Origin of the sequence: Paenarthrobacter sp. PPS72 (genome assembly GCF_048537125.1) — a bacterium.
Taxonomy (GTDB): Bacteria; Actinomycetota; Actinomycetes; order Actinomycetales; family Micrococcaceae; genus Arthrobacter; species Arthrobacter nitroguajacolicus_E.
The window spans coordinates 1-55728 of sequence record NZ_JBLYIE010000024.1 but is presented as its reverse complement, the minus strand read 5'-3'; the positions used below and the strand labels follow the sequence as shown (position 1 = coordinate 55728).

Sequence of the window (55728 nt, the reverse complement as noted above, 5' to 3'; positions counted from 1 at the left end):
TGGAGCAGACCGCCCTGGAGCTGCTGCCCAAGATCAAGGGTGGCTTCTGCTTCGTCTTCATGGATGAAGGAACCCTTTACGCAGCCCGCGATACTTACGGCATCCGTCCGCTGTGCCTCGGCCGTTTGGAGCGCGGCTGGGTTGTCGCCTCCGAGCAAGCCGGCCTGGCCACCGTTGGCGCGAGCTTTATCCGCGAGATCGAGCCCGGCGAGTTCATCGCCATCGACGAGGACGGCGTTCGTTCGCAGCGCTTCGCCGAGGCAACCCCCGCCGGCTGCGTCTTCGAATACGTCTACCTGGCCCGCCCGGACGCCGCTATCGCCGGACGCTCCGTATACGAGGCCCGTGTTGAGATGGGTCGCCAGTTGGCCCGCGAAAACACGCATGAGGCAGACCTCGTGATCCCGGTTCCCGAGTCCGGCACACCCGCCGCTGTTGGCTACGCTGAGCAGTCGGGCATCCCGTTTGCCCACGGCTTCGTCAAGAACGCGTACGTGGGCCGTACGTTCATCCAGCCGTCGCAGACCCTGCGCCAGCTCGGTATCCGGCTCAAGCTCAACGCTTTGGAATCCGTGATCCGCGGCAAGCGCATCGTTGTGGTGGATGATTCGATCGTCCGCGGCAACACCCAGCGGGCCATCGTTCGGATGCTCCGCGAAGCCGGTGCCGCCGCAGTGCACGTCAAGATTTCCTCTCCCCCGGTTCAGTGGCCCTGCTTCTACGGCATCGACTTCGCGTCCCGCGCGGAACTCATCGCCAACGGCGCCACCATCGAGGAGATCTCCCAGGCGATCGGTGCCGACTCGCTGGCCTACATCTCCGAAGACGGCATGATCGGCGCTACCCAGCAGCCGCGCGAACGCCTCTGCACAGCTTGCTTCACCGGCAAGTACCCCATCGAGCTGCCGCACGCGGACAAGTTGGGCAAGAACCTGCTGGAGCGCACGGACCTTGGCGGCCTGCCTGCTGCCTCCGAGGCCGACTCCGTGGATGATTCGGAGGACCCTGCCGAGAAGCCGGGTGCCACGGGTTGCGATCCCGGACCTGACGCCGAATTCGAAAACCTGCTTACCGACGCTGATCGTTTGACCGACGCCGACAAGAAAGAGTCTGTATGAGCTCCGCAACACCCGCCGCTGAGAATAACTCCGGTATCACCTACGCCTCCGCGGGTGTCGACGTCGAAGCGGGAGACCGCGCAGTCGAACTCATGAAGGGCGCCATCAAGGCGACGCACAACTCCTCGGTGATCGGCGGCGTCGGCGGTTTTGCTGGCCTGTACGACGTCTCCCGGCTGCTGACCTACAAGAAGCCCCTGCTGGCAACGTCCACTGACGGTGTGGGCACCAAGGTGGCTATCGCCCAGGCCATGGACATCCACGACACCATCGGTTTCGACCTGGTGGGCATGGTGGTGGACGACATCGTTGTGGTGGGCGCTGAGCCCCTCTACATGACTGACTACATCGCGTGCGGCAAGGTTGTCCCGGAGCGCATTGCTGACATCGTTCGCGGTATCGCAGCTGCTTGCTCCGTTGCCGGCACTGCCCTGGTGGGTGGCGAAACCGCTGAGCACCCGGGTCTCCTGGGTGAGCACGAGTACGACGTCGCGGGTGCCGCAACAGGCATCGTAGAGGCCGACGCCCTGCTCGGCCCTGACCGCGTCCGCGCTGGCGACGTCGTGATCGGCATGGCATCCTCCGGCCTGCACTCCAACGGCTACTCCCTGGTTCGCCGCGTCATCAACCACGCCGGCTGGGCACTGGACCGCCAGGTATCCGAACTCGGCCGCACGCTGGGTGAGGAACTCCTGGAGCCCACCCGCGTCTACGCAGCTGACTGCCTCGACCTCGCCCGCACCTTCCCCGTCACGGGCGGCGCAGCAGTTCACGGCTTCAGCCACGTCACCGGCGGCGGCCTGGCTGCCAACCTGGCCCGTGTCCTCCCGCAGGGCCTCGTGGCCACGGTGGACCGCAACACCTGGGAACTGCCCGCCATCTTCAAGCTGGTTTCCGAGCTGGGCAACGTCCCGCTGGCCGACCTGGAGCGCACACTGAACCTCGGCGTGGGCATGGTTGCCATTGTTTCCGCCGAAGCAGCAGACGCTGCAGTGGCCCGCCTCAACGACCGCGGCCTGCCGTCCTGGGTGATGGGTACCGTTTCGGCTGATAGCGACTCGATCGACAAGACCGGCCCGGACTACGTCCAGGGTGCCAAGGGCGTCGACGGCGGCGCTGTCCGTTTGGTGAACGCCTACGCCTAAGCGGGTTACCGCCTAAGCGGGTTCTCGCCTTATAGAGACAGCGGCCGGGCAGTTTTGAACTGCCCGGCCGCTCTCTTTTGTTTTTGCTTTGGTTCCTACACCTGGATGAGGCTCAGGACGCCGCCTTGTGGATCCTGGATGGTGGCGAGGGAACCTGCTTCGGGTCTGTCCTCCGGCTCCACCAAGAGCTCTCCTCCCGCTGCGGCTGCTGCCTCTACTGCTTTGCGCAGATCCGCTACCCCGAAGTAGATCTGCCAACCAGCTTCGTCGCCCTCATCGGCAGGAACGATGCCGGCCACTTCGTCGCCCTTGACCATCAGCGTGCTGTAACTGCCGCCGTCGTCCTGGGGATATTCGGTGACTTCATGCCCGAAAAGCTGCTGGAAAAACGCGACGGCGGCCTGCGGCTCGGGCGTCAGCAGTTCCGCCCAGGCCAACGCCCCGGGCTCGTTGAACAAGTGACTGCCCACATGGGTTCCGGCCTGCCAGATGCCAGTGGTTCCACCGCCAGGAGGCTCAATGAACGCCAGGACCCCCGTGTCTGCCACGGCCTCCGGGCCAAACTGGAGTTTCCCTCCGGCATGGACCGCATCCTCCGCGATTTCCTCGGTGTCAGTGGCCGAAATGTAGACGTTCCACTGGCCACGCATTCCTGCGGCTTCCTGCATGGGATTCTGCGGGGCGATCACAGCCACCAGCTGATCCTTGACGAATGCCTGCGCGTAGCTGCGGCCGTCCGGCGTGGGCAGGTCCTTGTAGGTCCAGCCGAAGATCTGCTCGTAGAAAGACTTGGCTGCCGCGACGTCCCGGGTCTGTAGATCCGCCCAGCACGGCTCACCGCTGGCGTAGTGCTTGCGTGATGTCATGCTGCCAAGCCTGTCATGATGCTGAACGCTGCGCCTGCCGGGTCCATGAGAACTGCCATTCTTCCGACTCCCGGCACATCGAAAGCCGGGGCTATGACATGGCTGCCCAACTCGACGGCCTGCTGCACCGTGGCATCTATGTCCACCACATTGAAGTACGTCATCCAGAACGGCGACAGGCCCGCTATCGGCAACTTGAGGGCACCCGCGATTCGTTTTCCATCCACCAGCAGGCTCGTGTACTCCTGCAGGTCACCGGCCGGTGTGGTCTCGCTGGTGCAACCTGTCACTGCCTCGTAAAACGCCACGGCCTTGTGGACGTCGTCCGTCTGCAGTTCATTCCAGATCATGGTTCCCGGCTCGTTGACCAAGCCCGAGCCGGGATGGCTTCCCGCCTCCCAGAAGCCGATCTGGGCACCGGTGGGGTCTGTGGCGAAGAACATACGTCCGCTGCCGTTAGGAACCGAATCAGGAGGGAAAAGGAGGGTTCCGCCGGCTGCTTGCACGCGCTGGGCCGCCTCGTCAGCGGAGTCAACAGCAAGGTAGTTTGCCCAATATGACGGCATTCCCTCCAGGGCATCAGGCAGTTGCTGCATCATCCCGGCGACGTAGCAGCCTTTGAGTTTGGCCATGTAATAGGTCATGCCATTTCCTGCATCCATGGCGTCCAGCTCCCATCCGAAGAGTTCGCTGTAAAACTTCCTGGAAACGTCAATGTCGGTGGAGGACAGGTCCACCCAACACGGTGTTCCCTGCTGATAACCCTGGACCTCCGGCATGGAATTCCTTTCGATGCGCTCGAACTCCAGCCTACGCAAAAAAGGGCCCTCAGGGTACGCCAATGAATGGCGTGGCCTGAAGGCCCTTTTCAAAAGATATACGGCATCCGAAAATGCGCGATGACCTTGATGTACGACGGCGGTCCGCAACTCAGTGCCATAAGCACCTGTTGGTTGCGACAGCTATCCGATCCGACGGGTGTCTACCTCGTCGTCGTCATCTTCCGCGTACTTGTCCTCGTAGGCCGAATAGTCCGGCTCCGGGGGATCGTCGGGGAAGTGGCTCTTGACACGACTGGACGGACCCGTGAGCTCCCGCTCAAGTGCCGAATAGTCAGTGTTCGGGGAATAGTACTTAATATCCCGAGCCTGCTTGGTAGCTTTTGCCTTTTGACGGCCGCGCCCCATGGCGTGACCCCCTTTTGTACTTGGACCGGAGGTGGTCACCTTGGCTATCGGTGAGGCCCCGGAATGTTTGGTCAATTTGTCGTATGTCTAGATTACATGCTTTCGGGGGTGCCTGCGTGCCACCACGGCCCCGCGTCCGGGCAGACAACGGTCGAAACCACACCATTGCACCTCCAAGTGAAGCGAAAATTGGGTAGAGTCTGCCTCAATGCGGCTCCACAGCAGGAAGGCACACCCCGGAATATGAGCCAGGAAAACACTTCACCCCGTGATGGTTCACCACGCGAGCAAGGCAAGGATGGAGTGCCCCCTGCGCCCCCGACGCCGCCATCGCCGGGCCAGCAACCGCCGGCATCCCCTTCGGCACCGCCATCAGGCCTGCAACCGGATCCCGCGCCGGACCTCGACCCTGACTTTGTTCCCGAACCGGGTGACCAGCCCGATCCCGCATTGCCACCGACTGACGCTGCGCCTGCCGGAGGTGCGACGCCAGCCGGAGGTGCCGGGCCAGCGAGAGACGCAGATCCCGCGGGAAATCCCCAGGACCCGGTCGGCGCAAGCCAGCAAGCCACTGCTGGGCAGCCTCCAGCCGGGCAGCAACCGCAGACGGCTCCCTGGCAGCCTCCATCCGGGCGGCCGCAAGCCGGACAGCAGCCCTACCTTGGCCAGCAGGCTTACACGGGTCAGGAAAGCTACACAGGTCAGGAATGGCGACCCCAGCCGCAAGACGACCCGGCTATCCAAGGGCAGCCGGAGCCTCACGGGGATCCGGTCAAGCGGCAGCGATGGGTTATCGGCGGAATCGTCGTTGGCGTGCTCATACTCATTGGCGTTGTGATCTGGGTTTTGCTCAACCTGCTGGGCACGCGCCCCGAAGCAGCCGTATCCACGCCCAGCGCAGCTCCGACAGCCGGTCCGCTCCCCCGTGATGCAGACGCTACAGATTTCCAAGTAGGCGACTGTTTTGCCGACTTTGATGCCAATGCTTCGAAGGCCCGGGCCGTTGCGTGCGACACCGAACATTCGGCTCAGCTTGGTGCCGTTTTCAGCTACCCGGCCGACGATTCCTTCCCGGGAACCAATGCTCTGAGGGAGAAAGGGCGCGAGGTTTGCAAGACCGTGAAGCTCAACGCGGCCGCCGACAATTATGTGCTGCTTCAGCAGAACGTTTACCCGAGCACCAGCAGTTGGGACGGGGGCGACCGCCGCGTTGATTGCTTCATCGTGGTGGATTCAGGCAACACCATCACGGAAGATCTCCTGGCGAAGTAGGCTGATGTTACTTCCGACGAACTGTGAGTCCTGATCCCGCGGGTACGTCGCCTCCGGGACCTGACATTGCTTCCAGCCCTTCAATGGTGAGCTCTTCAACATCAGCTGAAGTGTCCACCAGTACGGTGTCGCCGTCCACGATCTCACCGGCCAGGATCTCCTTGGCCAGACGGTCGCCGATCTCACGTTGGACGAGCCGGCGAAGTGGCCGTGCGCCGTAGGCCGGATCAAAACCGGACATGGCCAACCACGCGCGTGCCCCGTCGGTGACCTCGAGGCTCAGGCGGCGGTCTCGGAGCCGATTGCTCAGCTCGGCGACGTGCAGTTCCACGATTCGGGCAAGTTCCTCCACAGTCAGCGGATCGAAGAGGACGATCTCATCCAAACGGTTCAGGAACTCGGGCTTGAACGACGCCTGGACCACAGCCATGACGGCGTCCCGCTTTGCCCTGGCATCCAGCGACTGGTCCACCAGGAACTGGCTTCCGGAATTGGAGGTCAGCACCAGGATGGTGTTGCGGAAGTCCACAGTGCGGCCCTGGCCGTCGGTGAGACGACCGTCGTCGAGAACCTGCAGGAGGATGTCAAAGACCTCAGGGTGGGCCTTCTCCACCTCGTCCAGCAGTACTACGGAGTAGGGCCTGCGGCGTACAGCTTCTGTTAGCTGGCCTCCTTCTTCGTAACCGACATATCCCGGAGGGGCGCCCACCAAGCGGGCCACCGAGTGTTTCTCGCTGTACTCGGACATATCGATCCGGATCATGGCGCGTTCGTCGTCAAAGAGGAAGTCTGCCAAGGCTTTGGCCAGCTCAGTCTTACCAACGCCCGTTGGGCCCAGGAACAGGAACGAGCCCGTGGGACGGTTGGGGTCGCTGATGCCGGCACGGGCACGGCGCACGGCGTCGGACACGGCCTGGACGGCTTTGGTCTGCCCGATGAGGCGCTTGCCGAGCTCCTCTTCCATATGCAGCAGTTTCTGCGACTCGCCTTGGAGCATGCGGCCCGCGGGGATCCCGGTCCACGCCGAAATGACTTCCGCGATGTCATCCGCAGTTACGTCCTCGGCCACCATCAGTTCCGGTTTTGAATCACTCCGGGCGGACTCCTCCTCGGCAGCGGCGCTCAGCTCGCGCTCAAGTGCGGGCAGCTCACCGTAGAGAATCCGCGACGCCGACTCGAGGTCACCCTCGCGTTGGGACTTGTCCGCGGCAGAGCGCAGTTCGTCGATCTTGGCTTTGAGATCGCCAACGCGGTTGAGTCCGGCTTTTTCGGCCTCCCAGCGCGCGTTCAAGGCACTGAGTTCTTCGTTCTTATCGGCTTTGTCGGCACGGAGGGCAGCAAGGCGTTCCACCGATGCAGGATCGGTCTCACCTTGGAGTGCCAATTCCTCCATGGTCAGACGGTCCACGGCGCGGCGGAGCTGGTCGATTTCTTCCGGCGCCGAATCGATTTCCATGCGGAGACGGGATGCGGCCTCGTCCACGAGGTCGATTGCCTTGTCCGGAAGCTGGCGGCCCGAGATATACCGGTTGGACAGCGTTGCGGCCGCGACCAAGGCGGAGTCGGCAATGGCTACCTTGTGGTGTGCCTCGTAACGTTCCTTCAGTCCACGCAGGATACCGATGGTGTCCTCGACGCTGGGCTCCCCGACGTACACCTGCTGGAATCGGCGTTCCAGGGCAGGGTCCTTTTCAATGTTCTCGCGGTACTCGTCCAAGGTGGTGGCACCAATCAGGCGCAGCTCACCGCGGGCGAGCATGGGCTTGAGCATGTTTCCTGCATCCATGGCGCTCTCACCCGTGGCACCGGCACCCACCACCGTGTGAATTTCATCGATGAACGTCACGATCTGCCCGTTGGAGTTTTTGATCTCCTCCAGGACGGCCTTCAAGCGTTCCTCGAACTCGCCGCGGTACTTGGCTCCGGCCACCATCGAGGCAAGGTCCAAGGCGATGAGCGTTTTGCCGCGCAGGCTCTCAGGGACGTCGCCGGCCACCATGCGCTGGGCGAGGCCTTCGACGACGGCGGTTTTGCCGACGCCCGGCTCACCAATGAGCACGGGGTTGTTCTTGGTGCGGCGGCTCAGGACCTGGACGACGCGTCGGATCTCGCTGTCGCGTCCGATAACTGGATCCAGCTTGCCCGAGCGGGCCACGGCAGTGAGATCGGTGCCGAACTTTTCCAAAGCCTGGAAGGTGTTTTCAGGATCCGGAGAGTTGACGTTCCTATCGCCCCGGACACCGGGCAGGGCGGCGAGAAGTGCCTCGTGGGAGGCGCCGGCGTCGCGCATTAATTTCCCCACGGCGTCACTTCCAGCCGAGAGCCCCAGCAGCAAATGCTCCGTGGAAACAAAGGAATCCCCCAGCTTGTCGGCTTCGTTTTGAGCAGCTTGAATGGCCTGCATGGACTGGCGCGACAACTGCGCCTGTTGAACAGAACTGCCTGAGGACGACGGCAGGGACTTGATGGCCGAGCTGGCTTGCACGCTCACGGCGTCAGGATCCGCGCCTGTGGCACGCAAAAGTGCAACAGCAACGCCCTCGCGCTGGTCCATGAGGGCCTTCAAAAGGTGGGCTGGCTCAAGCTGTGGATTGCCTGCAGTTGACGCATTCATGGCGGCCGCAGAAAGGGCCTCCTGGCTTTTGGTGTTGAATTTGACGTCCAAAGAGTGCTCCCTTTCTACGGTGATACCAATGATTACAAAGTTGAGTCTACTACGCTCAACTTTGCTGTGGGGTCCATTGATTTCCATGTTTGCCCACGGCGAAACTACTGTCCATACAAAACCGTGGCTATGTGAATAAAGGAGGTCTACGATCGGGCTGTGACCGGGCGGGACCTCTTTCCGGCATGCTCGCGAGAACTCTGAAAAGGACCCAGACATGACTAAATACGTTGTGCTCTACACTGCTCCGCAGTCCGCGGAATCTGCGATGCAGGACTCCTCTCCGGAGTCGGAAGCAGAAGGGATGAAAGTTTGGATGGACTGGGCCGCAAAAGCGGGCGACGGCATTGTTGACCTTGGCACCCCGCTTGGCGCGGGCAAGGAGATTGGCACGTCAGGCGTTTCCGACACCGCCACTGGCGTCGCCGGTTACACGATCCTGCAGGCACACACGATGGACGGCGCACTCGCACTCCTCGAAGGGCATCCGCACCTGATGATGCCGGGTGCATCCATTCAGGTTTACGAGGCATTGGATATGCCGGGCATGTAACTTCGCGCCCGTTTCCGCCGTTCGCACCCGTGAGAACTGGCGCGGATGGCGGGAATGGGTGCAAGCGGCCCGCCGACCAAAAAGCACCCGTAGGCTGGGGCCATGGACACCATTTCAAGTGCGGATGAACTCGAACAACTAATCGGCTTGCCCTTGGACCGCGTGCGTCTAAAGGTGCGCACATCCCTTAGCGATTTCGACCGCCAATGGCTGGCAGCCAGCCCTTTCTGCGTGCTCTCGACCACAGACTCACAAGGTCGCGTGGACACGTCACCCAAGGGTGATCCCGCCGGCTTTATCCAGGTCCTGGATGACCACACCATCGCCATCCCGGAGCGCCCGGGCAACAAGCTTGCCTTCGGCTTCCACAACATCCTGGAAAATCCGAACGTCGGTATCCTGTCCGTCGTCCCGGGCCGCACGGACACCTTGCGGATCAACGGAACAGCAACGATTGTCCGGGACGCCGACTTCTTCGATCTCATGGTGGTCAAGGGGCACCGGCCCCGTGCCGCTGTTGTGATCGCTGTGGAGGAAGTGTTCACCCACTGCGGTAAGGCCTTCATGCGGAGCGGGCTGTGGCAACCGGAAACCTGGGGACCTGAGGGCTTGCCGAGCATAGCCGTGCTGGCCCAGGCCTATACGCAACCCGAGACGCCGCTGGAGGATCTGGAATCCTATTACGGGCCTTCGTATGCGGATCGGATGTACCGGGAGTAGTCCCTTGGGCACTTCAGGCCGGGTCTTCAGGCCAGGTGATCAGGCCGGGTAGACCGACACCAGCGCGGACTTGACCACAAACCTGACTTCCATGCCCGGCACCAAGCCCAGATCGGCGGACGCCGCCGGAGTGATGTCTGCTGACAAAGCCTGTGCCGCTTGCCCGCCGCTGGCGCGGACTCGGATCTGGTCACCGAATGGTTCCAGGTCCGTGATGGTCACCGGGAAAGAATTGCGGGGGCTTCCGTGCACATCGCCCAGGAACACGGAAACGCTCGACGGCGGGAACACGGCCACGCCCGCTTGGCCGGGCACAGGTGACCAGTCCGGATCGTGCTGGCCCGCAAAGAACCGACCATCCGGCGTCGTAATTCCTTGAGGCGAAATGATCCCGGCGACGAGGTTGAGACCCGCCAGGCCGGCGGCAAACTCGCTTCGTGGTCTTTCGAGGACCCGACGGGTGGGTCCGTCTTCCGCAATTCTTCCTTTTTCCATCACGATGACCCGATCGGCGAGCATGTAGGCGTCCAGGATGTCGTGCGTGACGATGATGGCTTTGCGGCCCTTCAGGACCCGTTTGAGGACACGGCGGAGCAATGGCGCTGCGTGAATGTCAAGGGCGGCCATGGGCTCATCAAGGAGCAACAATTCTGGCTCAGCGGCCAAGGCGCGTGCCACCGCGACGCGTTGAGCCTGCCCTCCAGACAACTGGGAGGGCTTCCGGTCAGCCAAGGGCAGGGCATCAACTTCGGCCAGCCAGTGCTGTGCGGTTTCCCGCGCGGCCGCCTTCGAAGCACCGGCACTGCGCGGCCCGAAAGCCACGTTGTCCAAGGCATTCAGATGCGGAAACAGGAGCGCTTCCTGAGCGAGAAGCGCAGTCCCCCGCAGGTGGGGCGGGCTCCAAAAGTGGGTGCCGTCGTCGAGCTTGAACAGTTGTTTGCCGCCGATTCGGGCCGAGCCGGAATCCGGCCGCAGCAGGCCCGCGGCCACGCCCAGCAAAGTGGACTTTCCGGCGCCATTGGGACCGAGAATGGCCACAGTCTCGCCGTCAGCGAGGCCAACGGACACGTCGAAGTTCCTGGCCCGGACGCTGGCGTTCAGCTCGAAGTTCATGGCTGGACCTCCACAGGGCTGCTGCGTCGGCGGCCGTAACTGAGTCCGACCACCGCAACGGCCACCGCCACCAGCACCAAGGACAGCGCGACGGCAGCATCGGCGTCAGTCTCACGCTGCAAGTAGATTTCCAGCGGAAGGGTGCGGGTGATGCCCTCCAAACTGCCCGCGAACGTCAAGGTGGCGCCGAACTCGCCCAGGCTGCGCGCCAAAGACAGCACCGCCCCGGACGCGAGCCCGGGCAGAACCAGCGGCAGCGTGACTCGACGAAGAACGGTGGTGGGCCTCGCTCCGAGGGTCGCCGCGACGGCCTCATACCTGCTTCCGGCTGATCGCAGGGCACCTTCGAGGCTGACCACGAGGAACGGCAAGGCCACAAAAGTCTGGGCCAAAATCACTGCGGTGGTGGAGAAGGCGATCTGGATTCCCGCCAACTCAAGGGACTTTCCGAGGAGGCCCTGCCGGCCAAAGGTGTAGAGGAGCGCAAGTCCGCCGACAACCGGCGGAAGCACCAGCGGCAACAAGACAAAGGAGCGAAGGAGTCTTTGTCCGGCGAACTCGGCGCGCGCAAGCACCAGCGCCAAAGGAACGCCCAGGACGACGCAGAGAACAGTGCTGGCTGCAGAGGTCCTCAGGCTCAGGCCCAGTGCGGCGAGGGACGAGTGCGAGGTGATCAGCGGAATGAACTGGGCCCAGTTCACCCGCAGCAACATTGCCGCCAAGGGAAGCACCATCAGAAGTCCGCCCACAGCCGCCACGACATAGATCCATCGCGGAATGCCGTGGTAGCCGCTGCGCTTGATCATGTTTCAGGACCTGCGCTACGGCGTTCCGAAGCCGGCGTCGCGGAGGACCTTCTTGCCTGCTTCGCTGGTGACGTTTGCGATGAACGCGGCTGCCAGCGCCGTGTTCTTGCTGGTACCAACCGTGGCAATCGGATAGGTGTTGACGGCCTGGTCGGATTCCGGGAAAGGTATGCCCTTAACCCTGCTGCCGGCCCCCTTGACGTCCGTTACGTACACCAGGCCTGCGTCGGCTTCGCCCGATGTGACCTTGCCCAGGACATCGGTCACGGATGATTCCTCACTGACCGGGCTCAACGTGGTCCCCGCGGCCTTTTCAACCGCCTCCGTTGCAGCGCCGCAGGGAACCTGGCTGGCGCAGGTCACCACTTTGACTCCGGGCCTGGCGAGGTCCGCGAAGGAGGAGATCGACGCCGGATTGCCGGGTGGGACAGCAATTTCCAGGACGTTGGTGGCGAAGTTTGTTGGGGTGCCGTCGAGGAGTCCCTCGTCCGCGAGTCTGCCCATGTTCTTGGCATCGGCTGAAGCAAAAACGTCGGCGGGGGCACCTTGGGTAATCTGCGTGACCAGGTCCGAAGATCCCGCGAAACTGAGAGTTACTGTGGTGCCCGGGTGCTGGACTTCGAAGTCTTTGGCCAGCTGCGTGAAGGTGGTTTTTAGGGATGCCGCGGCGAAAACGGTAAGTTCCCCGGACATGGAGGAGTCCGGGTTGGTTGATCCTGTGGAGGGGCGCGTGGTCCCGGAGGCGCAGGCGCTCAGGCTTGCCGCCATCACGCCTGCAAGCATTGCAGCGGCGAAAGGCCTGCGTGGAATCCTCATATGACACTCTTTCCTTGCGGTGTTTCGATGATGACGGTGGTGGCCTTGACCACTGCCGTGGCTACTGATCCGAGTTCAAGACCCAAATCCCGGACGGCTTCACTGCTCATGAGCGACACCACCCGGAACGGACCGCACTGAAGCTCTACTTGGGCCATCACCTTGTCAGCCGTAATCCCAGTCACCAGGCCAACAAAGCGGTTGCGGGCTGAGCTTGCTGCCCGGGAGCGGTCGTCCGGGAAGTGGGATTGGTCGCGGGCCAGTGTGGCGAGTTCCAATCCGTCCACCGCGAGGCGCCCGGCTGGATCTTTTCGGGCAGTAAGCGTTCCGTTTTCCGTCCATCGCCTCACGGTGTCGTCACTGACGCCCAGGAAGCGGGCTGCTTCGGAGATTCGTATCTGCGGCATGGATACATCATAGTTCCGCATTTACGGATACTTGCTAGCTAGTCTGCCGCATGTGGAATATGACTGCCACGTATCGTTGGCCCGTTCTGCGCGCTCCCCTTGCCGCCGTGCGCACCCCTTCGGCGTTTCCGGCGCACCCCGCGCCGCACGACGCGCCCGTAACCTCTGGTGCGCTTGGCGCGAAGGGGTGCGCCGCCGTCGTCGGACTTCTTTGCATTACCCATGGTCCGCCGGGAGGTGCGGACGTACCCTGTTCTAGGGGAGAGTTTCCGATGCGAAGGAACGTCCCATGGAATGGATTCGTCCGGACAGCCCGAACTACGACGAAGCGCGAAAACTCTTCAACGCGATGATTGACCGCAGGCCGGCTGTCATCGCCAAATGTTCTGATCCCGGCGAGGTCGCTGAGGCTTTGAACTATGCCCACAACCATAATTTGGACGTTGCGGTCCGTTCGGGCGGGCACTCGGTGGCGGGCATGTCCACTAACGACGACGGCCTGGTGGTTGACGTCCGGCCCATGAAGTCGATCAGCGTGGACCGCGAGATGAAAACCGCCACGGCGGGCGCCGGACTGACCTGGGGCGAGTTCGACCGCGCCACCCAACAGTACGGGTTGGCCGTCACGGGCGGACGCGCATCCACTACGGGGGTCTCGGGCTTCACCTTGGGTGGGGGCTCGGGATGGCTCGAGCGTTCGTACGGATTCGCATGCGACAACCTGCTCTCCGTTGACCTGGTCACAGCCTCCGGCGAGCGGGTGACCGCCAGCCCGGGCGAGAACCCCGAGCTGTTCTGGGCACTCCATGGAGGGGGCGGGAACTTCGGCGTGGCCACGTCCTTGACATTCAAACTGCACGACCTCGGACCTACCGTAATGGCCGGCCTCATGCTGTTTCCCGGGGACGACGCCAAGGATCTGTCGCGCGCCTTCCGGGGGATTGCGCTGGAGGCGCCCGACGCCGTCGGGACAGCCCTGGTGTACCTCACCGCCCCACCGGAAGAGTTCGTCCCGGAAGAGATGGTGGGCAAACTCGCCGTCGGGATGGCCTATATCTACGCCGGCGATGTGGAGGCCGGCGAGGAGCACGCCAAGCCGTTCAAGGATCTCGGCCCCTCCGTGGATCTGGTCACGCCGATGGGATACGCGGACTTCCAGTGCATGATCGACGACCCGCCGGACCACTACAACTACTGGAGCGCCGACTACCATAACGAGCTCAGTGACGACGCCGTGGATCTCCTGGTGGACTCGGCACAACGCCTTCCGGGACCGCACTCCCAGCAGTTGGTGGCACGTTGGGGAGGAGCAGTTTCCGGGCCCGCCGCAGCAAACACACCGTTGCAGCACCGCGGAGCCTCGTGGGTCAGCCACCCGTTCGGCTTGTCCGAAACCGCCGAAGGCGGGCAGGAGGCAAAAGCCTGGGTCAAGCAGTTCCGGCAGGACATCGCCCCGCACACCACGGGCGGAGTGTGGCTGAACTTCATTGGTGACGAGGGGCAGGACCGGATCATGGCGGCCTACGGCGAACAGAACTACCGGCGACTGTCCTTGGTGAAGCGCGAATTCGATCCCGACAACGTATTCCGGGGCAACCAGAACATCCTGCCGGCCCAGCACTGAGTTTCCTGCACTCCTTCCCAGTTGCCGTGATCAGCGCGGGCAGCGAAGCCTGTACTTCCGGGACGGCAGCACGGCGGTAGACGTCCCGACGGCCGGCAACTGGGAAGGATCACATGGGTACACTTTGGCAATGGCCATCTACCTCGATCCGCCCCTGTGGCCAGCGCATGGAACCGTCTTCTCGCACCTCGTTTCAGACACGTCGCTGGATGAGCTGCACGCATTCGCGGCCGCCGCCGGAGTCCCTGAACGGGCCTTCGACGGGGACCACTACGATGTCCCCGAACGCCGCTACGACGACCTCGTTTCTGCGGGCGCCATCCCTGTGGAGGCCCGCATCCTGGTCCGCAAGCTCATCGCCAGCGGACTGCGCATTCCGGCTCGTGAACGGAGCAAGGCCTTGACAGTACCTTTGATGGAACGTTGGAACAGCAGCTACCCGGGTCATGAGGAGCTGGGCCTTGAGCTGTTGGAACGCTGGGGAGAGGCCGGCAGGAAGTACCACAGCCGGACACACCTCCTGGCGGTCCTTGAAGCCTTGGACGTGCTCACGGAACCGGAACAGCCGGCGCGGACCGTCTTGCTTGCTGCGTGGTTTCACGATGCCGTCTATGAGGGGGTTGCCGGGCAGGACGAAGAAGAGTCGGCGCGGCTGGCAGAGGACCGACTCACCGCCACTGCTTTGCCTCCCCACGAGGTGGCGGAGGTGGCTCGGCTGGTTCGGCTCACCTCTTCGCACAGTCCGAAGACGGGTGACTACGCCGGAGCCCTGCTCTGCGACGCCGACCTCTCGGTGCTTGGCGGCGACCAGCAGTCCTATGCACGCTATCTGTCGGCCGTCCGCGAAGACTACGCCCACGTCAGTGACGACGACTTCGCGAAGGGGCGCGCCGCCGTCGTCCGTCATCTCCTCAGCCTCAACCCGCTGTTTCACGGCGAACGCGCCAAGGCCCTCTGGCTCGATGCTGCGCGCAGGAACCTCGCCGGCGAACTCGCGTGAGCGGTTCCCCCGCCTGTTCTTCTCGCCGATTAGATGATTCGCTGCAGCTTAGACGGTAGGAGTCGTCTAAGCTGCAGCGAGTCGTCTAAAGGGACCGTGCCGGCTTAGCGGTAGGTGCTGACGAACGGCTGGTTGGTGGGCACAATCTGCTTACCGAGGGGCATCAGCGATACCGGGATCAGTTTCAGGTTGGCGATGGCCAACGGGATTCCGATGATGGTGATGGCCATGGCAACTGCCGTGACGACGTGTCCGATCGCAATCCAGATACCCGCGACCAAAAGCCAGATCACATTGCCGAGAAGGGCGAACACCCCGGCACCGCCCGGCTTCTCAACCACCATCTGGCCGAAAGGCCACAGGCAGTAAGCACCGATCCGGAACGAAGCGATGCCCCACGGGATGGTGACGATGAGAACGCAGCAAATGATCCCTGCCGCGAAGTAACCCAAGGCCAGCCAGAACCCACCAAAGACAAGCCAGATGATGTTAAGGAGAGTTTTCATAGTCCTCATTCTCCCCTGCGGCGCTGACAAAAAGCCTAGGGGTCTGCCCTGAATCTTCCCTGACCTATAGCGGTACTTGCTTTGGGCCCTATGCCACCTGCCGGATCAGTAAGCTCGCTGGATCAGTAGCTCACCCGGCAAGGAGCCCGTCCAACTTGTCGAACGAGGTGCCCCAACCATCACGGGTCATCTCCACCCATTCTTCGGAAGCAAACGGCCCCTGGGTGAGATTCATCCGGGTACGGCCGTTGAGGTCCTCGAATTCGAGATGCATTTCCTCGTACTCATGGTCAGCGTCGGGAGCAGCCTTAGCTTGTGCCACCAAGAGAGCCGGACTGTTGAGCTCGGTGATGGTGGCCTCGATGGGGGCCGACTGCTCCCCGTTCTCATCCGACCACACCATGACTACCTGCCAAATGCCGCCAACACGGGGCTCGACAATGATCTGGTCACGGGGAGCTTCCACTTCAACGGGCCCGAACCACCGGGTGAGCTTGTCCGGCTCCATCCAGGCTTCAAAAACCTTCTCGCGGGGAGCATCGAATTCGCGGCTCATGGTCAAGGTGTGCTGTTCGGTGCTCATTGCTTAACTCCTGGTTTCGGGTTTGTCGATATCCAAGTAGTGGTGCGTCGGAGTAAATCGTGTCGTCGTGAGCGAGTCTATGGCGACCCACCGACAGGGTGAGCGAACCTAGGCTTTGGCAGCCTCCACGAAAGCACGAATCCTGGCAAGGTCCTTCACCCCGCGGGATACCTCCACCCCGGAGGAAACGTCCACGCCCCAAGCGCCGGCAGCAGCTGCTGCGAAGGCCACGTTGCCTGGTTCGAGTCCCCCGGCGAGGAGCCATTCCCTGGCATCCAGCCCTTTAGCGCGCACTGAAGCGTAGTCCCAGGATTCCCCCGAGCCCGGCACTGCGGCATCGATCAGGAAGATTTCTTCGCCCAGGTCCGCGAACTCGTCTTGGGAGGCACCCATGGTGACCGCCCGGATGAGCCGCATCCCGGCGTCGTGCACTGTCTTTACGTCCTCAGCCGTCCGGTGACCGTGCAATTGCACCCACTCAAGTCCGGCGGCCCGTGCAATGGCTACGGCGTCCGCGGCAGTCTCGTGCCGGAAAACAGCAACAGCGCGAACACCCTCCGGCACCAGTGGCAGCAAAATGCGCACCTGATCCGGGCTGACTTCGCGGGGGCTGGCGGTGAGTACGAAACCGACGGCGTCCGCACCGGCGTCGACGGCTTCACGCACGGATTCGGGCGTGCTCAAGCCGCACACTTTGACGAACATTCCGGTGCCTCCAGCCGTAGTAACAACGTTTTCCACATATGACGTTAGCAAGCCGCAATGCCAACGCAGAAGCCGCGTCCACCACTAGGCTGGTCGGATGGAGATTATCCGCTTTGCCGACATCCGTCCTGAACCGTGGCGCAACGGGGGTGGGGTGACGCGCGAACTTGCCAGCCATCCGAAGGCCGCCTCCGCACAAGACGGTGCTTGGGATTGGCGCGTCAGTATCGCTGACGTTTCCAAAGCCGGCGAATTTTCCGTGTTCCCGGGCATGGAGCGGGTTATCACCATCATCGACGGCGAACTTCTCCTCCTCACCGTTGACGGCTCCGAGCACCCGCTGGAGAAGTACCGGCCATTCCGTTTCTCGGGCGAGGCTGCGTCTTCGGCCACTCTTCCCACAGGGGACATTCGGGATCTGAACGTCATTGCACGCGAGGGCGCCTTCAAGGGCTACACGTCCATCATCGAGATCTCCAGGAAGCGCGCCCACCCGGTTTTCGAGGGCCAACTCGCGGTCCTGCTTGAGGGCAAGGCGACAGTTGCGCCCGGAGCTGCGGCCGAGGACGAGCCCGCTGTGGAGGAAGGATCCGACGGCGCCGCCCCGGCACCCAGCGCCGTAGAGCCGGTCGAGTTGTCCCGATACGATGCCGTGGTCGGCTCGGATACCCGCAGCCCGGAGATCTCCGGCCGCGGCTTCATCGCGGTGATCTCCATCGACCATGTGGAGCCTGCACACGCTTGAGCTGGTGACCTTCACCACCGGAGGTGGCCACCCCGCACGGGAGTTGCTAGCCTGAAATGAAGGTTCCCCTCTGGAATCTCCGGACGACGGTTCAGTACCCGGCATGCGACAAGACTGGCCAAAGGAAATGTCATGTCGTGGTTAATTCTTATTCTCTCCGGAGCACTCGAAGCCGTATGGGCGGCAGCGCTCCACCGTTCCAAGGGGTTCCGCAAACCCGTCCCCACTGTCGTGTTCCTGGTTTCCGTCATAGCCAGCATGGCGGGCCTCGCCATCGCGATGCAGTCCATTCCCACCGGCACGGCTTACGCGGTGTGGGTTGGCGTCGGCGTGGTATTGACAGCCACATACGCGATGGTCACCAAAGTTGAACGCGCGACGACGGCCAGGCTGCTTTTGCTTGCGGGCATCGGCGCCTGTGTAGTCGGCCTGAAGGTGGTGGCGTAGCCATGACTGAGAACACTGTAAACGCCGGAAACTCGGCAAACACCAAGAACTCCAAGAACTCCGGCAACGGACTCTTCTGGGCCATCCTCTTGGCTTCAGCACTCCTCGAAGCCGTCTGGGCCACAGCTTTGGGCTTGTCCAATGGCTTCACGCAACTCACGCCCACTGTGGTTTTTGCTGTCACGGCCGTCCTGAGCATGCTTGGACTGGGCATTGCGGTGAAACGGATCCCCCTTGGCACGGCCTACGCGGTGTGGGTGGGCATCGGTGCTGCACTGACAGTTGGCTGGGCCATGATTACGGGCGTGGAATCCGCGAGCCCGCTGAAGCTGCTGTTCATCGCGGGAATCGTGGGCTGTGCCGCCGGTTTGAAGGCCCTGCCTGCTGACAAGGCTGCAGCCAAGGCCGAGTAGCGAGAACCAACGCACCGTTTCGATGGCTCACTGCGCATTAGACGTTGCCTACCCTCGAATGCGCAGCGAACCATCGAATCGGACGGGCCACGAGCGGGCCACGGACGGGCCGCGAGCGGGCTGCCCCAGGAATACCCACGCATCCCACTGAGTTCACGCCTTCAAGAGCACTCAAACGCGCATTGGAGAAGTTGATGACTGCAGTTCAGCTCGGCGATGGCCTCAAGGTCAGCCCCCTCGGCTTCGGCGGAATGGCCCTCACCCCGGTTTACGGCGGAATCGCAGCCGGGGAAGGCCTGCAAACTCTCAGGCATGCAGTAGACACGGGCATCACGTTCATCGATACAGCGGATGTGTATGGAGCGGGCAGCAACGAGGAACTCGTGGGCAAGCTCTTGAAGGAGCGCCGCGACGAGATCCAGGTGGCCACGAAGTTCGGGATTGAGGGCAACCCCGCGGACGGGTACACGGGAGTCCGCGGGGATGCGCCCTACATCAGGCAAGCAGCGGACGCGAGCCTCCGCCGACTGGGCACTGATGTGATTGACCTCTACTACATGCACCGCCGTGACCTCCGCGTTCCGATAGTGGAAACCGTGGAGGCCATGGCGGAGCTGGTCCGAGAGGGCAAGGTCCGGCACCTCGGATTGTCTGAAGTGACAGCCGAGGAGCTCAGGCAGGCCAACGCTGTCCATCCCATTGCCGCGGTCCAGAGTGAATGGTCCATCTGGAGCAGGGATGTTGAGCTCAATGTCGTACCTGCAGCCAAGGAGCTTGGCATTGGGTTCGTGCCGTATTCACCGCTGGGCCGCGGATTCCTTACCGGAACCGTCAGCGCGAGCGACCTTGGGGAAAATGACTTCCGCCATAAGATCCCCCGCTTTGGTGAAGAGGCACTTGATGCGAACCAGGCCGTGGTGGCCGCGGTCCGCGAGGTAGCCAGCGGGCTGGATGCAACTCCGGCCCAGGTAGCCCTGGCTTGGCTGTTTGCCCAAGGCCAACGCCTTGGGATTTCCGTGGTTCCCATCCCCGGCACGCGCAAGACGCACCGGATCGACGAGAACCTTGGGGCGCTGTCCCTGCAACTGGGAACAGCGCAGCTTGAGAAGCTCGACCAAGCTGCGGCCGCCGTCGTGGGTTCACGCTCTGCGGACCCCAACTGCGTTTCACAAGGCCGCGAAGCCAACCACGTAGGCTGATGCGCATGGATTCGTTCATTCACTCTTCGCGTGACGTCACCATCCGCAGCATCTCCGTCAGCGAGATGAACAACAACGTGTACCTGTTGACCTCAAAGTCCACAGGTGCGCAGTTGTTGATCGACGCCGCAGACGACCTTCCGGCCATTCAGCAACTACTGGAAGACAGTGCCGCAGATGCTGCCGCATCGCCCAAGCTGGCCAGGATTGCCACCACCCACCAGCACTGGGATCATGTCCGGGCTTTGGCGGAACTGGTGGAAGTCACCGGCGCAACCACCTCAGCGGGAGCGGACGACGCCGATGCGTTGCCGGTTCCAGTGGATGTTCGGCTTGGTCATGGCGACGTGGAGCAGTTCGGCGACTTCGAGATCACGGCGGTCCACCTGCGAGGAAACACCCCGGGCTCGATCGCTTTCGTGTACCAGGATCCGGACGGGCCCGCCCACATTTTCAGTGGAGACTCGCTGTTTCCGGGAGGCGTCGGCAACACGCAGAACGATCCGTCACGTTTCACTTCTCTGTTGAACGACGTGTCGGAGCGACTGTTCGACGCTTATCCGGACGAAACCCTGGTGCACCCGGGCCATGGATTGCCCACGACCCTCGGCGCCGAGCGGCCACACCTTGAGGAGTGGCGCGCCCGAGGCTGGTGATTGCGGGGCCTGCTCTGCGTTCCAAACCTAAGGAATGGCGTGTAGAGCGGGCCCCACAACGCAAGACTCAAACTTGCGGGGCCTGCTCTGCGCTCTAAACCGAAGGAATAGCGTGTAGAGCGGGCCCCACAACGGGAGGTTAGCGGCCGCGACGCTCGTTCGACGCGGGTGCCGACGCACGACGGGGACCGCTGCGTGCCGGACGGCCTGCAGCGGATCCACCGCGACCCGAGTTGCCCGAGGCACCCGAGCCGTAGGATCCGCCGGACGTAGCGCCCGTTGTGGAAGACCAAACGGCCTTGTTTCCGCCGGTACGGGTACTCGTGGTGGATGCCGTGCGCGGAGCCGAAGCTGAGCGCTGGCCGGCAGCCGGACGGCCGCTGCGGCCGTTCTGCCCCTGCGAGCCGGGAACGTCATTGCGGTGAGTGGCACCTGTCTTGCCGCGACCTCGGGGGCTGCGGGCGACGTCGTCGTTCATTGCTGCGCGACGATCAGCACGGTTGGTGTCCGTGCGAACCGGCTCAGCCCCAACTTTACCGCGACCGTTGCGACCACCACGGCCGCCCGCGGTGGGAGCAGCCTGCGTGGAACGGCGTGCGCGCTTGCGCTGGGCGTTGGCGCCGGTGGACGTGCCGCCACCCTGCTGGGTTTTCGCAGCAAGGAGGGCCGCGCGGGTGCGGGGATCAACCTTGTCAGCGATGTCGCCCACGAGCTTTGAAACCAGCGGGGAGTTCGCCGTGACGCGTTCAAACGAAACGTCAACACCGGCAGCCTTCATGAGCTTCTTGACGTCGCTCTGCTGCTCGGGGAGCGTCAGGGTGACAACGGTGCCATCGGAACCGGCACGGGCTGTACGTCCGGAGCGGTGCAGGTAAGCCTTGTGCTCTGTGGGCGGGTCCACGTGGATGACGAGTTCGACGTCGTCAACGTGCACGCCGCGGGCTGCGACGTCGGTGGCCACCAGGACGCGAACGTCACCGTTGGAGAACTCGGCAAGGTTGCGGTCGCGGGCGTTCTGCGACAGGTTGCCGTGAAGGTCGACGGCGGGGATGCCGGCGTCCGTGAGGGTCTTGGCAAGCTTGCGGGCGTGGTGCTTGGTCCGCATGAAGAGGACGCGGCGGCCGGCGCCGGAGGCCAGTTCAACGATGAGCTGCTTCTTGACGGTCTGGTCGTTGACCACCAAAACGTGGTGTTCCATGGTGGTGACGGCGGCCTGGGGATCGTCCACGGAGTGCGTCAGCGGGTTGGACAGGTAACGGTTGACCAGCTTGTCAACACCGTTGTCCAGCGTCGCGGAGAAGAGCAGGCGCTGACCCTGGGTGGGGGTCATGTCCATGAGCTTCTTGACTACCGGGAGGAAGCCGAGGTCAGCCATGTGATCGGCCTCGTCCAGCACAGTGACCTCAACGGCTTCGAGGGTCAGTATGCGCTGGCGGATCAGGTCTTCGAGGCGGCCCGGGCAGGCGATGACGATGTCGACGCCGGCGCGCAGCGCCTTTTCCTGGCGTGCCTGGGAGATGCCGCCGTAGATGACCGTGGTGTTCAGGCCCATGGCCTTGGCCAGCGGCTCGATGGTGGCATTGATCTGGGTTGCCAGTTCGCGGGTCGGTGCAAGGACGAGGCCCATGGGGCGGCCCGGCTTGCGGAAGTGCTTTGCTTCGCGCTCGGCCAAGCGGGCCACGAGCGGGATGGCGAAAGCGATGGTCTTACCGGAACCGGTGCGGCCACGGCCCAGGACGTCGCGGCCTGCGAGGGTGTCCGGGAGGGTCTTGACCTGGATGGGGAATGCCTCTTCGATGCCATCTGCGGCGAGGGATTCAGCAATGGGCTTGGGCGTGCCAAGGGCAGCAAAAGTAGTCATAAACTTCATGTCTTTCGGGCGGTGTCCAGTTGCGGACATCGGCCCCCGACGCCGGTTGGGCCAGGGGTTCGCCGAGGAAAAGTCAGGTGGTCTACCAGTTCGCTGCAACAGCGGTGGCCGGGACCAAATAGAACGCGTTCATCGACGCAGGATGTGCCTCTCACATGAAAAATGCCCCGCCGCGCAGCTGTTCAGGCCACCTGCTTCAGGGCGTCACCGCACATCAAGTGTTCCTAGCTTAGCAGTCTTTCTCCGGCGGGCCCGCATCGGGGCTGGCCGGCCATCCGTTGCGGGGCCCGCTTTGCGCGTCTCCGGGCTCGCATGGCACGCAGAGCAGGCCCCACAACTCACCCCACTCGCGTTGCGGGGCCCGCTTTGCGCGTCTCCGGGCTCGCATGGCACGCAGAGCAGGCCCCACAACGGGTCAGGCGTGGCGAGTGAGTTCGGGTTGTGCATCCGGAGCACCCGTCCCGGCGTCCGGGGACGCTGTGCGGGCGGCGACCCTGGGTGCTATGACAACCCCGACGACGGCGATAATCGCCGTTAGCGCGAACACCCCCGCAAACGGGTTGGTCGTAAACGCGGCGAAGACGAGCCCTGTGGCGGCGAGGGAAAGCGCACCGCCGAGGGAATCGGAGATGGACATGGCCGCACTGTTGAAGCCTTGGTTTTCCTCGGTGGACAGTGCCAACGTCATCACGGACAGACGCGGGTACATGAGCCCCATGCCGCCACCGGCAAGGATCCACCCGGCGATAGCAACGGCCGCGGGCAGACTAAACGCTGCGGTGACCAGGGTTGAGATCACGGCTATCAGCACCAAGGCAGCCCCGATCTTCACGGCGAGATCGTCGGCCAGCCGGACCCCGAGCCGCCCTTGGATCGCGGACGCCCCCGCCCACGCCAGCGCGGCACCGGTCAAGGTCAGCCCGGCGAACGTTGGCGTGAACGCGTAGCGCTCCGTCAGCAAGTACGGCAGGTACACCTCAGCCCCGAAAAACGCCGCAGACGCCAGCCCGCGGACCAGGATCACGCTCGGCAGGCCGCGCCGGGCGGTAAGGGTCCCCCGCGGAACCAACGGGCGGACAGCCACGAGCGCAATGACAAGCGCGACGACGGCAATCACCCCGCCGAAGCCCGGCACCTCAGCGGACAGGTTCAGCCCGAGGACAGCGACGGCGGCCAGTGCCGCCCAGCCCATCCGGCCGAAGGCCCACGGCACAGGCTCGGCAGGTGGTTCGGAATTCATCCCCCGCACGGCCGGCACCACCATCAGCAATGCCGGAACAACCAGGCCCACAACGCCGAGGAACACCCAGTGCCAACTGCTCAGCTGGGCCACCACGCCCGCCGCGAACGGTCCCACCAGGGACGGAACCACCCAGGACGCGGCGAAGGCAGCGAAGATCTTGGGGTGCAGCATCGGCGGGTATACCCGGGCCACCAGCACGTAGAGGGCCACGGTCATGGCACCGCCGCCAAGGCCCTGCACCAGCCGTCCCAGCACCAGCATTTCCATGGTTCCGGCCGTGCCCGCGATGAGCAGGCCAGCCACGAACAGCGCCACGGAGGAGTACAGCGGCGCAGCCGGACCACGACGATCTGACCAGTTGCCTGCCGCCACCATACCCATCACGCCGGTGGCCAGCGGCCCGGCGAAGGCCAGCGCATAGAGGCTGGCTCCGTCCAGGTCGCGGCTGACGAGCGGCATGATGGTGGTCACCGCGAGGGACTCGAACGCGCTCAGGAACACGAGCGCGCAAGCCCCCACGGTGGCAAGCAAGTATGGACGGCGCAGTATCCCGGCCGTTGAGGTGTCAGAGGTCATGGACGTCAGCCTAGAACCTCAACTAATGTTGAGGTCAATCGACCACCCAAGCAACCGAAAGCAACCCATGCCGCCCCTCGAAACGCACCGGCCCCTCACCATTGGTGAGCTGTCGGAACGAAGCGGGGTGTCGGCGTCGGCCCTTCATTTCTACGAACGCAACGGGCTTATCGAAGCCGAGCGCACACCCGGGAACCAACGGCGATACCGGCGCGACACGCTACGGCGGGTCGCGTTCATCAAGACCTCGCAGCGGGTGGGTTTGCCGCTCAAGGACATCCGCGAGGCATTGGACTCTTTACCGGACGGCCGGACCCCCACCAGACGCGACTGGGCGAAGTTGTCGTTGCGGTGGCGCAAGGAGCTGGATGAGCGGATCGCGGCATTGCAGCACCTGCGTAATGACCTGGACGGGTGCATCGGCTGCGGTTGCCTGAGCCTGAAATCCTGCACGTTGCAGAACCCGTCCGACCAGCTCGGGGCTTCCGGCGCGGGCGCCCAGCGCTGGACTTTGCCGGAATAGCAACAGGTATTGCCTTGGGATACAGCGTCGCGGCACGCTTGGCGTATGACTGAACAAGCACACGACGCCGCCACTCACCAACACGGTCAACACACCCACGAAGGTGCCCGGCAGAGCGGCCTGAACCTCCACGAGGACGCGGACAATGCCGTGGACATGTGGGACGGCATGTATCGCGAGCGTCCCAAGGTGTGGAGCGGAAACCCGAATCCGCAGCTGGTGGCCGAAGTTGCAGGTCTGAAACCCGCCAAGGCCCTCGATCTCGGCTGCGGGGAAGGCGCTGATGCCATCTGGCTCGCCGCCCAAGGCTGGACGGTCACCGCGATGGACGTGTCCGCCGTCGCGCTTGAGCGGGCAGCCGCGCACGCAGCCGGGAGTGGCGTATCCGAGCGGATTACATGGCAGCAGCAGGACCTCACTGAGTGGGAGCCCGAGCCGGTCTTCGATTTGGTCTCGGCCCAGTTCCTGCACTCTCCGCTTCTGCCGTGGCGGGACTCCGTGGCGTCAGCGGCGGCGGCCGTGGCTCCGGGCGGAACGTTGTTGGTGGTGGGGCATCACCCGCACGGACTCCCCTCTTGGAGCCACCACCACGAGTCCGGCATGTTCTTCACGCCGGAGCAACTGGCAGGTGCCCTGCGGCTGGATCGCGAGCCGTGGTTCGTCAACGTCCTGACGGACCGGGCTCGTAGTGTCACAGGACCCAACGGCGAGTCCGGCACTACCCTGGACACGGTCCTGAGGGCCACGAAACACGCCTAGGTGCCGGCGTGCCTGGCACACCTACACCCCAGCAGGCAGCAGCTCTCCGTAGGGCGGCACCACCACTCCCGTGGCGGTCGAGTCCGGGTTCAGCATCCATCCCACGCGTTTGGCCGTATTCAGCATGACCACGCTCTCCACGAGTTGGATGCCCGGGATCCGCTGTTGAATGGTGAGCTCCATTTCCATGACATCGGCCAGTGAACGCAGCCACATGATCATGGTGAAGTTGGTGCTGCCCGTGGTGGACGCGGAGAAACGGATATTCCTGATGGCCCGGAGCTCCGTGGCTGCGGCTTCGTGCTCGCCTGCGGGAACGTTCGCGAACCATTGAACAGTGATGGGAAAGCCGGAGAATTGCTGGGCGATTTCGCAGCGGAAGGACAACATCCGGCTGCTCAACACCCTGCCCAGTTGCCGCTGGACCGTGGCGGGGTTGCGGCCCAACGCGCGGGCGATTTCCGCGGCCGTGGCCCGGCCGTCGCGGGCCAGGAACGGGATGATGGCCAAGTGGCTTTCGGGCAGGGGGATCACCATGGCGTCGTGGGCCGACGGGTTTGCTGATTCCGGCCCGGCGAGCGCCCGGAGTGCCTGCTGCTCCGCCTTGGTGAGGACGTTGAGCCGCCAGGCATAGCCGCTGGTGTGAATCCGGGTGCAAAGGGCTGTGTGGTACTTGGTGAGTCCCCTGATTTCCTTGAGCTTGGGCAATACCTGAGTGCTGAATTTTTCCAGGTCCTGTGTGATCACGGTGAGTGTGAGGTCGCGGTTGCTGGCCGCTTCTTCCACCGTGATGACCTCGGGAAGTTGAGCCACCGCGTAGGTGACGTCCGGCCTGAGATGCATCTCGCAGTCGATATCCACCATGGCCAGGCACATATCCTTCGGGTCGCCCATGAGGTGAGCCGTAGTCCACGCTGCACCTGCCGCCCTTAGCCGATCCCATCGGGATGCCAGCGTGGTGGCGTGGACGCCAAGGACTTCTCCGGCGTCGGACCAGCTGATCCGGGGTGAGATCTGCAGGGCGTTTACCAGGCGCAGGTCTTCTTCACTGAGCTCCATGAGGCCATTCTTCCAGAGGGGTGCATGATTCCTGCTACAAACCCCATCCGGATGCAGATTTCCAGATGTTTGAGATGATGTGAATCACGTCACCCCAGAATGGCATGAGTAGCAAGTCACCGGGAAAGACCAGGAGAACAGATGACCATCGCCGCCGATGCCAAGGAACTGCAGGAGGACATTGTCCGCCTCCGCCACGACCTCCACCGTGAACCGGAGATCGGCCTGCAACTCCCCCGTACCCAGGAGAAAGTGCTTAAGGCGCTGGACGGCCTCCCGTACGAGATCACGCTGGGTGAGGAAACGACGTCGGTCACCGCGGTTCTGCGAGGCTCGGCAACTCACGCTTCGGCTGAGAAGCCCGTGGTGTTGCTGCGTGCCGACATGGATGGACTTCCCGTGCAGGAAACCACCGGTGTGGACTACACCTCCCGTGTAGACGGTGCGATGCATGCCTGCGGTCACGATCTCCACACCTCCATGCTCGCTGGCGCTGCAACGTTGCTGGCAGAGCGTAAAGACCAGTTGGCCGGCGATGTCATCCTCATGTTCCAACCCGGCGAAGAGGGCTTTGACGGTGCCAGCTACATGATCAAGGAAGGCGTCCTGGATGCCGCTGGTCGTCGGGCGGACACTGCCTACGGAATGCATGTGTTCTCCTCACTTGAACCGCATGGCCAGTTCGTCACCAAGCCCGGTGTCATGCTCAGTTCCTCCGACGGCCTTGTTGTCACGGTGTTGGGCGCGGGCGGCCACGGCTCCGCTCCCTACTCCGCCAAGGATCCCGTCACCGCAGCTGCCGAGATGGTCACCGCACTCCAGGTGATGGTCACCCGCCAGTTCAACATGTTCGATCCCGTGGTCCTCACCGTCGGCGTGCTGCACGCCGGAACCAAGCGGAATGTCATCCCCGAGACCGCCCGCATCGAAGCCACCATCAGGACCTTCTCCGAGGAGTCCCGGCGGAAGATGATGGAAGCAGTACCCAGGCTGCTTCATGGCATCGCTGCGGCCCACGGCTTGGAGGCGGACGTGCACTACCAGGAGGAATACCCCCTCACCATCAATGACGAGGATGAAACCACCACTGCCGAAAAGGTCATCGCCGGAATGTTCGGTGAGTCCAGGCACACCCGGATGGCCACTCCCCTGAGCGGATCCGAGGACTTCTCCCGGGTCCTCGCCGAAGTCCCCGGCACCTTCGTGGGGCTCAGTGCAGTTGCCCCAGGCGCCGACCATACGACGTCGCCGTTCAACCACTCGCCCTACGCAATGTTCGACGACGGCGTCCTCACCGACGGTGCCGCGCTGTATGCCGAACTCGCCGTGTCCCGTATCGCTGCCCTCGCAGGCAACTAACTCCCGGCCCGCCTCATCTTGGAGAAGCACATGACCACCACCGCAGGAACCTCACCGGACGTCAAGGTCCACAAGTCGCACATGCGCACGCTGGTTGGCACCGGCATCGGCAACGCCGTTGAATGGTACGACTGGGCGATCTACGCAACGTTCGCACCGTTCATCGCGAGCGCGTTGTTCAGCCAAGCCGACCCCACCTCGGCCATGTTGTCCACATTGGCGATCTTCGCCGTCGGGTTTGTTGCCCGTCCGTTCGGCGGTTTCGTGTTCGGTTGGATCGGCGATCGGATCGGCCGCAAGACGTCCATGACGGTGGCGGTGGCATTGGGCGCGGTGGGCAGTCTCCTCATCGGCATCGCCCCGACGTTCGAGTCCGTTGGCGTCTTTGCTTCGGTGATGCTTCTGGTGGCCCGGCTCATCCAGGGCCTTGCCCACGGCGGTGAGTTGCCGTCGTCGCAAACTTACCTGTCTGAAATGGCACCCAAGGAACACCGGGGTTTCTGGGCCACCCTCATCTACACCTCCGGCACCGCCGGAATCCTGGCAGGTACGCTGCTGGGCGCCATCCTCACCGCAACCCTCAGCAAGGAAGACATGAGCGCCTGGGGTTGGCGTATCCCGTTCCTCATCGGCGGTGCGCTGGGTATCTACGCGCTGTTCATGCGGGCCAAGATGAAGGAAACCGAAGCTTTCGAGGCCGAGGCGCCCAATGAGAAGCGCCTGCCAATCCTGCCCCAGATCATCAAGTACCGTAAGCAGGCGCTGCAGGTTATCGGACTCACGGTTGGCCTGACGGTTGTGTACTACATCTGGGGCGTTGTGGCCCCGAGCTACGCGGCATCGTCTCTCAAAATGGACCGCGGTGAGGCACTCTGGGCAGGTGTGGTTGCCAACGTGGTGTTCATTGCCGCCCTGCCGTTCTGGGGAAAGCTGTCCGACCGCATAGGCCGCAAGCCGGTGATCATCGTTTCAGCCGCGGGCGCCGCGCTGCTGCACTTCCCCATGACGTGGCTGCTCAAGGACTCACCGTGGCAGCTGGCAGTGTCCATGTCCGTGATGCTGTTCTTCATCGCCGGTAGCGCCGCGATCGTCCCCGCCGTCTATGCCGAGCTGTTCCCGACCCACATCCGCACCATCGGCGTCGGTGTCCCGTACTCCATCTGCGTCGCTGCCTTCGGTGGCACGGCTCCGTACCTTCAGACCTGGCTTGGCAGCATAGGGCAGGCTCAGCTGTTCAACGTTTACGCAGTGATCCTGCTGCTGGTGGGCATTGCCTTCGCCTTCTCCATCCCGGAGACGAAGGGCAAGGACCTCACCGTCTGAGTTTGCTCGCTTCGTTGTGAGGCCCGCTCTGCGCTTGTCCCTGGGTTTTTGGGGCGCAGAGCGGGCCTCACAACGTTAAACGAAGCGGTCCCGGCCTGCCCGGTACCCGAAGAACGCCGCCATGGAACCGACCACCAGGAGCAGGATTCCGGCCGCCGCAAACCCGCCCGTTGCCTGATGAAGTTGGCCCACCATCAACGTGCCAAGTGAACCCACGCCGTAGCCGACGCCCTGCATCATTCCGGAGAGATGCGCGGCCGTATGGGCGTCGCGGGTGCGGACCATGATCATGGTGAGGGCCACGGCAGTCAGCGAACCCTGGCCCAGCCCATTCAGTCCGGTCCAAGCCCAGATCAACTCGGTGGGGCCAAAGATGGTGAGCGCGAACCCGCCCCCGGTCATCAACGCCACCACCATGTTGATGATCCGCTGATCTTTGAAGCGGGTGGCCAGCGCAGGTGCAAACAGGGAGCCGAGCATCTGCAACACGATGGAGACCGACACGATCAGCCCGGCCGTTCCGCCATCGATCCCCCGGTCACGCAAAATGGGCGCCATCCACGCGAAAACGCTGAACGACATCATGGCCTGCAACACCATGAACAACGTCACCTGCCAGGCCACGGCTGAGCTCCACACGTTGACGCCGCCGTGGACTGCTTGGTGTTTGACCGAGGGCTGGCGGATTGCCAGCGGAAGGAACAGCAAAAGTACGACGCCGGCAGGCACCGCCCAGAACCACAGCGCCGAAGTCCAGTGGCCGGTTGCCGCAAACACCGGATACGTGAAGCCCGCGCCAAGGGCCGCCGAAGCGCAGATCGCAGTTGTGTAGAGCCCGCCCATCAGGCCAAGACGGTGTGGGAAGTCCCGCTTGACGACGCCCGGAAGGAGGACGTTGCAAAGCGCAATTGCGGCACCACAGGCAGCGGTTCCGGCCAGAAGCGTGGGCAGGTGGCCCATTACAGGGATCTCCAAGGGGCGCAGGAGCAAGCCCGCAGTGAGGACTGCCATGGCTGCCAGGAGTACACGTTCTGCACCGAACCTCCGGGCGAGGACCGGGGCAAGGGGCGCGAAGACTCCCAGCAAGGTGACCGGCACAGTGGTGAGGACAACCAGCGACCAGCCCGGCAGGCCGGCGTCGGACGTTATTTCCGGAAGCACGGCGGAAAAACTGGAGAAGACCGTGCGGAGGTTCAGTCCGATCAGCACCAGGCAGATGCCCAAATAGACAAGACCCTTTTTGCCGCGGAGTTGCGTAGGGTCCGCAACTGGTTCATCATCGATCTCTGCGTCCGCCGCGATGTCGGGGAGGACGGATTTCTCTGGGTAGCCAGGCGTTTTGGAGGAGGTCACACCTCCTATTCTGTCAGCCGCACTGAGTCCGGGCTTGTTGGGCAGGATGTGACCAATCGGTGGGCTCCCGTGGAGTTATCCACATAGCGCTTGTCACCCCTGCCCATGTTGCCGGGCGATCCATAGCGTTGAGGGCATGGATAAAGAGCCCGAACGTGCACCTCGCTTCTCAAAGCCCAACAAAGTGGAATTGCCCGGATCATGGTGTCCAACTGCACGGCTTCCAGGTCTGCGTTCCGGTATCTGGAGCCTGGCACTGGCCATGGGCGTGCCCATCGTCTTCATGATCGTCTTCCCTGTGGGGATGTTCTTCATGTTCGGCGCCGAGTCCCCCTCGTACGCAGTTGCTGCGCAAACCATTCTCTTGGTCCCCACAGGAGGTTGCTGGCTCGCGGCGGTGGTCTGTGGTCTGATTTGTCTCAGGCTGGCCAAACACCGCGATGCCGATGGGCAGCGGACCATCGCGTGGATGTTTGGAATCTTCGGGCTTGGCATTGCAGGACTCGAGGGGCTGGTGTTGCTCTTGATGTTGCTTCGCGGTTAATGCCCACCCTTAAACGTTCCCGGCCCAAGTCCCCAACCGGGCCGAACCACCCCACCGAACCACAGTATTCTGGAAAGGATGAGTGAAACCCCAGACTCCCCGCGACCAGTCACGCCCGGCAGCCAGGCCTCCTTCGGCACATACGGTGGCCGCCCGGTCAGTTTCGTGCGCCGTGGCACCCGACTGCAGGGACGCAGGCAGACCGCATGGGAAGAGCACGCCGAGCGCTGGGCCATCCAGGTGCCCCGGCATGTTGCCAACACTTCCGTGCACCCGGACTACACGTTCGATGCCGAGGCCGTGTTTGGGCGCAAGGCACCGCTGATCGTCGAGATCGGCTCCGGGTTGGGCGACGCCGTGGTTCATGCCGCGGAGCAAAACCCGGACAAGGACTTCCTCGCGGTGGAGGTCTACACGCCAGGTTTGGCCAACACCATCATCAAGATCAACAGCCGCGGCCTGACCAACGTTCGGGTGGTGGAAGCCAACGCCCCCGAGGTCCTCGAGTCGATGCTCCCCGAGGGGTCGGTCAGCGAGCTTTGGGTGTTCTTCCCGGATCCCTGGCACAAGGCCCGGCACCACAAGCGTCGCCTCATCCAGCCGGCCTTCGCTTCGGTAGCTGCCAAGGCACTGGAAAAGGGTGGCTACTGGCGAATCGCCACTGACTGGTCCAACTATGCGGTGCACGTCCGCGAAGTCCTGTCGGAGTCCACAGAGTTCGAGAACATGCACGAAGGCGAGCGCAGCGGCGAGGAGAGCCCGCTGACGCAAGTGTGGCAGTCCGGCGTCGAGTCCGTTGTGGGCGGCGCGCCCGTCAGGGAAGGCCGGGCGCCGGTCAGCACTGAGCACACCGGCCCCAACGAAGGTGTGGACCAAGAAGGCGGCTGGGCTCCCCGGTTCGATGGCCGAATCCGGACAAGCTTTGAGAACAAGGCCCACGAAGCCGGGCGCATGATCTTTGACCTCACGTACCGCAAGCTTTAGCCAAGGAACTTTGGGGGAACCATGAGCTATCAGCCACCGATCGACTACTACCAGCAACCACAACGCTCCGGCAATCGGGGCCTGGGCGCCGGCATCACAAGCATCGTGACCGCAGTCCTTTCCCCAATCGCGGCCGTAGTCAGCATTCCCCTGGGCATTGCCGCCGTCGCCTCGTCGATAAGCCGCTACAACCAGGGCAACGACGCTTGGTGGGTGGGCGCGCTGATCCTGGCTGGGGTCGCGGTCCTGCTGGCAATTGTGGCTGTGGTCAGTGGATTGCTCGCCGTATTCCGGGCAGGTCGCATGAATGCGGGCCGCATCACGGGAATTATCGGGTTGGCGATCATGGCGGTCAACGTTTTTGGTGTTGCCTTTATGGTGTTCCTGGTACTCGGCGCAGGACAGGGGTCCTAATGCCGCAGGTACGCGCCGAGCGGCTGATCCGGCTGGATCCCGAGACCGCGTTCGCTCTCTCCCAGACCACGGGTGAGTTCAGGCTCAAATGGGATCCGTTCATCTCTGCGCAAGCCTTCCTGGATGGGGCAAAGGCGGCCGGCAAGGGCGTCAGAACGCGGACTGTCTCCCGCATGGGTTTGAAGATGGTCAGCGAGTACGTGTCCTACACGCCTCCAAGAAACGTGGGTATGACCATGGTGTCCGGGCCGTGGTTCTTTGAGAACTTCGGTGGCGGGTGGCGGTTCACGCCGGACGACGGCGGCACCCGGGCAGTCTGGAAGTACACCTTTTCCTGCCGGCCGGCTCTGCTGAAGCCGTTGGCAGAGAGGATCGGAAGCTGGCTCCTGGGCCGGGAGATCGAGCGTCGCATCGAGGCGTTCGCCAGGGCTTGCGAGGACCAGGCCTTGGTCGCGGAATTGCGAGCCCAGGGCACCGAGGCCAGGGACCTCTAAGGTTTACGGCACCGAAATTGAGGCTACCGTTTTCTCGGCTTCGTCGCGGAGCTCAACGCCGGCGATGCCAGCCAACTGCACCGGAGTGGCACCGGTGATCTTGATCCGGCCGCTCTGGGTGGCCGTCCACCCGCACGTGCGTTCTTCGGCACCGTCCCGGCCTTTCACCCACAGATAGAGGGTGCCTTCCAGGGGCATGGACCGGCCCTCCACGGCGAGCTCCGTGCCCCAGTTCTTTTTCACCATGCCCACTGTCAGCTGCAATCCGGTCTCTGACTGAACCGAATAGCTTGCGTCCGGTTTCGGGGGTTGGTTCAGCAGCGGCCCGGCAAGGAAACCAACGGCAAGGCAAGCAGCGGCAACCGCGCCCACTAACGCCGCCCACCGTCGTCGTGATTTCCTCCTGCGGACCGACAAGTCCACCAAGACCTTCTCCGGAAGCGCAACAGGATCCAAAGGCGAGAGTGCATTCATGCCACCAGCGACCGTGAGGGCGACGGCGTCAGCCCGGGGAACGGCGTCGAGCAAAGCGGGCAGGCTGTCCAGCTCCTCCAACTCGTGGCGGCATTGGGCACAGGCGCCGAGGTGGTCTTCAAACGTGCGTGCTTCCTCGGGTTCGAGCCCACCCAGCAGATAAGCGCCCAGCAACTGGTGGACGGAGTTGCCGTTCATCGTTCCACCCCCAACTCATCAAGGATCGTTCGGAGGGCCTTCACGGCGTAGAAAGCCCGGGATTTCACGGTTCCCGCCGGGATATTCAGTTGCAGTGCTGCCTCGCTGACGGTGAACCTTTGGTAATGAAGGGCAACTAAGACTTGCCGATGTTCGTGACTCAGCCGGAGCAATGCCTCCTCCATGAGGACCCGGTTCAGGAGCTCGTCCACGCGTTCGGTGGCCGCGTGGTCCGGGAGGTCTTGCTCCCCGGCTTCGGCAGGGCGGCGTTGGGCTTTCCTGTAGTTGTCGATAATGACGTTGCGGGCCGTCCGGAAGAGGTAGCTGCGCAGGCTTCCCGTGATCTGCGGGGCGTGCTGCCACACTTTGAGGATGGTTTCCTGAACGACGTCGTCAGCTTGGTGGGCGTCCGACGTGCAGCTGAGGACAAAACGCTTCAGGGCCGTGCCATGGTCGCGGTAGATCGCTGCCACCACGTCTTCGTCCAATGGCATGGCCACCTCCCCCGCTCCGTTGTCCCTTCGCCTAGTTGTCCCTTCGCCTAGTTGTCCCTTCGCCTATACGACGACGCGTGTACGGAAAAGGTTCAGCCCCGTGAACCATTCTTCCCCCACCGGCGTCGTAGGGGTTAGCGCCGGTCCATCCGGCCGGCTCGTCAAAGGAGCTAGACATGAAGAAACGCCTCAGTTTTGGATTCGGTGCGTTGATCCTGACCGCCGCTCTTGCCGGGTGTGGCGGAAGTCCGGGAAGCACCACCACGTCCGCACCTCCGCCTGCGGTTGCTTCCTCTTCAGCAGCGATCCCCAGTGCCCCGGCTAGCAACACGACAGATGGTGCCGAGTTGAAGGTTTCGTCCTCCAGCGCCGGACAGATCGTTGTGGACAGCAAGGGCATGAGTCTCTACGTCTTCACCAAGGACGTCAAGGACTCGGGAAGCAGCGCTTGCGTGGACGCCTGTCTGGACTCTTGGCCTGTTTTCACCACGACGTCGGACGCTCCCAGCGTTGAAGGCGTTACTGGAACCGTAGGAACCATTGCTACAGCGGATGGCAAGAAGCAGGTCACCCTCACAGGAATGCCCCTGTATTACTACGCCAAGGACAAAGCTCCCGGCGACGTCACGGGCCAGGGCGTTGGCGGCGTGTGGTACCTGGTGAGCCCCAACGGGGAGATGATCAAGGGCGCTGCAGGCTCGGGCTACTGAGGCCTGCCGCTGAGATCGCTGGAAGCCTGCCGGATCGCCTAAAGGTTCCGTGCGAGCATGCAGGGTTCCGGCGAACTCTGGCGCAACCAGTCACCTGAACGCCCGCAGGATGCGCTCCTTGAAAGCGCGTTCTCGAAAAAGGTCCTTCCATTCGATCCGGATGAACCGTTAGCCCTCCTCGACGAGTGGCGTTGGCTCCATCGTCTCAGCATGCCGACCCACCACCCAGCACATGAAGGGGTGCGCCGCGCTATGTGGAAACCCGAGCGCCGAGCCCCCGGAAACGCTGCGAATACGCCGGAAAGTTCCCCACGACGGCGCACGCTTCCAGCGAAGTCAGGAGCAACGGCCGGGCTACGATCGGGATATGGGCGACACTTCCGACTTCAAAACTGCAGCCAAGACCTGGCAAACCATGGTGGAAAGCAACCAAGCGTTGCTTCTGCGCAAGTCCGGCCACGACGTGCATTGGTGGGCTGCGGAGGGGCGGGCCAAAGGCTTGAAGAACGACGCCGGGCTCCGCGACTGGATGCGCGACGAACACGGCATCACGGGCTACGCACAATACGCGGTCTCGTGGGAGATGTTCGGCTACCCCGAGTTCATGCTCCGGGACGCCGACGAGCTCATCGGCGGCCAATACGACAACCATCCCCAACTGCGCCCCATAGCGGACGCCTTGTTGGCTTGGTCCGCCGAGACCGATGGCGTTGAGATCCAGATGCGCAAAGGCTATGTATCCCTCCACAGCCTCCGGCGGAAGTTCGCCCAAGTCACCCGGACCAACAACACCACTGTTGATGTCGCCCTGCGCTTGGACGCCCCGGCCGAGGGCAGGCTCGAAGCCGTGAAAGTACGCGAAGGTGATTACTTCGACCGCCGCGTACGCCTGAAGTCAATGGACGACGTCGACGACGAGTTGCTGGGGTACCTCGCCAAGGCCTTGGATCAGAACCGCTAGCGCGCTCGAGTTCGCTGGAAACCTGCCGCATCGCCGAAAGGTTCCGGGCGAACTCGCAGGTTTCCAGCGAACTCGCGCTCGGAGCAGCCAGCTACCGCCGTGCACGCCCATACAGCTGCCGGACCAGGTGCTCGATGTCCGGCTCGTGCAGGGACAGGTCGGCAACCTTGGCCGTGCCGGAAATAGCGGCAAGCACGGCCTACTAAAACGCGTTGGCACAAACGCTGGATCCGGGCATCGCTGCTGCTGAGCGCCATAACGAGCCTACTCACGGCCGGCACCCAAATCGCCGGAAACGCGTCGAAACCACCGGAACGCTACGGCGATTCCGCAGCGTTCCGGCGATCTCAACGAACGGGCTTAGATGTCGGCGAATTCCTCGGACTCTTCGAACTCCACGGCCGCGATGATTTCCTTGGTCTCCGGGTGGATCATGAAGGCCTCGTCGTCGTCCTCGATCATGAGGTAGTCGCCGTGGTCGGTGGAGAAGTGCCAGGCGAGGGTCTTCACGCCGTCGTGCTCGTAGTTGGGATCGCCCATGGTGATTTTCTCCAAGGCGTACCCGGCCACATCGCAGAGTTCGCGGATGATGACCTCGAACTCGGGTGCGTTGGCGAGGGCTTCTTCGTCGGCTTCGGCCTGGCGCTCGGCGAGATCCGGAATCCGGGCGACGCGCTCGGCGATGTGCGCTTCGATTTCTTCATCCGAAAGAACCAGCAGTTCTGACTGATCGCGGAGGTAGGCGCCGTTGAGTTCGGTGATGTCCTCTTCTTCGAGCAGTGCCTCAAACTCGCCGTCGAGCTCGTCCAAGGTACCAACAGCGGCAGGAGGGGTTTCGGACTCGTCCAGCTCGCCGTCGAGGTAGGCCTCGGCTTCGTCCTCAGTCAAGGCATCAAACGCGGCGGCGGTCCGGTTGAAGAGGTCAAGATGCCGCGTAGCCCCCATAGCTTCAAGGCCTGCTTGTACATAGGCGTCCACTTCTTCACGCTCAGGTGCGGTGAAAACGTACTGGGCAAAGCCGCCGGCCAACGCCTGGGTCAGGTAGAAGTCCACAAAGTAGCTGTTGAGGGCAGCGGGCGCGATTTCGTCACTGTTGAGGAGCTCCGCGTACATCTCGTTCACGACGTTGACGTTGGAATCCACTACATCCACACTGCCGGCTTCGAAGCTGGTCTTGTTCAGGACGACGGGGTACTCGTTGGTAGTCATGGGAAATCCTCACTGCTGAAAGCTGATGGTGCTCCGGACACTTTCAACGTACGCGCGGGAGCGGCGCGGCAATCGAGGATGAGGTTAACGGAGGGCGAAGTTTGGGAGCCGTTTTCTGCTGACTAAGATTGAACAGATATCCTCCTGCCGAAAGTAGCCCGACGCATGCCGTCCCACACAGACGAAAACTGGGAACTGGCCATTCAGACTCCTGCCATCACGGACCGCTCGCTCGCGGCCGGACTGGCTTATGCCATGGGCAGCCGCGTGAACGGTATTTCTTTCGACGCGGCCACGGGCCTCCTGATGGGCAAGGTCCGGGGCACCGGTCCGCAGCCGTATTCAACGTCGGCAAAACTGGTCCGTAAGCCCAGCGGCTGGAGCTGCACGGTGGGTATCTGCAGCTGCCCGGTCCGCAAGGACTGCAAACACGTGGCCGCGCTGCTCTTCACTGCCGAAGACCACCCCACCATTCGCGCGCAACTCCTGTCACAGGCTCCCGGAATTCAGACCTCACGGGTGGGCTCAGGCCAACAGGGCGGGTTGGCACGCCCTGCGTGGGAACAAGCCCTCAACAGGTTGATCACCAAGCCCGGCACGGCTCCCAGCGCTGCGGGCATCCAGCTGGCGCTTCAGTTTGAGGTGGAAGAGCCGGCGGCCCACTTCTCCTACACAGGCCGCCGCGACCCCATGCGCAGCGTCCGCCAGCTCAAGGCCCGCCCGGTCATGATGGGCGCCAAGGGAAAGTGGATCCGCGGCGACGTTTCCTGGAACAACCTGAGCTATGTCAGCTTCCGGCGTGAATTCAACGAGATTCACGTCGAGTGGCTTCAGACTTTCCTCGCCGCGCACGGTTCCAGCAACGGACGCCAGCAACCGTCCGGTGCCATGTGGTTGAGCCTGAACGACTTCGCGGCCAGGAACCTCTGGACACTCCTGGCCGACGCCACCAAAGCCGGCATCCCACTCGTTCACTCCGCTGGTAGCGAGCCTGTCCGCGTTGAATCGCAACCCGCCGTCGTCGGACTCAGCTTGGCGCGTCTGGACGCTGGTTCGGACACCACACCGGAAGGGCCCGACGGCGGACTGCAGCTGGCGCCGTCGGTCACCGTGGCCGGGGAGCCTGTGGATCCGGGATCCGTGGGCTTCCTGGGCAAGCCGGCCAATGGAGTTTTCTTCACACATTCCGGGGAAACCCTCCCGGGCGTGCCCCCGCAAAAGAACCTCATCACGCTTGCGCCGATTGAGGGCGGCATCAGCGATGAGTTGCTGGAGTTCGTCATGGACGGCCAAACGCTTCAGATTCCGGCCGAGGACGAGAGCCGGTTCCTGACCTCGTTCTACCCGAAGCTGCGGCAGTCGACGCCGGTGCAGGCCGCAGACGAGTCCGTTGAGCTGCCCACCCTGGCTGTCCCCACGTTGTCCCTGCTGGCCAACTACGGCAACGACCACAAGGTCCGGCTGCACTGGGAGTGGCATTACAAGTCCGGAACACTGGTCACCGCGCAGCCGTTGTGGCGGCACCCGGATGATCGCGGCTACCGCGACGACCTTGAAGAAGCACGGATCCTTGAATCAATCGGGCGGCCGTGGGACGTGGTTCCGGCGTTGGCTGAATCGGCCACGGGCGGCTGGGGTGCGCCCCGCATCGCCGCCTCCGCCGAGCTCAGTGGATTGGACACCCTGGCCTTCACCGAAGAGGTACTGCCGGCCCTGAAGGACCTGCCCGACGTCGTGGTGGAAACCTCGGGCGACATCGCTGATTACCGGGAAGCTGCCGAAGCTCCCGTGGTTTCCATTTCCACCAAGGAAACGGCCAGTGGCGACTGGTTCGACCTCGGAATCGTGATCACACTCGAAGGCGAACCGGTGTCCTTCGCAGCCGTGTTCTCCGCGCTTGCCGCCGGAATGAGCCGCATGCTGTTGCCCAGCGGCGCGTACTTCTCGCTGGACCTGCCGGAACTTCACCAGCTCCGCGCCCTGATCGACGAAGCCCGATCCCTGCAGGACAACCCGGACAACAAGGACGGCACCCTGCAGATCAGCCGCTTCCAAGCCGGGCTCTGGGACGAGCTGGCGCAGCTCGGAATCGTGGACGAGCAGGCCGCCGCCTGGCGTGAAGCCGTGGGTGGACTGCTCGACGACGGCGTGACCGGACTTCCGTTGCCGGCGGGACTTAACGCTGAGCTGCGTCCGTATCAGCTCGAGGGTTTCAACTGGCTCAGCTTCCTGTACAAGCACAGCCTCGGCGGCGTACTCGCTGACGATATGGGCCTGGGTAAGACCGTGCAGGCGATTGCGCTGATTTGTGCGGCAAAGGATCTGGCGGCCTCGACTGCTGCGGCCGCCCAGGGCGGCTCTTCGGAGGTAACTCCCCGTGCTCCTTTCCTGGTGGTCGCGCCCACCAGCGTGGTGAGTAACTGGGCTGCCGAAGCGCAGCGCTTTGCTCCGGGCCTCGTGGTGCGGACCGTCGGTGAAACCTTTGCCAAGAGCGGCCTGGCGCCGTCCGAAGCGTTGGCGGGTGCCGACGTCGTCATCACTTCCTACGCACTGTTCCGCATTGATTACGATGCCTACGCCTCCTTCCAGTGGGCTGGGCTGATGCTGGATGAAGCCCAGTTCGTCAAAAACCACCAGTCCAAGGCGTACCAGTGCGCGCGCAAGCTGCCGGCCCGATTCAAGCTGGCCATCACGGGCACGCCGCTGGAGAACAACCTCATGGAGTTCTGGGCGCTGACCTCCATTGTGGCGCCGGGACTGTTCCCGAGCCCTAAACGGTTCGCGGAGAACTACCAAAAGCCGGTTGAAAAGAACGGTGACTCGGCGCAGCTGGGCAAGCTCCGGCGTCGTGTACGTCCGCTCATGATGCGCCGCACCAAAGAGCAGGTCATCAAAGACCTGCCGCCCAAGCAGGAGCAGATCCTGGAAGTCGTCCTGAACCCGCGGCACCAGAAGGTCTACCAGACGCACCTGCAACGCGAACGGCAGAAAATCCTGGGGCTGATCGACGACGTGAACAAGAACCGGTTCACGATCTTCCAATCCCTGACGTTGTTGCGGCAGTTGAGCTTGGATGCGTCGTTGGTGGATTCCTCGCTGTCCGGAGTGCGCTCCTCAAAGCTCGATGTTTTGTTCGAGCACTTGGAGGACGTCATTTCCGAGGGCCACCGGACACTGATCTTCAGCCAATTCACGGGATTCCTTGGGAAGGTCCGCGAGCGGCTGGACGAAGAGGGCGTGGAGTACTGCTACCTCGATGGCAGCACCCGGAACCGCGGCGACGTAGTGAGCGAGTTCAAAAACGGTTCGGCTCCGGTGTTCCTGATTTCGCTGAAGGCCGGTGGCTTCGGGCTCAACCTGACTGAGGCCGACTACGTGTTCCTGCTCGATCCTTGGTGGAACCCTGCATCCGAAGCACAGGCTGTGGACCGCACGCACCGGATCGGGCAAGCCAGGAACGTGATGGTCTACCGGTTGGTGGCGAAAGACACCATCGAAGAGAAGGTCATGGCGTTGAAGGCCAAGAAGTCACAGCTGTTCGCGGATGTGATGGAAGGCGACGCCCTGGCCGGTGGCTCATTGACGGCGGACGACCTGGCGGCGCTGTTCACGGAGTAGGGAGCGCAACTAGCTCGCACTAGTGGTCTTTCCCAGCGCTGGGAACAACCACTAGTGCCAGTCAGTTGGGTTCGCCATGGACTGGTTTCTAACGGACTCTGACGACAGGACTGGACACCCCGCGCCGTCGTCGTTTCAGGTCATGCAGCCCACCAGCCAGGATCGAGACACCCATTGTCACTCCGACCACAGGATTAATAATGATGGCGAAGGCAGCACCCATAAGTGATGCTCCAGCTACTACCGCAAGATGTGCTTTCACGCCGACTCCCCGTCTTTGCCTGTTGCCCCGTTCCCAAACACAGTCATGGCAGTTCGGGGCAATCTGATGTTAGTAATCTGCACGTCGTCCTCAACGCCGAATAATCGTCTTCCAACGCCATTGAGGTACACCCAGATTCCACTGCCGTCGGGCATGACATCTTCAATCCGCCCAGCGTGAGAGACTTCTGGGCCCAACTGCACTTCGACTTCGTCACCCGGCAGAAAGTACTCCCAGGCCCTGAAGCAACGCACCGGTAGTGCGTCCGGGTCCAGCGTCTTGAAAACAGTGCTTTTCTCCACTGAAAAATCCCCTCACTTTCCGCTTAACCAGCAGTGTGAAGGGGCCTAGGAACATGACGCGAAAACGGCACTCCTGTGTTGATTTGCCGATTACGTGCAGCAAGAGGGAATTGCGTCAATCCAGGGTGGATGCAGTCACCCCCGCGTTGGGACAGCTAGTCGTCCAGCCGAACCCCGCGCAGCAACAACATGGTTCCACCCACGGCAACCGCCGACGCCAGGAACACGCCCGCCGCCCCAAGACCCACGGCAACTACTCCGATGACGCTCGGCAGGACCACCTGGCCCACCCTGTTTCCGGCCAGCCGCAGGGCCAGCGCACGCCCGCGTTGGCCTTCCGGGGCCTGGGCGGAGAGCCAGGACATGGTGAGCGGCTGGCCGATTCCAAGGCCCAGACCGAGGAATGCCATGACGACAAAGAGCAACCACTCCGGCATGGGGATGGCTGCCACACCGAGCGACACTGTAGAAATGGCGAGGCTGATGATGAGGAGCTTCATGCGACCCAAGCGGCGGGACACACTGCCGAGTCCGAGCCTGGACAGCATGGAAAACAGCGCCCGAACGGTCAGCATGAGGCCAACGGTTGCCGCGGTCAGCCCACGTTCAGCGCCCAGTGCAGGCACGTAGACAACAGTCAGGTCCACCACGGCCAGGACGGTGGCGCTGGTTGCCAAGGCACGCACCACCCCGGGTGTCCTGAGGAGTGCAGCCGCGCTTCCCTTCGGTCCTCCCTTGGCGGCGCGACTACCCCGGCTGACCTTCGAGGAAATCACGAACGTGGCCAGGAACAGCACCAGGCTCATGGCCGTGGCGAGCAGGAAGATGGCCTGCGTATTTGGGCGCACCGCAGCACCGCCCACCAAGGAAATGGCCAACGGTCCCAATGCCTGTCCCAAGGACGCGGCAAAGGTCAGATACCCAAAAGCGGAATCCAGCCGGGACGCTGCCGCATTGTTCGCGACCACGGCCTGCTGCCCCACCACACACGCCAACTGACCCGCACCCAGCAGCGCAGTCCCGGCCACCAGCGCGGGAACTGAGGTTCCCCACAACAACAGGAACGCGGAACAACCCAGCACGACGGCGGCCCCGATCGCCATGAGCCTGCGCTCACCGAGGCGGTCCACCAGTCCACCGATGGGCAGGGCGAGCAGCAATGGAAACACGGCATAGCTGGCGGCAAGAAGGCCAAGGGCGAACCCCGGAACGTCCAATTCGAGTGCCCGGTACGTGGTGGCGGGGCGGACCAGGAAAGTGACAGCCTGGATCAGGGCCGAGTGGATCAGCAGTGCGGTGGACGAACGCCGTCCGAGTTCCCCGATCATTCGACCACGAGGCCGGTACTTGAGATGACTCGCAAGGTCTCATCACGGGCGCCGATTACGTGATAAAAAGCCACTTTGGCTGCCTTCTCCGCATCTTTGGACGCAATGGCTTCGACCAAGAGCCGGTGATTGGCAAGTGCTTCATCCCGACGCTCAGGGGCGTTGTTGGTGAAGTACCGGTACCGCTCAACCTGGCTGGCGATCTGCTCATGGAAACGCTGTGCCCAGGAGTTTCCGGCGATCTTGGCGATTGCGGCGTGCAGTGCAACGCCGTACTTCATCGCTTCATCGGGGAACTCAACCATCGCAGCGTTCCGGGCTACGATGCCTCTGAGCTCCTCAAGATCCGCCGCGCTCGCGTTGGCGCAAGCCTCCCGTGCCATCAAGGATTCCAGGGCAGCGCGGACATCGTACAGCTCTGAAATCACTTTCTCATCCAGGGCGGGAACTACCACCCCGCCGGTGGGCTGCTGCTCGAGCAAACTCTCCGAAATCAGCCGCCGTATAGCCTCGCGGAGCGGCGTGCGGCTGACCTGCAAATCCGCCGCCATCGCTGGTTCGTAAAGACGCTCCCCCGGCTTGAGTTCCAGGCTCAGGATCCGTCGTTTCACTTCGGCGTAGGCAACGTGCGCCCCTGTGTTCCGTGTGTGTTCTGCCATGTGATGCTGTCCTGCCAACCACAGAGTGTACTTGTATACATCTATACAAGCAGCACGGCCAGTCCAAGCGCAACAAAAGCAACGCGGGGTCACTTATGCGCCCCTTTCAGCGCTTCAAAGGGGCCATAAGTGACCCCGCGTTGCTTGAATGCAGGTGACCACTTCCGACTGACTGCGAACGAGCATGTTCGAGTCCCTTGTTGCCACTTCAGGAGCCTCATAGTGTCGGCTTGCCAGGCCTTTCCGGATGCCGGGCAAGCACCCAATGACACCCCGACGATGAGGTTCACCCATGGCGTTTACCGCTCGAAGAATCCGAAGGCCCGTGGCAGTGCTCGCTGCCGCCGTAACAGCAGCCGCCAGCCTTGCACTCATGCCCGCAACGGCACAGCAAGCACACGCAGACGACGCAACCGCCGTCACCATCACTCCCAACCCGGCCAGCCGGGGCGAAGCCTTCGAGGGCTGGGGCACCAGCCTGGTCTGGTTCGCGAATGCGACGGCGGGATACTCCCCGGAGCTGCGTGAGGAGCTGTACCAGAAGGTCTTCGGGGAGGACGGGCTGAACCTCAACATCGCCCGCTACAACGTCGGTGGCGGCAACGCCTCGGACGTCGCTGACTACCTCAATGATGGCAGCGCTGTGGAGGGATGGTGGAAGCCTGTCGCTGAAGCCCAACCCGGCCAGCCGGCGTCGAACCTTTACAACCCGGATGGAAGCGTGGACAAGACGCAGGCCAACAAGCTCGCGTTCCTGAACGAGTGGGACCCGGAGGACCCCGCGTCCTACAACCCCGACGCCGACCAGAACCAGCGCTGGTGGGTGGAGCGCCTCGCCGCGGACCAGCAGATCACCCGCTGGGAAGCTTTCAGCAACTCCCCGCCCTGGTTCATGACGAAGAGCGGATACGTGTCCGGCCAAGTGAACACCGCCAAGGGCGAAAACCTCCTGCCCGAAGCGGAAGCCAAGTTTGCCGCGTACATGAGGCACGCCGTCGAACTTCTCGAAAAGGGAAGTGGCATCACGGTGGACACCATCGATCCGTTCAATGAGCCGAACTCGGGCTACTGGGGCACGGACATCAACGCCGCCACCGGCAAGCCGCCCACCACGTACACCCAAAAGCAGGAGGGCGCGCTGATTTACCCGGCCGCCCAGGACCGCGTGACCAAACTCCTGGCCGGCGAACTGGCTAAGGGCACAACCGACGCCGTGATTTCCGCGATGGACGAGACCGATCCCAGCAAGTTCATGACCAACTGGAACGGCTACAGCCAGGAAGCCAAGGATGCGGTCTCCCAGCTGAACGTCCACACCTACGGCACCAACGATCGACGGCGGGTCCGCGACCTGGCCGGCTCCACGGACAAGCCCCTGTGGATGAGCGAAGTGGGCGGATTCTGGACGGGCAACCCTGCCCTCGGCGATTCCACCAGCGGCTGGGACCGCTCCAACATCACCAACGGCCTGGGCATCGCAGGCCGCATGGTCAACGATCTCCGCGAACTGGACCCCAACGCCTGGGTGTTCTGGCAGCCTGTGGAGGACACGTACAAGCAGGAGAAGGCCGACAAAGGCTGGGGCTCCATCTACGTGGACTTTGACTGCAATTACGAGGGCCGCGAAGGCTTCTCCAACCGCCGTATCAACGACGGCGCGCCTCAGGAACAAGCCAAATGCAAGGTCCTGACCAACCAGAAGTACAACACCACCCGTAACTTCACGCAGTACATCCGGCCCGGCGACTTCCTCATCCCGAACGACAACGCCAAGACCGCCAGCGCCCTCCGCGCCGACGGGAATGGCGCCACGCTGGTCCACTTCAACGACACCCCGACGCCGGAAAAGGTCACCCTGGACCTCAGCCGCTTCGGCCACATCGCGCCCGGCGCCAAGGTCACACCCGTGGTCACTACCAAGTCGCCGCTGGATGATATTGAGAAGAATGCCCTCGTGCAGGGCGCGCCTGTGGCAGTTGATGCCGCGGCGAAGTCCGCCACGCTTGAGGTTCCTGCAGCATCCGTGGTGACGTTCGTCGTCGACGGCGTCAGCGGAGTTTCGGACGACGCCGCACCTGTGCAGGACGGCCACAGCTACCACCTCAGCGGTGAGGCGAGCGGCAAGTACCTGACGGGGCGTGCGGATGGAACCGCCTCGATTGAGGACGTGGGCGCGGACGCTGCTGGTGTCGCGCCCCAGATGTGGACGTTCAACGCGGTAGGTGCTGGTGACTTCGCGAACGACCGCCGTTGGGTTCTGACCACTAAGGACGGCAAAGTGCTCACCGGCAACGGGGGTGTACTGAACGGCAGCCAGAGCGGTGCGGCTTCCCTCGCTTCCCTGACGTTGGATCAGGCCAAAGCCACTCCTTCTGCACAGTGGATTGTGACTACCGAGAACGGCAAGCAGTGGTCCTTGGTGAACGCCGGGGCCGCGATTGCCCTGCAGGTTTCGGGCAACCAAACTGCCGCCGGCACGTCCGTAGCGCTGGCTTCCTCCACCGGAACCACGCCCACGGCTACGGCCAACCCGCATCAAGCGTGGGCCTTTACAGACATTGCGGATCTGAAGCTCCTGGGAGTCTCGCCCGTTGAACTGAGCACGCTCACCGGCGTGGCACCTACCCTGCCCAGCACAGTCACTCCGCTCTACGAGGCAGGTCCGGGCAAGCCCCTGGCCGTTAACTGGTCCACCGTTGATCCGGCTGTCTGGCAGAAGGAAGGGAAGGTGACGCTCCGCGGTTCGGGCGTCGATCCCTACGGGCAAGCGTTCAGTGATGCCCTCCTGACGGTGACCGTCGGCCAGTACGTGGCCACAGATCCGGCCTCGGTGACCGTGGGTGCTGGTTCTACTTTGGCTGAAGTCCAGGCTGCTGCGCCAACCTCCGTCCCCGGACAGATCGGTGACGGCCCGGCCCGTAATCCGCTCCCGGTCACGTGGGACTTTGCGTCTTTGTCCGAGTCGGCGCTGCAAACTGTTGGTTCAGAGACGGTTCCGGGTAATGCGGGCTCACTGCCGGCGAGCCTCACAGTGCTGGTAGTGGACCGGGTTCCGAGCAGCAACATTTGCAAGGACGATCCCACCACAACTGTCACGGCGAGCTACACCGAGGGCTCCTACATTGCCAAGAACACCTGCGATGCCAACGCCTCCACCCGCTGGTCCAACTGGGTCAGTGGCGGCCGGGCCAGTGACAGCCTGAGCTACTCCTTCGGCCGCGACTACACTGTTTCCTCGGTGACTGTGACCTCCGCGGAGAAGGCGGCGGCGAGCCTCAAGGTCCAGTACCTGGATGCTTCCGGAGCCTGGAAGGACACCTCGGCTGGAACAATCACTGGACTCTCTGTTTCCTCCCCCGCGACGGTCCGCTTCGACCCCGTAACCACCCGCGGGATCAGGGTTTCGTTCGTGACCACGGGCTCGTACACGAAGATCGCTGAGGTGGCTATCGCCGGATCACGGCTGGCTGACGCCGGACTGGCCGACCTCGGCCGGCTCCTGGTCAACCAGGCCTCCGTTGTCGGCTTCGCTCCCGGAACCACCGACTACCGGGTGCTGGCGACGTCGGCCACTCCCGCCGTCGTCGGCTACCCCCTGGACACGAACGCCAAGGTGACCGTCCAGCAGCCCACGGCTGGGAGCCCGACGGCGATAGTCACCGTGACCGCGCCGGACGGCACCGCTAAGGAATATCGGGTGACGGTGTCCACGGGGAAGGACGCGTGCAAGAGCGAGGGCTGGAAGACAAGCCCGCAGCCCGTGTTCACCAACCAAGGGCAGTGCGTGAGCTACTTCGCGACTCGTTCGTAGAGCCCTCCGCACCGGTTCGGGCCCCCTCTTGCTGAACGCGGGAGGGGGCCCAAGCGGCTTAAAGCGGTCAGTCACGCACCCAGCGGTATGGCGTAGTGGTTGAGACCTTGAGCAACCCCGAGCGTTCCAGGATTGACCGCGAGAACTCGGTGGAATCGCTGTGGATGAGCGTCTTGCCCATTTCGAGCGCGGCCTGGGCCCGCCGGGCCGTCAATGCCCGGTAAATCCCCCGGCCACGCCATTCTTCCCTCGTGGCACCGCCCCAAATCCCGGCGAAGATAGTCCCGGGCACGGGTTCCAATCGTCCAGCGCTGACAATCCTGCCGTCAGCTTCGGCCACCCACAATTGCATGCCATCGCCGAGCGACAGCCTTCGCAGCAAGGCCTCGGCCATCTCGTCTGAGACCGGCTCCCCGAAGACCTCATCCTGCATGGCGCCCATGGCTCTGACATCGGCTTCGTCAGTGACTTGCCGCAGGGTTACGCCGCCGGGAATTGGCACATCCGTGCTCAATGCTTTCGCTTCGCCGATCATGATCGACTCGGGATGATCCTTGGTGAAGCCGTTCTCGATGAGGGCTTCGTGCAAACCCGGCGCGTGGTCGTGGCCGCGGGATTTCCATTCCACCCTGGTGATCTCAGGATCTGCACGAAAATGCTCCACAGCCTCAGCCACGAGCTGCCTGACGGTGGACGCGTCCGCATCACCCAGGTCCTTGTACGTGACGAAACCCCGCCCCTTCATGAACGTCACCAAACGCAAAGGGCCGTGCAGGGTGACCTTGAGGGCGCTGGGGGTCTCGGCGTCGGTGCGAAGGTTCTCATCGTAGGCGGCCAGGAATCGTGCGCGCTCGTCGGTTTGGTTCATCCCGCGAGCCTACTGCAGGGGTGGGCCCCGCCGATTCGATGGCTTGCTGCTCGTTAGATGGTAGGAGCCGTCTTACGGGCAGCTACGCATCGAAATGGGCTCAGGACCCCGAGCGAGTCGCCCGAGGTCCACGGAAGCACCATCCGGGAACACGAAGCGTCCCTCGCCCGGCCCTTCCCCGGCAACAAACGTGACCCCTGCTTCCGGCGCGGCACCTCCATCACCGGCGAGGACCACGACGGCGGCGTAGTCGCCGTCGTGCGCGGTGCCCGAGGTGCCCACCCACGGAATGGTGAGTTCGGACCCCATGGGGTGGGCATCGGAGCGGACCAACGTCCCGGCAGCATCCAACGGCAGGCCGAAGCCCGGCACGGCCAGGACAGTGCTGACCTCCGAAGACGCAGCATCAACAGGCCAGCCACCGATCCGCACCGCAGGCCCCGAAGCACCAGCACCAGCACCTGAAACACTTACCAGCCGCAACTCAACGGCCCCACGCGTCGCGGAAAGCACCGTGACGGACGGCCCCTGCGTTGCAATGCCGGCCACACCGCTGCCGTGATCCGGACCGGCGTCGGGATCCGGTTCGATCCAGTGGGCAGTGAACCGGGAAGCGCCCACCTGGATGCCGTGCTCGGAGAACGAGCCAAGGTGCTCGAACCCTGTCCGATGCGTCAGCCGGCCGGCGGAGTCAACGAAAGTTACTGCGTTGTCCACGGATTCCGGAGTGAGGTCCGGGAACGTGTGCGTCGAGTATCCGATCCGTGCATACAGCGGGGAATCAGCCACCACAGCGCCAACAACAGCATGATCCGTGGCATGGTTCCGGATCCGGACCACGCCATCGGCCCGGGTCCCGTCAACCTGCCACCCTGGGGCCGCGATCAGGCGCTGCGTGTCCGCGATCTCTACGGGCAGGGGTTCCTCAACCGAGGTCCACACCCGGTGGTCCGCAGGCAACGCCAGGCCCAACATGCCCTTCGCGGCCCAGTACGGAGACCCCGCGCCGGAGTAGGCCTGCTTCATTCCAGCGAATTCGCCGTGCCAGCCGATGGACAGGAGGCCCTCCGGAGTGATGGAGCCGTGCCGGGTAAAGTAATCCAGCATCCCGGAGGCTGCCCGGCGCGCCACACCAGGCGAAAGCCGCGTGTGCCCGGACAACTCCCCCACCCAGAACGGAGCGGCGGCCGCGAACCGGTAGATCAGGCTGCGGCCTTGGATGAGCGGGGCCCCATTCGCGCCAACAAGGAAGGCGGCGTCGTCCAGGAAATCAGCCAACCGGTCGCCGTCGACCGTCTTGCGCGCAGCCACCCGCGGATCGGAGGGCGCCATCATGGCCCACAGCTGCGGATACACCTGGAAGGCCCAGCCCACGTAGTGGTCGTAGGCACGCTCCGGTCCGTCGGCGAACCAACCCCCGCCCCGGTACAGCGAGTCGTGGATGGCGAGCCCGGCGTCGATGTCCTCGTCCGAATACCGGCCCCCAACTGAGGCGAGGAAGGTCTCCACCACAATCTGGAACCACACCCAGTTGATGGGCGGATACTCCTCCCCGATCACGGTCTCGAACCAGGCGATGAGTTGACCCTGGACGCGTTCGGGGAGCTTGTCCCACAGGACGTCGCGGGTCAGCGCCAAACCAACAGCCAACGACGCCGCCTCAACCTTCGCCTGCCCCAGCTCACCCGGCGTCGGCCACCGGTCAGGATTGGCCGGGTTGGTTCCGGCATCGAGGCCGGCGGCGTACCACTCCGCGATCCAGCCGGTGGAAGCGGGGTCGCCGGCAATCCTGAAGGAGGCCAGCAGGAAGGTCCGGGCGAATGCTTCCAGCGAATCACTCCGCGGGCCGTATCGGCTGTTGGCTCCGGGCAAGTGGATGTTGGCGTGGTCCTCTGTCCCAAAGTGATGGGCCGAACGCAGGAGGTGATCCGCGTACGCAGTCCAGTGCTCGCGGGTGAGGCCGGTATGCGGGGACAGTTGGTGGTCCAAGGGCGGCAAGAGCATCAGAGCGAGTCCTCCAGCAGCACTCCGGCAAACCCACGTGGCGCCCCAACAGAGGACTCCCGCACAATGAGTTCAGGGTTCAGGTCTATACGGTGCACAGGGCGCATCCTTCCTTCGGCCAGGCGGGCGGCCATAAGCTGCACCGCCACTTTGCCGACGTAGCTCTTGGGCGGCCGAACGGCGGAAATCGCGGGCTCGGCGAGGTAGGCAACTTCGTCGTCGTATCCCACAATCGCCATGCTGCCGGGGACGTCAACCCCGCGGTCCACACAGTGCTGCACGAACGCCACGGCCTGTGTGTCGGAGTGCACCAGCATGGCCGTAGTCCCCGAAGAACGGCAGAGGTCCAGGACGTGGTCAAAGTGCTTGGCGCGGTCCCCGTTGTCCAGCTTGACCGAGTCCTCATGGATGGATTTTTCCAGTGGGATCTTCAGTGCGGCCATGGCCTGCTTCCAGCCCCGGACCACGTGCGGACTGGTGGGACTGGTGGAATCGGTGAGGCATCCGATCATCCGGTGCCCCTCCTGCCAGAGATGCCGCACGGCCATTCCGGCGCCGAACGAGTGATCCGTAGCCACCCACTCGAGCTTGTGCGACGGGATTTCCAACGGTGCCCGGCGTTCGGCCATGATCACGGGAATGGGCAGGGCGTTGAGCCAACGAAGCAGCTCCTTGCCGTGCGCTCCACCCATATCCGGCGCGACAATCAGGCCATCAATGTTCTGGGTATCAAGCAGCGCCTGGACCTGGCGGCGGTTATCGGCGGCATCGTAGGCGGAGCCCCGGACCAGGATGCGAAGGTTCTGCACTTCAGCCTCGCCGCGTGCCCCCGAAATGACCTGCGGCCAGTAGTAATCCAACGACGGAACCACCATGCCGATGGAGTAGCTGTGTGCCGACGGCCTCCCCGCTGCCACGGATCGGTCCAGGGGGCTGGGGAGGGTCGCGCCGCCGTGCACACGGGACACCAATCCTTCGTCCGCAAGAGTGTTCACGTCGCGACGGATGGTCAGTTCGCTAACGCCCAGCTTCGCGGCGATGTCCCGGACAGTGATGGCCCCGTGCGCCCGCAGCTCCTCCATGAGCCGCTCACGCCGTTGCAGGGAAAACAACGACTTCCCGGCTTCTGGGCTGGATTCGTTAGTCATGTGTGGCCTCCACTGTGAGGGTGAATGCGCCGGAAGCGCGGGATTCTTCGGGCATGCGGAACCGGAGCCGGGTGAGCTTGTGGCCCCAAACGTCGCTGAGGAGCGGATCGTCCAGGCGCCATTCGTCCACGAGTACGACGGCGGTCGCCGGCTTCCAGCGCAGGTGCAGTCCCACGGGGCTGGTGACTGTCGGTATTCCGACAGTGGTGATGGTCGCCGTCGCGTCCTCTCCCACGCGGACGGTTCCGGCGACGAGGTAGGTGATGTCGACGTCGTGCGTTCCCTCAGGTGGGCGTGCGGGCAGGTTCCAGCGATCGTCAATGACCACCGATCCACTTTCCCGGTTCATCAGGGACGTGCGGATCCATTGCTCGGCGTGATCCAGGCCGTAGGCAGCGCCGAGTCCCAGGGCGAGGGTCGGTTCCTCGGCGGTGGGTTCCTGCAGAACGGTTGCCGCAAACGACCGCCCGGTCCCCTGCTCCAGTCCGAACGGCGCAGGCACGTTGTGCCACGCACTTTGCATGGCCCGGATCCGGTAGCGATCAGGCCCGAACGTTTGCGCGGTGTAGGTGGGCTGGCCGGCGTCGACCAACAGCGGCACCCCGTCCACTGCAACCACCACGGAACCGACGTCGCGGTGGTTGTGGTGCTCGCCGTTGTGTCCGCCCTTGGCCGCGAGCGTGAGCCCATCGGTGGACCCCGGACTTTGCCGTGCCACCATGATCTGGACCGATGGCAGGTACGTCCCCCAACTGGGTCGCAGATCAGGTCGTTTTGAGGGCTCAGAACGGCCTGATCTGCTACCTAGTTGGGTGCGGGAGGTCAGTTGGGTGAGGACGCGGCCCAGACCGGCTGCCGCGTTGGGTACGGGTTCGATGGCGGCAAACGTTGCGGCAAGCTCGACGGCGTCGGAATCCCCCAGCCGGACAGCCCAGCGGTGCAGCATGTCCCATGGCAGCCCTTCATGGGCGCGGGCGGGACCATCGGCGACGTTCAGGAACCATCCGTGTCCAAGGTGCATGCGATGCGGGAAGGCAACAAGCGCACGGATCACGGGCAGGTCCGGGTTAAGCACGCCTCCGCTTGCTTCCTCCAGCAGGGCCAGGCCTTCCAGCGCACGCCCGGCCCCGTTCCACCAGTAGGCGAAGCCCTCATCAATGGCACCGTCGGGCGGAATGGAGGCCAGGAAACGGTCGACTCCCTCGATGCAGCGGGCAACAACCTTCGCCTGCAACGCGGGATCGTCCACCAGCAACAGCGCTGCCACGATGATGTTCGAGTGTATCCACGGGTTCCAGTTGTGGACGTCCCCGTTCAGCCCCAGCCAGTGCCAGTCGAGCCGGTACAGGAACGGCTGGATTACACGTTCCTGTGCCTCGAGGCGGATACGCGAGCGCAGTCCGGGGGCGCGTTCGTCCAGCGCGGTGCCCAGTACATGGTCCAACCAGGCGAGCTGTGCCACCACTTCCCCTGCGCCGAGATCCAGGTAGGGGCGGGTACGGTCCGGGACCACATCCCCGGCGCGGGTGAACACGTCGTCGTGCGCGGCCCAGCTCCACGAACTTTGCTCGCACAGGAGGTACGCGCCGTCGATCACTTCATCAATCCAGCCGTCCCGGGCATCGGGATCGGTCAACGCCGCCATCACGACGGCGCGCGTCAGCCTCTGCTGTCGGCCCGCCACGAGTCCCTCATAGGCTGTGCGGTTGCCGTCGCGGAAGTAGCGCGCATAGTGCGAGACCAGCGGTTGCGGCCAGGGACTCCCCTTCTCCGTTTCCGCTTGGGCGCGCAGCTCGGAAAGGGAGCCGGCAGCAGCGGGCTGCCATCCGGCGTCGGACGCTTCACGAATGGTGAGCCTGTCACGGGAGCCGCGGAGCGAGTCCACCAGGGAGGGTTCAGCGGCCAACTGACCCCATGCGTTTTGTAATGGATAAAGAAGTGGCGCTTCGACGGCGGCGGTGCCGGTTGCCATAGGGATTCTTCTCTCATTTGTTCGAGTCTGAACGTTTTAGATCAATCTCGATTGAGTCGAACGAACTGTCTTGTTTATGAGTATGTACTGATTATTAGATGTGATGCAACACATAAATCACGGTCGAACAGGCCAAAGAAAATCCGAAGGGAGGATCCCTCAATGTCGCTCAAGCCCCAGGCACTGCTGGTCATGAATAGCGGAACCTTTGCTGACCAGTTCGATTCCACGCGACTGGAGCGGCTGGCTGGACTGGTGGATCTCGGTGACCAGCCCTGGACGGATTCCCTGGACGCACCCGAACTCGCGGGCCGCTTGGAAGAGGTGGAGATCCTCCTCACCAGCTGGGGCGTTCCGCGGCTCAATGCCGAACGGCTGGAGCGCATGCCCAAGCTCAGGGCAGTTTTCCACTGTGCAGGAACAGTGCGCAGCTTCGTCAGCGAGGAACTGTGGGACCGTGGCATCACCGTCACCAACGGCGCCGACGCCAACGCCATCCCGGTGGCCGAGTTCACCTTTGCGTCCATCGTCCTTGCAGGCAAGAAAGCGCACGTCCTGGCCAATGATGCCCGCACGTTCCGGGAGGACTGGAGCTACATCAGCGGGCGTGGCGAAGTGGGCAACATCGGCAGGGTCATCGGCGTCATCGGGTTCTCCCGGATCGGCCGCCGCGTGGTCCAACTGGTCCAGCAACTCCAGGACGTCACCTGCCTTGTCAGTGATCCCTACGCCGATCCCCTGGAGGTGGCGGCCGCCGGTGGCAAGCTGGTCCCGCTGGAGGAGCTGCTTCCGGTATCCGATGTTGTCACCATCCACGCCCCCGCCCTGCCGGAAACCCGCAACATGATCAGCACAGCGGAACTCCAGGCCATGAAGGACCACGCGACGCTCATCAACACTGCACGCGGGTCCCTGGTTGACACGGCAGCCCTCGAAAAAGAGTGCGCCACCGGCCGGATCACGGCACTCCTGGACGTCACCGAACCCGAGCCGCTACCAGCCGAATCCATCCTGTATGACCTCCCCAATGTGATCATCACCCCGCACATCGCCGGTTCGCTCGGGACTGAAACCCGGCGAATGTCCGATGCCGCCTTGGATGACCTTGAACGGTATCTCGCCGGCAAGGACCTCCTGGCCCAAGTAGTCCACGCGGACCTCGGACTCAGCGCCTAGGCCCGCAGAACACTTCGATACAAACGCCGCACTTACGGCAAACTTAAAACCAGTACTAAAGGAGAACGCAATGAAGCGCACAACCCTCGCCGCTATCGCCCTTGCGGTGACTGCAGGGCTTGGACTCACCGGCTGCGCAGGCGCAGCCGGTCCATCCGAACAACCGGCAGCCAACGGGAAGACCAAACTCACCGTCTCAGTCTGGAACTACGAGGGCACGCCCGAGTTCAAGGCCCTCTTTGACGGCTACGAGGCCGCCAACCCCACCGTGGACATCGAACCCGTGGACATCCTGGCTGATGACTACCCCCAGAAAGTCACCACCATGCTGGCCGGCGGCGACACCACTGACGTGCTCACCATGAAGAACGTCATTGACTACTCCCGCTACGCCAACAACGGCCAGCTTCAGGAGATCAACAGTGTGGTGGACAAGGTGGGCAAGGACAACCTCGCCGGCCTTGACGCCTTCAGCATGGACGGCAAATACTTCGCTGCCCCCTACCGCCAGGACTTCTGGCTCCTGTACTACAACAAGGACCTGTTCAAGGCAGCCGGCATCGAAGAGCCCAAGGACCTGACCTGGGAGAAGTACACCGAGATCGCCAAGAAGCTCACCACCGAGGCCGGGGGCAAGAAGGTCTACGGCACGTACCACCACATCTGGCGTTCAGTAGTCCAAGCCATCGCAGCAGCCCAGAACGGTGCTGACCAAAACAGCGGAGACTACGGCTTCATGGAGGACCAGTACAACACCGCACTGGACCTGCAGAAGGTCGGCGCCACCTTGGACTTCGGTACGGCAAAGAGCCAGAAGACCAGCTACCGCACCATGTTCGAGACCGGACAGGCAGCCATGATGCCCATGGGCACCTGGTACACCGCAGGCATCCTGCAGGCCAAGAAGGACGGCAAGACAGCCGTCAACTGGGGCTTGGCTCCCATGCCCCAGAAGAACGACGACGGCAAGGTCACCACATTCGGTTCGCCCACCGCCTTCGCCGTGAACAAGAACGCCAGCAACTCCGATGAGGCCAAGAAGTTCATCGAATGGGCAGCAGGAGAACAAGGTGCCAAGGCGATCTCCAAGATCGGCGTCGTCCCCGCCCTGCAGAATGACTCCATCACCGCTGAGTACTTCAAGCTGGACGGCATGCCCACCGACGAGCTCTCCAAGAAGGCCTTCACGCCGGACACCACCGAATTGGAAATGCCTGTCAGCGATAAGTCTGCCGCCACGGACAAGATCCTCAACCAGGAGCACGATCTCATCATGGTGGGCGAGCGCTCCGTCACCGATGGCATCGCTGAGATGGGCAAGCGCGTCACGAGCGAAGTCCTGGGCAAGTAAGCCAAAGGCAAGCAGCTCTCCCCGGTTCCGGTGCCGCACCCCCAAGAGGGGGGACCAGAAACCAAAACCCACTCTCCTCTCCCCCCCCCCCCACCCCCCCAACACTGACACCGGTCTGGGGGGGGTGTTGTGGGTT

Annotated in this window: 50 protein-coding genes and 1 riboswitch (1 of these 51 only partly in view); of the genes, 26 read left to right on the top strand and 24 right to left on the bottom strand. The window is 63.3% G+C overall.

Features of this window, described 5'->3' with window-relative positions; all coding sequences use genetic code 11:
* Together purF and purM are read left to right on the top strand one after the other, a co-directional pair.
* Positions 1-1118: the 3' portion of an amidophosphoribosyltransferase gene (gene purF / locus ACLRGI_RS12470; protein ID WP_419201962.1), read on the top strand. 514 nt of this gene lie to the left of the window's left edge; 1118 of the gene's 1632 nt are visible here — the last part of the coding sequence; its start codon lies beyond the left edge, outside the window; it ends in the stop codon at positions 1116-1118.
* Positions 1115-2263, top strand: a complete 1149-nt coding sequence (gene purM, locus ACLRGI_RS12465) for a phosphoribosylformylglycinamidine cyclo-ligase (RefSeq protein ID WP_419201961.1) — start codon at positions 1115-1117, stop codon at positions 2261-2263. The genes purF and purM overlap by 4 nt, the downstream gene beginning before the upstream one ends.
* A 95-nt stretch (positions 2264-2358) precedes the next feature.
* On the opposite strand, the gene ACLRGI_RS12460 is transcribed toward purM, so the two are convergent.
* The 3 genes from ACLRGI_RS12460 to ACLRGI_RS12450 all read right to left on the bottom strand — a co-directional run bounded on the left by ACLRGI_RS12460 (position 2359) and on the right by ACLRGI_RS12450 (position 4316).
* Positions 2359-3129 carry a VOC family protein gene (locus ACLRGI_RS12460; protein WP_419201960.1) on the bottom strand — a complete coding sequence of 257 codons (771 nt, stop codon included), beginning with the start codon at positions 3127-3129 and terminating at the stop codon, positions 2359-2361.
* The gene (locus ACLRGI_RS12455) at positions 3126-3908 is read right to left on the bottom strand and encodes a VOC family protein (protein WP_419201959.1); all 783 of its coding nucleotides are present in this window, start codon (positions 3906-3908) and stop codon (positions 3126-3128) included. The genes ACLRGI_RS12460 and ACLRGI_RS12455 overlap by 4 nt, the downstream gene beginning before the upstream one ends.
* Positions 3909-4091: 183 nt before the next feature.
* Complete coding sequence (locus tag ACLRGI_RS12450; protein ID WP_011776148.1) at positions 4092-4316, bottom strand: DUF3073 domain-containing protein; 225 nt, start codon at positions 4314-4316, stop codon at positions 4092-4094.
* 243 nt (positions 4317-4559) lie between these two features.
* On the opposite strand from ACLRGI_RS12450, the gene ACLRGI_RS12445 reads away from it, so the two are divergent.
* Positions 4560-5588, top strand: a complete 1029-nt coding sequence (locus tag ACLRGI_RS12445; RefSeq protein WP_419201958.1) for a septum formation family protein — start codon at positions 4560-4562, stop codon at positions 5586-5588.
* Between the two features lie 7 nt (positions 5589-5595).
* On the opposite strand, the gene clpB is transcribed toward ACLRGI_RS12445, so the two are convergent.
* Complete coding sequence (clpB, locus tag ACLRGI_RS12440; RefSeq protein WP_419201957.1) at positions 5596-8253, bottom strand: ATP-dependent chaperone ClpB; 2658 nt, start codon at positions 8251-8253, stop codon at positions 5596-5598.
* Between the two features lie 217 nt (positions 8254-8470).
* Here clpB and ACLRGI_RS12435 point away from each other — a divergent pair, with 217 nt between their 5' ends.
* Both ACLRGI_RS12435 and ACLRGI_RS12430 read left to right on the top strand, forming a co-directional pair.
* Positions 8471-8806: a YciI family protein gene (locus tag ACLRGI_RS12435; protein ID WP_419201956.1), complete on the top strand. Its 336-nt coding sequence runs from the start codon at positions 8471-8473 to the stop codon at positions 8804-8806.
* Positions 8807-8908: 102 nt separating this feature from the next.
* Positions 8909-9526: a pyridoxamine 5'-phosphate oxidase family protein gene (locus tag ACLRGI_RS12430; protein WP_419201955.1), complete on the top strand. Its 618-nt coding sequence runs from the start codon at positions 8909-8911 to the stop codon at positions 9524-9526.
* A 39-nt stretch (positions 9527-9565) separates the two neighbouring features.
* Here ACLRGI_RS12430 and ACLRGI_RS12425 read toward each other — a convergent pair whose 3' ends face one another.
* The 4 genes from ACLRGI_RS12425 to ACLRGI_RS12410 are packed head-to-tail and all read right to left on the bottom strand — an operon-like array spanning position 9566 to position 12668.
* Positions 9566-10639 carry a sulfate/molybdate ABC transporter ATP-binding protein gene (locus tag ACLRGI_RS12425; protein ID WP_419201954.1) on the bottom strand — a complete coding sequence of 358 codons (1074 nt, stop codon included), beginning with the start codon at positions 10637-10639 and terminating at the stop codon, positions 9566-9568.
* Positions 10636-11445 (bottom strand): ABC transporter permease, encoded by an 810-nt coding sequence (locus tag ACLRGI_RS12420; protein WP_419201953.1) that lies wholly within the window; start codon positions 11443-11445, stop codon positions 10636-10638. Before ACLRGI_RS12420 ends, ACLRGI_RS12425 begins: the two co-directional genes overlap by 4 nt.
* 15 nt (positions 11446-11460) lie before the next feature.
* Complete coding sequence (gene modA, locus ACLRGI_RS12415; protein WP_419201952.1) at positions 11461-12261, bottom strand: molybdate ABC transporter substrate-binding protein; 801 nt, start codon at positions 12259-12261, stop codon at positions 11461-11463.
* Positions 12258-12668 (bottom strand): TOBE domain-containing protein, encoded by a 411-nt coding sequence (locus tag ACLRGI_RS12410; protein ID WP_419201951.1) that lies wholly within the window; start codon positions 12666-12668, stop codon positions 12258-12260. Before ACLRGI_RS12410 ends, modA begins: the two co-directional genes overlap by 4 nt.
* A gap of 289 nt (positions 12669-12957) precedes the next feature.
* On the opposite strand from ACLRGI_RS12410, the gene ACLRGI_RS12405 reads away from it, so the two are divergent.
* Positions 12958-14292 carry an FAD-binding oxidoreductase gene (locus ACLRGI_RS12405; protein WP_419201950.1) on the top strand — a complete coding sequence of 445 codons (1335 nt, stop codon included), beginning with the start codon at positions 12958-12960 and terminating at the stop codon, positions 14290-14292.
* A gap of 130 nt (positions 14293-14422) precedes the next feature.
* Positions 14423-15292, top strand: a complete 870-nt coding sequence (locus tag ACLRGI_RS12400) for a DUF4031 domain-containing protein (RefSeq protein ID WP_419201949.1) — start codon at positions 14423-14425, stop codon at positions 15290-15292.
* A 104-nt stretch (positions 15293-15396) separates the two neighbouring features.
* On the opposite strand, the gene ACLRGI_RS12395 is transcribed toward ACLRGI_RS12400, so the two are convergent.
* The 3 genes from ACLRGI_RS12395 to ACLRGI_RS12385 all read right to left on the bottom strand — a co-directional run bounded on the left by ACLRGI_RS12395 (position 15397) and on the right by ACLRGI_RS12385 (position 17086).
* Entirely contained in the window at positions 15397-15798 is a 402-nt protein-coding gene (locus ACLRGI_RS12395; protein ID WP_091470118.1) for a YccF domain-containing protein, read from the bottom strand.
* A gap of 130 nt (positions 15799-15928) precedes the next feature.
* Complete coding sequence (locus tag ACLRGI_RS12390; RefSeq protein ID WP_419201948.1) at positions 15929-16381, bottom strand: SRPBCC family protein; 453 nt, start codon at positions 16379-16381, stop codon at positions 15929-15931.
* 108 nt (positions 16382-16489) lie between these two features.
* Complete coding sequence (locus ACLRGI_RS12385) at positions 16490-17086, bottom strand: phosphoribosylanthranilate isomerase (protein ID WP_419201947.1); 597 nt, start codon at positions 17084-17086, stop codon at positions 16490-16492.
* A 97-nt stretch (positions 17087-17183) separates the two neighbouring features.
* Between ACLRGI_RS12385 and ACLRGI_RS12380 the strand changes: the two genes are divergently transcribed.
* From ACLRGI_RS12380 to ACLRGI_RS12360, 5 genes are all read left to right on the top strand, one after another.
* A complete protein-coding gene (locus ACLRGI_RS12380; RefSeq protein ID WP_419201946.1) occupies positions 17184-17831 on the top strand; it encodes a HutD/Ves family protein in 648 nt (215 codons plus the stop codon).
* 57 nt (positions 17832-17888) lie between these two features.
* Positions 17889-17954: riboswitch (guanidine-III (ykkC-III) riboswitch) on the top strand.
* A 9-nt stretch (positions 17955-17963) separates the two neighbouring features.
* Positions 17964-18278, top strand: a complete 315-nt coding sequence (locus tag ACLRGI_RS12375) for a DMT family transporter (protein WP_419201945.1) — start codon at positions 17964-17966, stop codon at positions 18276-18278.
* Between the two features lie 2 nt (positions 18279-18280).
* A complete protein-coding gene (locus tag ACLRGI_RS12370; RefSeq protein WP_419201944.1) occupies positions 18281-18691 on the top strand; it encodes a DMT family transporter in 411 nt (136 codons plus the stop codon).
* A 194-nt stretch (positions 18692-18885) separates the two neighbouring features.
* Positions 18886-19890: an aldo/keto reductase gene (locus ACLRGI_RS12365; RefSeq protein ID WP_419201943.1), complete on the top strand. Its 1005-nt coding sequence runs from the start codon at positions 18886-18888 to the stop codon at positions 19888-19890.
* A gap of 5 nt (positions 19891-19895) precedes the next feature.
* Positions 19896-20546, top strand: a complete 651-nt coding sequence (locus tag ACLRGI_RS12360) for an MBL fold metallo-hydrolase (RefSeq protein ID WP_419201942.1) — start codon at positions 19896-19898, stop codon at positions 20544-20546.
* A 139-nt stretch (positions 20547-20685) separates the two neighbouring features.
* On the opposite strand, the gene ACLRGI_RS12355 is transcribed toward ACLRGI_RS12360, so the two are convergent.
* Together ACLRGI_RS12355 and ACLRGI_RS12350 are read right to left on the bottom strand one after the other, a co-directional pair.
* A complete protein-coding gene (locus ACLRGI_RS12355) occupies positions 20686-22407 on the bottom strand; it encodes a DEAD/DEAH box helicase (RefSeq protein WP_419201941.1) in 1722 nt (573 codons plus the stop codon).
* A gap of 424 nt (positions 22408-22831) precedes the next feature.
* On the bottom strand, positions 22832-24235 hold the full coding sequence (locus ACLRGI_RS12350; RefSeq protein WP_419201940.1) for an MFS transporter: 1404 nt from the start codon (positions 24233-24235) through the stop codon (positions 22832-22834).
* On the opposite strand from ACLRGI_RS12350, the gene soxR reads away from it, so the two are divergent.
* On the top strand, positions 24234-24758 hold the full coding sequence (gene soxR / locus ACLRGI_RS12345; protein ID WP_419201939.1) for a redox-sensitive transcriptional activator SoxR: 525 nt from the start codon (positions 24234-24236) through the stop codon (positions 24756-24758). The two genes, ACLRGI_RS12350 and soxR, sit on opposite strands and share 2 nt — an antisense overlap.
* Positions 24759-24803: 45 nt before the next feature.
* Positions 24804-25517 (top strand): SAM-dependent methyltransferase, encoded by a 714-nt coding sequence (locus ACLRGI_RS12340; RefSeq protein WP_419201938.1) that lies wholly within the window; start codon positions 24804-24806, stop codon positions 25515-25517.
* Between the two features lie 21 nt (positions 25518-25538).
* Here the strand turns inward: ACLRGI_RS12340 and ACLRGI_RS12335 are convergent, their stop codons facing one another.
* The gene (locus ACLRGI_RS12335) at positions 25539-26576 is read right to left on the bottom strand and encodes an Lrp/AsnC family transcriptional regulator (protein WP_419201937.1); all 1038 of its coding nucleotides are present in this window, start codon (positions 26574-26576) and stop codon (positions 25539-25541) included.
* 141 nt (positions 26577-26717) lie between these two features.
* Here ACLRGI_RS12335 and ACLRGI_RS12330 point away from each other — a divergent pair, with 141 nt between their 5' ends.
* Both ACLRGI_RS12330 and ACLRGI_RS12325 read left to right on the top strand, forming a co-directional pair.
* The gene (locus tag ACLRGI_RS12330) at positions 26718-27935 is read left to right on the top strand and encodes a M20 metallopeptidase family protein (RefSeq protein WP_419201936.1); all 1218 of its coding nucleotides are present in this window, start codon (positions 26718-26720) and stop codon (positions 27933-27935) included.
* 30 nt (positions 27936-27965) lie between these two features.
* Positions 27966-29258 (top strand): MFS transporter, encoded by a 1293-nt coding sequence (locus ACLRGI_RS12325; RefSeq protein ID WP_419201935.1) that lies wholly within the window; start codon positions 27966-27968, stop codon positions 29256-29258.
* 75 nt (positions 29259-29333) lie between these two features.
* Here the strand turns inward: ACLRGI_RS12325 and ACLRGI_RS12320 are convergent, their stop codons facing one another.
* On the bottom strand, positions 29334-30611 hold the full coding sequence (locus ACLRGI_RS12320) for a CynX/NimT family MFS transporter (RefSeq protein WP_419201934.1): 1278 nt from the start codon (positions 30609-30611) through the stop codon (positions 29334-29336).
* 136 nt (positions 30612-30747) lie between these two features.
* Here ACLRGI_RS12320 and ACLRGI_RS12315 point away from each other — a divergent pair, with 136 nt between their 5' ends.
* The 4 genes from ACLRGI_RS12315 (at position 30748) to ACLRGI_RS12300 (ending at position 33047) form a co-directional block, all read left to right on the top strand.
* Positions 30748-31155, top strand: a complete 408-nt coding sequence (locus ACLRGI_RS12315; RefSeq protein WP_419201933.1) for a hypothetical protein — start codon at positions 30748-30750, stop codon at positions 31153-31155.
* Between the two features lie 78 nt (positions 31156-31233).
* Positions 31234-32139 carry a tRNA (guanosine(46)-N7)-methyltransferase TrmB gene (gene trmB / locus ACLRGI_RS12310; protein WP_419201932.1) on the top strand — a complete coding sequence of 302 codons (906 nt, stop codon included), beginning with the start codon at positions 31234-31236 and terminating at the stop codon, positions 32137-32139.
* 21 nt (positions 32140-32160) lie between these two features.
* Entirely contained in the window at positions 32161-32553 is a 393-nt protein-coding gene (locus tag ACLRGI_RS12305) for a hypothetical protein (protein WP_419201931.1), read from the top strand.
* Positions 32553-33047: a type II toxin-antitoxin system RatA family toxin gene (locus ACLRGI_RS12300; protein ID WP_419201930.1), complete on the top strand. Its 495-nt coding sequence runs from the start codon at positions 32553-32555 to the stop codon at positions 33045-33047. The genes ACLRGI_RS12305 and ACLRGI_RS12300 overlap by 1 nt, the downstream gene beginning before the upstream one ends.
* Positions 33048-33050: 3 nt before the next feature.
* Here the strand turns inward: ACLRGI_RS12300 and ACLRGI_RS12295 are convergent, their stop codons facing one another.
* Positions 33051-33719: an anti-sigma factor family protein gene (locus ACLRGI_RS12295; RefSeq protein WP_419201929.1), complete on the bottom strand. Its 669-nt coding sequence runs from the start codon at positions 33717-33719 to the stop codon at positions 33051-33053.
* Positions 33716-34213: a sigma-70 family RNA polymerase sigma factor gene (locus tag ACLRGI_RS12290; protein ID WP_419201928.1), complete on the bottom strand. Its 498-nt coding sequence runs from the start codon at positions 34211-34213 to the stop codon at positions 33716-33718. Before ACLRGI_RS12290 ends, ACLRGI_RS12295 begins: the two co-directional genes overlap by 4 nt.
* 176 nt (positions 34214-34389) lie before the next feature.
* On the opposite strand from ACLRGI_RS12290, the gene ACLRGI_RS12285 reads away from it, so the two are divergent.
* Both ACLRGI_RS12285 and ACLRGI_RS12280 read left to right on the top strand, forming a co-directional pair.
* Entirely contained in the window at positions 34390-34923 is a 534-nt protein-coding gene (locus ACLRGI_RS12285) for a COG4315 family predicted lipoprotein (RefSeq protein ID WP_419201927.1), read from the top strand.
* A 367-nt stretch (positions 34924-35290) separates the two neighbouring features.
* Entirely contained in the window at positions 35291-35884 is a 594-nt protein-coding gene (locus tag ACLRGI_RS12280; RefSeq protein ID WP_419201926.1) for a DUF5655 domain-containing protein, read from the top strand.
* Positions 35885-36244: 360 nt separating this feature from the next.
* On the opposite strand, the gene ACLRGI_RS12275 is transcribed toward ACLRGI_RS12280, so the two are convergent.
* Positions 36245-37093, bottom strand: a complete 849-nt coding sequence (locus tag ACLRGI_RS12275; RefSeq protein ID WP_419201925.1) for a DMP19 family protein — start codon at positions 37091-37093, stop codon at positions 36245-36247.
* Positions 37094-37258: 165 nt separating this feature from the next.
* On the opposite strand from ACLRGI_RS12275, the gene ACLRGI_RS12270 reads away from it, so the two are divergent.
* A complete protein-coding gene (locus tag ACLRGI_RS12270; RefSeq protein WP_419201924.1) occupies positions 37259-40711 on the top strand; it encodes a DEAD/DEAH box helicase in 3453 nt (1150 codons plus the stop codon).
* A 719-nt stretch (positions 40712-41430) separates the two neighbouring features.
* Here the strand turns inward: ACLRGI_RS12270 and ACLRGI_RS12265 are convergent.
* On the bottom strand, positions 41431-42603 hold the full coding sequence (locus tag ACLRGI_RS12265; protein ID WP_419201923.1) for an MFS transporter: 1173 nt from the start codon (positions 42601-42603) through the stop codon (positions 41431-41433).
* Entirely contained in the window at positions 42600-43262 is a 663-nt protein-coding gene (locus ACLRGI_RS12260; RefSeq protein ID WP_419201922.1) for a GntR family transcriptional regulator, read from the bottom strand. The genes ACLRGI_RS12265 and ACLRGI_RS12260 overlap by 4 nt, the downstream gene beginning before the upstream one ends.
* A 292-nt stretch (positions 43263-43554) precedes the next feature.
* Here ACLRGI_RS12260 and ACLRGI_RS12255 point away from each other — a divergent pair, with 292 nt between their 5' ends.
* Positions 43555-47073, top strand: a complete 3519-nt coding sequence (locus ACLRGI_RS12255; RefSeq protein ID WP_419201921.1) for a discoidin domain-containing protein — start codon at positions 43555-43557, stop codon at positions 47071-47073.
* Positions 47074-47140: 67 nt separating this feature from the next.
* Here ACLRGI_RS12255 and ACLRGI_RS12250 read toward each other — a convergent pair whose 3' ends face one another.
* The 4 genes from ACLRGI_RS12250 to ACLRGI_RS12235 all read right to left on the bottom strand — a co-directional run bounded on the left by ACLRGI_RS12250 (position 47141) and on the right by ACLRGI_RS12235 (position 53065).
* Positions 47141-47941 (bottom strand): GNAT family N-acetyltransferase, encoded by an 801-nt coding sequence (locus ACLRGI_RS12250; protein ID WP_419201920.1) that lies wholly within the window; start codon positions 47939-47941, stop codon positions 47141-47143.
* A gap of 72 nt (positions 47942-48013) precedes the next feature.
* Positions 48014-49945, bottom strand: a complete 1932-nt coding sequence (locus ACLRGI_RS12245) for a DUF2264 domain-containing protein (RefSeq protein ID WP_419201919.1) — start codon at positions 49943-49945, stop codon at positions 48014-48016.
* The gene (locus ACLRGI_RS12240) at positions 49945-51093 is read right to left on the bottom strand and encodes a LacI family DNA-binding transcriptional regulator (RefSeq protein WP_419201918.1); all 1149 of its coding nucleotides are present in this window, start codon (positions 51091-51093) and stop codon (positions 49945-49947) included. The genes ACLRGI_RS12245 and ACLRGI_RS12240 overlap by 1 nt, the downstream gene beginning before the upstream one ends.
* Positions 51086-53065, bottom strand: a complete 1980-nt coding sequence (locus ACLRGI_RS12235; protein ID WP_419201917.1) for a heparinase II/III domain-containing protein — start codon at positions 53063-53065, stop codon at positions 51086-51088. The genes ACLRGI_RS12240 and ACLRGI_RS12235 overlap by 8 nt, the downstream gene beginning before the upstream one ends.
* 162 nt (positions 53066-53227) lie before the next feature.
* Between ACLRGI_RS12235 and ACLRGI_RS12230 the strand changes: the two genes are divergently transcribed.
* Positions 53228-54241: a hydroxyacid dehydrogenase gene (locus ACLRGI_RS12230; protein WP_419201916.1), complete on the top strand. Its 1014-nt coding sequence runs from the start codon at positions 53228-53230 to the stop codon at positions 54239-54241.
* Between the two features lie 70 nt (positions 54242-54311).
* Complete coding sequence (locus tag ACLRGI_RS12225) at positions 54312-55592, top strand: ABC transporter substrate-binding protein (RefSeq protein ID WP_419201915.1); 1281 nt, start codon at positions 54312-54314, stop codon at positions 55590-55592.
* The last annotated feature ends 136 nt before the right edge of the window (positions 55593-55728 follow it).

Excerpts from the sequence above, each read along its gene's own strand:
- ACLRGI_RS12230 (WP_419201916.1), top strand. The coding sequence starts at position 53,228 with ATGTCGCTCAAGCCCCAGGCACTGCTGGTCATGAATAGCGGAACCTTT.
- ACLRGI_RS12420 (WP_419201953.1), bottom strand. The coding sequence starts at position 11,445 with ATGATCAAGCGCAGCGGCTACCACGGCATTCCGCGATGGATCTATGTC.
- ACLRGI_RS12340 (WP_419201938.1), top strand. The coding sequence starts at position 24,804 with ATGACTGAACAAGCACACGACGCCGCCACTCACCAACACGGTCAACAC.
- ACLRGI_RS12280 (WP_419201926.1), top strand. The coding sequence starts at position 35,291 with ATGGGCGACACTTCCGACTTCAAAACTGCAGCCAAGACCTGGCAAACC.
- ACLRGI_RS12365 (WP_419201943.1), top strand. The coding sequence starts at position 18,886 with ATGACTGCAGTTCAGCTCGGCGATGGCCTCAAGGTCAGCCCCCTCGGC.
- ACLRGI_RS12315 (WP_419201933.1), top strand. The coding sequence starts at position 30,748 with ATGGATAAAGAGCCCGAACGTGCACCTCGCTTCTCAAAGCCCAACAAA.
- ACLRGI_RS12445 (WP_419201958.1), top strand. The coding sequence starts at position 4,560 with ATGAGCCAGGAAAACACTTCACCCCGTGATGGTTCACCACGCGAGCAA.
- ACLRGI_RS12400 (WP_419201949.1), top strand. The coding sequence starts at position 14,423 with ATGGCCATCTACCTCGATCCGCCCCTGTGGCCAGCGCATGGAACCGTC.
- ACLRGI_RS12255 (WP_419201921.1), top strand. The coding sequence starts at position 43,555 with ATGGCGTTTACCGCTCGAAGAATCCGAAGGCCCGTGGCAGTGCTCGCT.
- ACLRGI_RS12270 (WP_419201924.1), top strand. The coding sequence starts at position 37,259 with ATGCCGTCCCACACAGACGAAAACTGGGAACTGGCCATTCAGACTCCT.
- ACLRGI_RS12295 (WP_419201929.1), bottom strand. The coding sequence starts at position 33,719 with ATGAACGGCAACTCCGTCCACCAGTTGCTGGGCGCTTATCTGCTGGGT.
- ACLRGI_RS12300 (WP_419201930.1), top strand. The coding sequence starts at position 32,553 with ATGCCGCAGGTACGCGCCGAGCGGCTGATCCGGCTGGATCCCGAGACC.
- purM (WP_419201961.1), top strand. The coding sequence starts at position 1,115 with ATGAGCTCCGCAACACCCGCCGCTGAGAATAACTCCGGTATCACCTAC.
- ACLRGI_RS12390 (WP_419201948.1), bottom strand. The coding sequence starts at position 16,381 with ATGAGCACCGAACAGCACACCTTGACCATGAGCCGCGAATTCGATGCT.
- ACLRGI_RS12250 (WP_419201920.1), bottom strand. The coding sequence starts at position 47,941 with ATGAACCAAACCGACGAGCGCGCACGATTCCTGGCCGCCTACGATGAG.
- ACLRGI_RS12425 (WP_419201954.1), bottom strand. The coding sequence starts at position 10,639 with ATGAACTTCGAGCTGAACGCCAGCGTCCGGGCCAGGAACTTCGACGTG.
- ACLRGI_RS12265 (WP_419201923.1), bottom strand. The coding sequence starts at position 42,603 with ATGATCGGGGAACTCGGACGGCGTTCGTCCACCGCACTGCTGATCCAC.
- ACLRGI_RS12430 (WP_419201955.1), top strand. The coding sequence starts at position 8,909 with ATGGACACCATTTCAAGTGCGGATGAACTCGAACAACTAATCGGCTTG.
- ACLRGI_RS12395 (WP_091470118.1), bottom strand. The coding sequence starts at position 15,798 with ATGAAAACTCTCCTTAACATCATCTGGCTTGTCTTTGGTGGGTTCTGG.
- ACLRGI_RS12455 (WP_419201959.1), bottom strand. The coding sequence starts at position 3,908 with ATGCCGGAGGTCCAGGGTTATCAGCAGGGAACACCGTGTTGGGTGGAC.
- ACLRGI_RS12240 (WP_419201918.1), bottom strand. The coding sequence starts at position 51,093 with ATGACTAACGAATCCAGCCCAGAAGCCGGGAAGTCGTTGTTTTCCCTG.
- ACLRGI_RS12380 (WP_419201946.1), top strand. The coding sequence starts at position 17,184 with ATGGAGATTATCCGCTTTGCCGACATCCGTCCTGAACCGTGGCGCAAC.
- ACLRGI_RS12355 (WP_419201941.1), bottom strand. The coding sequence starts at position 22,407 with ATGACTACTTTTGCTGCCCTTGGCACGCCCAAGCCCATTGCTGAATCC.
- ACLRGI_RS12360 (WP_419201942.1), top strand. The coding sequence starts at position 19,896 with ATGGATTCGTTCATTCACTCTTCGCGTGACGTCACCATCCGCAGCATC.
- ACLRGI_RS12460 (WP_419201960.1), bottom strand. The coding sequence starts at position 3,129 with ATGACATCACGCAAGCACTACGCCAGCGGTGAGCCGTGCTGGGCGGAT.
- ACLRGI_RS12375 (WP_419201945.1), top strand. The coding sequence starts at position 17,964 with ATGTCGTGGTTAATTCTTATTCTCTCCGGAGCACTCGAAGCCGTATGG.
- ACLRGI_RS12290 (WP_419201928.1), bottom strand. The coding sequence starts at position 34,213 with ATGCCATTGGACGAAGACGTGGTGGCAGCGATCTACCGCGACCATGGC.
- trmB (WP_419201932.1), top strand. The coding sequence starts at position 31,234 with ATGAGTGAAACCCCAGACTCCCCGCGACCAGTCACGCCCGGCAGCCAG.
- modA (WP_419201952.1), bottom strand. The coding sequence starts at position 12,261 with ATGAGGATTCCACGCAGGCCTTTCGCCGCTGCAATGCTTGCAGGCGTG.
- ACLRGI_RS12235 (WP_419201917.1), bottom strand. The coding sequence starts at position 53,065 with ATGGCAACCGGCACCGCCGCCGTCGAAGCGCCACTTCTTTATCCATTA.
- ACLRGI_RS12450 (WP_011776148.1), bottom strand. The coding sequence starts at position 4,316 with ATGGGGCGCGGCCGTCAAAAGGCAAAAGCTACCAAGCAGGCTCGGGAT.
- ACLRGI_RS12330 (WP_419201936.1), top strand. The coding sequence starts at position 26,718 with ATGACCATCGCCGCCGATGCCAAGGAACTGCAGGAGGACATTGTCCGC.
- ACLRGI_RS12385 (WP_419201947.1), bottom strand. The coding sequence starts at position 17,086 with ATGTTCGTCAAAGTGTGCGGCTTGAGCACGCCCGAATCCGTGCGTGAA.
- ACLRGI_RS12285 (WP_419201927.1), top strand. The coding sequence starts at position 34,390 with ATGAAGAAACGCCTCAGTTTTGGATTCGGTGCGTTGATCCTGACCGCC.
- ACLRGI_RS12260 (WP_419201922.1), bottom strand. The coding sequence starts at position 43,262 with ATGGCAGAACACACACGGAACACAGGGGCGCACGTTGCCTACGCCGAA.
- ACLRGI_RS12325 (WP_419201935.1), top strand. The coding sequence starts at position 27,966 with ATGACCACCACCGCAGGAACCTCACCGGACGTCAAGGTCCACAAGTCG.
- ACLRGI_RS12335 (WP_419201937.1), bottom strand. The coding sequence starts at position 26,576 with ATGGAGCTCAGTGAAGAAGACCTGCGCCTGGTAAACGCCCTGCAGATC.
- ACLRGI_RS12225 (WP_419201915.1), top strand. The coding sequence starts at position 54,312 with ATGAAGCGCACAACCCTCGCCGCTATCGCCCTTGCGGTGACTGCAGGG.
- ACLRGI_RS12305 (WP_419201931.1), top strand. The coding sequence starts at position 32,161 with ATGAGCTATCAGCCACCGATCGACTACTACCAGCAACCACAACGCTCC.
- ACLRGI_RS12275 (WP_419201925.1), bottom strand. The coding sequence starts at position 37,093 with ATGACTACCAACGAGTACCCCGTCGTCCTGAACAAGACCAGCTTCGAA.
- ACLRGI_RS12435 (WP_419201956.1), top strand. The coding sequence starts at position 8,471 with ATGACTAAATACGTTGTGCTCTACACTGCTCCGCAGTCCGCGGAATCT.
- ACLRGI_RS12405 (WP_419201950.1), top strand. The coding sequence starts at position 12,958 with ATGGAATGGATTCGTCCGGACAGCCCGAACTACGACGAAGCGCGAAAA.
- ACLRGI_RS12410 (WP_419201951.1), bottom strand. The coding sequence starts at position 12,668 with ATGCCGCAGATACGAATCTCCGAAGCAGCCCGCTTCCTGGGCGTCAGT.
- ACLRGI_RS12245 (WP_419201919.1), bottom strand. The coding sequence starts at position 49,945 with ATGCTCTTGCCGCCCTTGGACCACCAACTGTCCCCGCATACCGGCCTC.
- ACLRGI_RS12370 (WP_419201944.1), top strand. The coding sequence starts at position 18,281 with ATGACTGAGAACACTGTAAACGCCGGAAACTCGGCAAACACCAAGAAC.
- ACLRGI_RS12350 (WP_419201940.1), bottom strand. The coding sequence starts at position 24,235 with ATGACCTCTGACACCTCAACGGCCGGGATACTGCGCCGTCCATACTTG.
- soxR (WP_419201939.1), top strand. The coding sequence starts at position 24,234 with ATGGACGTCAGCCTAGAACCTCAACTAATGTTGAGGTCAATCGACCAC.